Source organism: Pantoea phosphatilytica (genome assembly GCF_051025615.1).
In the GTDB taxonomy this organism is placed as follows: Bacteria; Pseudomonadota; Gammaproteobacteria; order Enterobacterales; family Enterobacteriaceae; genus Pantoea.
The window spans coordinates 346,030-402,005 of the sequence record NZ_JBPFDF010000002.1 but is presented as its reverse complement, the minus strand read 5'-3'; the positions used below and the strand labels follow the sequence as shown (position 1 = coordinate 402,005).

The 55,976-nt window shown below is 55.7% G+C and carries 56 protein-coding genes and 2 tRNA genes (1 of these 58 running past the window's edge); 36 read left to right on the top strand and 22 right to left on the bottom strand.

The features are described from left to right. Positions 1 to 240: the end of a chaperonin GroEL gene (groL, locus tag ACR6AS_RS12120; protein WP_293774233.1), read on the top strand. Its footprint begins 1,410 nt before the window's first position; 240 of the gene's 1,650 nt are visible here — the last part of the coding sequence; its start codon lies off the left edge, out of view; it ends in the stop codon at positions 238 to 240. A gap of 322 nt (positions 241 to 562) precedes the next feature. Beyond that, positions 563 to 910, top strand: a complete 348-nt coding sequence (locus ACR6AS_RS12115) for a DUF4156 domain-containing protein (RefSeq protein WP_111142265.1) — start codon at positions 563 to 565, stop codon at positions 908 to 910. Positions 911 to 958: 48 nt separating this feature from the next. Here ACR6AS_RS12115 and epmB read toward each other — a convergent pair whose 3' ends face one another. Then, positions 959 to 1,987 carry an EF-P beta-lysylation protein EpmB gene (gene epmB, locus ACR6AS_RS12110; RefSeq protein ID WP_111142264.1) on the bottom strand — a complete coding sequence of 343 codons (1,029 nt, stop codon included), beginning with the start codon at positions 1,985 to 1,987 and terminating at the stop codon, positions 959 to 961. A 43-nt stretch (positions 1,988 to 2,030) separates the two neighbouring features. Between epmB and efp the strand changes: the two genes are divergently transcribed. From efp to ACR6AS_RS12095, 3 genes are all read left to right on the top strand, one after another. Further along, positions 2,031 to 2,597, top strand: a complete 567-nt coding sequence (efp, locus tag ACR6AS_RS12105) for an elongation factor P (protein WP_111142263.1) — start codon at positions 2,031 to 2,033, stop codon at positions 2,595 to 2,597. A 51-nt stretch (positions 2,598 to 2,648) separates the two neighbouring features. Then, positions 2,649 to 2,780, top strand: a complete 132-nt coding sequence (locus tag ACR6AS_RS12100; RefSeq protein WP_111142262.1) for an entericidin A/B family lipoprotein — start codon at positions 2,649 to 2,651, stop codon at positions 2,778 to 2,780. Between the two features lie 102 nt (positions 2,781 to 2,882). Then, a complete protein-coding gene (locus ACR6AS_RS12095) occupies positions 2,883 to 3,017 on the top strand; it encodes an entericidin A/B family lipoprotein (RefSeq protein ID WP_003848302.1) in 135 nt (44 codons plus the stop codon). A gap of 52 nt (positions 3,018 to 3,069) precedes the next feature. Here the strand turns inward: ACR6AS_RS12095 and ACR6AS_RS12090 are convergent, their stop codons facing one another. After that, positions 3,070 to 3,597, bottom strand: coding sequence for a lipocalin family protein (locus tag ACR6AS_RS12090; protein ID WP_111142161.1), 528 nt, complete (start codon positions 3,595 to 3,597; stop codon positions 3,070 to 3,072). A gap of 135 nt (positions 3,598 to 3,732) precedes the next feature. Here ACR6AS_RS12090 and epmA point away from each other — a divergent pair, with 135 nt between their 5' ends. Further along, positions 3,733 to 4,710, top strand: coding sequence for an elongation factor P--(R)-beta-lysine ligase (gene epmA / locus ACR6AS_RS12085; RefSeq protein WP_111142162.1), 978 nt, complete (start codon positions 3,733 to 3,735; stop codon positions 4,708 to 4,710). A gap of 209 nt (positions 4,711 to 4,919) precedes the next feature. Here epmA and degS read toward each other — a convergent pair whose 3' ends face one another. From degS to zapG, 3 genes are all read right to left on the bottom strand, one after another. Further along, positions 4,920 to 5,981, bottom strand: coding sequence for an outer membrane-stress sensor serine endopeptidase DegS (gene degS, locus ACR6AS_RS12080; RefSeq protein ID WP_111142163.1), 1,062 nt, complete (start codon positions 5,979 to 5,981; stop codon positions 4,920 to 4,922). A gap of 89 nt (positions 5,982 to 6,070) precedes the next feature. Next, on the bottom strand, positions 6,071 to 7,444 hold the full coding sequence (degQ, locus tag ACR6AS_RS12075) for a serine endoprotease DegQ (protein WP_111142164.1): 1,374 nt from the start codon (positions 7,442 to 7,444) through the stop codon (positions 6,071 to 6,073). 110 nt (positions 7,445 to 7,554) lie between these two features. Continuing rightward, positions 7,555 to 7,956, bottom strand: a complete 402-nt coding sequence (gene zapG, locus ACR6AS_RS12070; protein WP_111142165.1) for a Z-ring associated protein ZapG — start codon at positions 7,954 to 7,956, stop codon at positions 7,555 to 7,557. Positions 7,957 to 8,134: 178 nt separating this feature from the next. Between zapG and zapE the strand changes: the two genes are divergently transcribed. From zapE to sspB, 5 genes are all read left to right on the top strand, one after another. After that, on the top strand, positions 8,135 to 9,262 hold the full coding sequence (gene zapE / locus ACR6AS_RS12065) for a cell division protein ZapE (RefSeq protein ID WP_111142166.1): 1,128 nt from the start codon (positions 8,135 to 8,137) through the stop codon (positions 9,260 to 9,262). A gap of 227 nt (positions 9,263 to 9,489) precedes the next feature. Then, positions 9,490 to 9,918: a 50S ribosomal protein L13 gene (gene rplM, locus ACR6AS_RS12060; RefSeq protein WP_111142167.1), complete on the top strand. Its 429-nt coding sequence runs from the start codon at positions 9,490 to 9,492 to the stop codon at positions 9,916 to 9,918. A 15-nt stretch (positions 9,919 to 9,933) separates the two neighbouring features. Continuing rightward, positions 9,934 to 10,326, top strand: a complete 393-nt coding sequence (gene rpsI, locus ACR6AS_RS12055; protein ID WP_008925401.1) for a 30S ribosomal protein S9 — start codon at positions 9,934 to 9,936, stop codon at positions 10,324 to 10,326. 331 nt (positions 10,327 to 10,657) lie between these two features. After that, positions 10,658 to 11,299 carry a stringent starvation protein SspA gene (gene sspA, locus ACR6AS_RS12050; protein WP_009092481.1) on the top strand — a complete coding sequence of 214 codons (642 nt, stop codon included), beginning with the start codon at positions 10,658 to 10,660 and terminating at the stop codon, positions 11,297 to 11,299. A gap of 3 nt (positions 11,300 to 11,302) precedes the next feature. Next, a complete protein-coding gene (sspB, locus tag ACR6AS_RS12045; protein WP_293774222.1) occupies positions 11,303 to 11,788 on the top strand; it encodes a ClpXP protease specificity-enhancing factor in 486 nt (161 codons plus the stop codon). A 110-nt stretch (positions 11,789 to 11,898) separates the two neighbouring features. Here sspB and ACR6AS_RS12040 read toward each other — a convergent pair whose 3' ends face one another. Continuing rightward, on the bottom strand, positions 11,899 to 13,656 hold the full coding sequence (locus tag ACR6AS_RS12040; protein WP_293774220.1) for a sulfite reductase subunit alpha: 1,758 nt from the start codon (positions 13,654 to 13,656) through the stop codon (positions 11,899 to 11,901). Between the two features lie 184 nt (positions 13,657 to 13,840). Then, on the bottom strand, positions 13,841 to 19,372 hold the full coding sequence (locus ACR6AS_RS12035; RefSeq protein ID WP_293774218.1) for a glutamate synthase-related protein: 5,532 nt from the start codon (positions 19,370 to 19,372) through the stop codon (positions 13,841 to 13,843). Positions 19,373 to 20,262: 890 nt separating this feature from the next. Here ACR6AS_RS12035 and arcB point away from each other — a divergent pair. After that, a complete protein-coding gene (gene arcB / locus ACR6AS_RS12030; protein WP_367396018.1) occupies positions 20,263 to 22,596 on the top strand; it encodes an aerobic respiration two-component sensor histidine kinase ArcB in 2,334 nt (777 codons plus the stop codon). Between the two features lie 887 nt (positions 22,597 to 23,483). Continuing rightward, entirely contained in the window at positions 23,484 to 24,203 is a 720-nt protein-coding gene (gene mtgA, locus ACR6AS_RS12025; RefSeq protein WP_111142245.1) for a monofunctional biosynthetic peptidoglycan transglycosylase, read from the top strand. 3 nt (positions 24,204 to 24,206) lie between these two features. Here mtgA and npr read toward each other — a convergent pair whose 3' ends face one another. The 11 genes from npr to ACR6AS_RS11970 form a co-directional block, all read right to left on the bottom strand. Further along, entirely contained in the window at positions 24,207 to 24,479 is a 273-nt protein-coding gene (gene npr, locus ACR6AS_RS12020; protein ID WP_003851116.1) for a PTS phosphocarrier protein NPr, read from the bottom strand. After that, positions 24,476 to 25,330, bottom strand: coding sequence for an RNase adapter RapZ (gene rapZ / locus ACR6AS_RS12015; RefSeq protein WP_111142246.1), 855 nt, complete (start codon positions 25,328 to 25,330; stop codon positions 24,476 to 24,478). Before rapZ ends, npr begins: the two co-directional genes overlap by 4 nt. Positions 25,331 to 25,377: 47 nt before the next feature. Next, a complete protein-coding gene (gene ptsN, locus ACR6AS_RS12010; protein WP_008925405.1) occupies positions 25,378 to 25,857 on the bottom strand; it encodes a PTS IIA-like nitrogen regulatory protein PtsN in 480 nt (159 codons plus the stop codon). A gap of 154 nt (positions 25,858 to 26,011) precedes the next feature. Beyond that, the gene (gene hpf / locus ACR6AS_RS12005) at positions 26,012 to 26,299 is read right to left on the bottom strand and encodes a ribosome hibernation promoting factor (protein WP_013359877.1); all 288 of its coding nucleotides are present in this window, start codon (positions 26,297 to 26,299) and stop codon (positions 26,012 to 26,014) included. 21 nt (positions 26,300 to 26,320) lie between these two features. Further along, the gene (gene rpoN / locus ACR6AS_RS12000) at positions 26,321 to 27,754 is read right to left on the bottom strand and encodes an RNA polymerase factor sigma-54 (RefSeq protein ID WP_111139602.1); all 1,434 of its coding nucleotides are present in this window, start codon (positions 27,752 to 27,754) and stop codon (positions 26,321 to 26,323) included. 48 nt (positions 27,755 to 27,802) lie between these two features. Continuing rightward, positions 27,803 to 28,528 carry an LPS export ABC transporter ATP-binding protein gene (gene lptB / locus ACR6AS_RS11995; RefSeq protein WP_009092467.1) on the bottom strand — a complete coding sequence of 242 codons (726 nt, stop codon included), beginning with the start codon at positions 28,526 to 28,528 and terminating at the stop codon, positions 27,803 to 27,805. 5 nt (positions 28,529 to 28,533) lie between these two features. Next, positions 28,534 to 29,085 carry a lipopolysaccharide ABC transporter substrate-binding protein LptA gene (gene lptA, locus ACR6AS_RS11990; RefSeq protein WP_111139601.1) on the bottom strand — a complete coding sequence of 184 codons (552 nt, stop codon included), beginning with the start codon at positions 29,083 to 29,085 and terminating at the stop codon, positions 28,534 to 28,536. Further along, positions 29,060 to 29,632, bottom strand: coding sequence for an LPS export ABC transporter periplasmic protein LptC (gene lptC / locus ACR6AS_RS11985; RefSeq protein WP_434162293.1), 573 nt, complete (start codon positions 29,630 to 29,632; stop codon positions 29,060 to 29,062). Before lptC ends, lptA begins: the two co-directional genes overlap by 26 nt. After that, positions 29,629 to 30,195, bottom strand: a complete 567-nt coding sequence (gene kdsC, locus ACR6AS_RS11980) for a 3-deoxy-manno-octulosonate-8-phosphatase KdsC (protein ID WP_111139599.1) — start codon at positions 30,193 to 30,195, stop codon at positions 29,629 to 29,631. Before kdsC ends, lptC begins: the two co-directional genes overlap by 4 nt. A gap of 13 nt (positions 30,196 to 30,208) precedes the next feature. Continuing rightward, positions 30,209 to 31,192, bottom strand: coding sequence for an arabinose-5-phosphate isomerase KdsD (kdsD, locus tag ACR6AS_RS11975; protein ID WP_111139598.1), 984 nt, complete (start codon positions 31,190 to 31,192; stop codon positions 30,209 to 30,211). A 16-nt stretch (positions 31,193 to 31,208) separates the two neighbouring features. Next, positions 31,209 to 32,189 carry a calcium/sodium antiporter gene (locus ACR6AS_RS11970; RefSeq protein ID WP_293774208.1) on the bottom strand — a complete coding sequence of 327 codons (981 nt, stop codon included), beginning with the start codon at positions 32,187 to 32,189 and terminating at the stop codon, positions 31,209 to 31,211. Positions 32,190 to 32,415: 226 nt separating this feature from the next. Here ACR6AS_RS11970 and mlaF point away from each other — a divergent pair, with 226 nt between their 5' ends. From mlaF to murA, 7 genes are all read left to right on the top strand, one after another. Continuing rightward, positions 32,416 to 33,231, top strand: a complete 816-nt coding sequence (mlaF, locus tag ACR6AS_RS11965) for a phospholipid ABC transporter ATP-binding protein MlaF (RefSeq protein WP_111139597.1) — start codon at positions 32,416 to 32,418, stop codon at positions 33,229 to 33,231. Between the two features lie 4 nt (positions 33,232 to 33,235). Further along, positions 33,236 to 34,018, top strand: coding sequence for a lipid asymmetry maintenance ABC transporter permease subunit MlaE (gene mlaE / locus ACR6AS_RS11960; RefSeq protein WP_111139596.1), 783 nt, complete (start codon positions 33,236 to 33,238; stop codon positions 34,016 to 34,018). Positions 34,019 to 34,022: 4 nt separating this feature from the next. Then, positions 34,023 to 34,568: an outer membrane lipid asymmetry maintenance protein MlaD gene (mlaD, locus tag ACR6AS_RS11955; protein ID WP_111139595.1), complete on the top strand. Its 546-nt coding sequence runs from the start codon at positions 34,023 to 34,025 to the stop codon at positions 34,566 to 34,568. A 15-nt stretch (positions 34,569 to 34,583) separates the two neighbouring features. Further along, positions 34,584 to 35,219, top strand: a complete 636-nt coding sequence (gene mlaC, locus ACR6AS_RS11950; protein ID WP_111139594.1) for a phospholipid-binding protein MlaC — start codon at positions 34,584 to 34,586, stop codon at positions 35,217 to 35,219. Further along, positions 35,219 to 35,524 (top strand): lipid asymmetry maintenance protein MlaB, encoded by a 306-nt coding sequence (gene mlaB / locus ACR6AS_RS11945; protein ID WP_111139593.1) that lies wholly within the window; start codon positions 35,219 to 35,221, stop codon positions 35,522 to 35,524. The genes mlaC and mlaB overlap by 1 nt, the downstream gene beginning before the upstream one ends. A gap of 113 nt (positions 35,525 to 35,637) precedes the next feature. Further along, positions 35,638 to 35,895: a BolA family iron metabolism protein IbaG gene (ibaG, locus tag ACR6AS_RS11940; protein WP_434162287.1), complete on the top strand. Its 258-nt coding sequence runs from the start codon at positions 35,638 to 35,640 to the stop codon at positions 35,893 to 35,895. 66 nt (positions 35,896 to 35,961) lie between these two features. Continuing rightward, positions 35,962 to 37,221, top strand: a complete 1,260-nt coding sequence (murA, locus tag ACR6AS_RS11935) for a UDP-N-acetylglucosamine 1-carboxyvinyltransferase (RefSeq protein ID WP_111139592.1) — start codon at positions 35,962 to 35,964, stop codon at positions 37,219 to 37,221. 67 nt (positions 37,222 to 37,288) lie between these two features. Here murA and ACR6AS_RS11930 read toward each other — a convergent pair whose 3' ends face one another. Together ACR6AS_RS11930 and ispB are read right to left on the bottom strand one after the other, a co-directional pair. After that, complete coding sequence (locus ACR6AS_RS11930; protein ID WP_111139591.1) at positions 37,289 to 37,573, bottom strand: helix-turn-helix domain-containing protein; 285 nt, start codon at positions 37,571 to 37,573, stop codon at positions 37,289 to 37,291. Positions 37,574 to 37,808: 235 nt separating this feature from the next. Beyond that, the gene (ispB, locus tag ACR6AS_RS11925; protein WP_293774202.1) at positions 37,809 to 38,780 is read right to left on the bottom strand and encodes an octaprenyl diphosphate synthase; all 972 of its coding nucleotides are present in this window, start codon (positions 38,778 to 38,780) and stop codon (positions 37,809 to 37,811) included. A 258-nt stretch (positions 38,781 to 39,038) separates the two neighbouring features. On the opposite strand from ispB, the gene rplU reads away from it, so the two are divergent. From rplU to cgtA, 3 genes are all read left to right on the top strand, one after another. Then, positions 39,039 to 39,350: a 50S ribosomal protein L21 gene (gene rplU, locus ACR6AS_RS11920; protein WP_008925416.1), complete on the top strand. Its 312-nt coding sequence runs from the start codon at positions 39,039 to 39,041 to the stop codon at positions 39,348 to 39,350. A gap of 15 nt (positions 39,351 to 39,365) precedes the next feature. After that, entirely contained in the window at positions 39,366 to 39,623 is a 258-nt protein-coding gene (rpmA, locus tag ACR6AS_RS11915) for a 50S ribosomal protein L27 (RefSeq protein ID WP_111139589.1), read from the top strand. Between the two features lie 241 nt (positions 39,624 to 39,864). Further along, positions 39,865 to 41,037 (top strand): Obg family GTPase CgtA, encoded by a 1,173-nt coding sequence (gene cgtA / locus ACR6AS_RS11910; RefSeq protein WP_434162283.1) that lies wholly within the window; start codon positions 39,865 to 39,867, stop codon positions 41,035 to 41,037. Between the two features lie 179 nt (positions 41,038 to 41,216). Here the strand turns inward: cgtA and dacB are convergent, their stop codons facing one another. After that, positions 41,217 to 42,650, bottom strand: a complete 1,434-nt coding sequence (gene dacB, locus ACR6AS_RS11905) for a serine-type D-Ala-D-Ala carboxypeptidase (RefSeq protein ID WP_111139607.1) — start codon at positions 42,648 to 42,650, stop codon at positions 41,217 to 41,219. Between the two features lie 246 nt (positions 42,651 to 42,896). Here dacB and greA point away from each other — a divergent pair, with 246 nt between their 5' ends. Next, the gene (gene greA, locus ACR6AS_RS11900) at positions 42,897 to 43,373 is read left to right on the top strand and encodes a transcription elongation factor GreA (RefSeq protein WP_128083995.1); all 477 of its coding nucleotides are present in this window, start codon (positions 42,897 to 42,899) and stop codon (positions 43,371 to 43,373) included. 106 nt (positions 43,374 to 43,479) lie between these two features. Here greA and yhbY read toward each other — a convergent pair whose 3' ends face one another. Further along, positions 43,480 to 43,773, bottom strand: a complete 294-nt coding sequence (gene yhbY / locus ACR6AS_RS11895; RefSeq protein ID WP_010251809.1) for a ribosome assembly RNA-binding protein YhbY — start codon at positions 43,771 to 43,773, stop codon at positions 43,480 to 43,482. Positions 43,774 to 43,900: 127 nt separating this feature from the next. Between yhbY and rlmE the strand changes: the two genes are divergently transcribed. From rlmE to truB, 12 genes are all read left to right on the top strand, one after another. Beyond that, positions 43,901 to 44,530 carry a 23S rRNA (uridine(2552)-2'-O)-methyltransferase RlmE gene (gene rlmE / locus ACR6AS_RS11890; RefSeq protein ID WP_111139606.1) on the top strand — a complete coding sequence of 210 codons (630 nt, stop codon included), beginning with the start codon at positions 43,901 to 43,903 and terminating at the stop codon, positions 44,528 to 44,530. Positions 44,531 to 44,643: 113 nt separating this feature from the next. Beyond that, complete coding sequence (gene ftsH, locus ACR6AS_RS11885) at positions 44,644 to 46,569, top strand: ATP-dependent zinc metalloprotease FtsH (RefSeq protein ID WP_111139586.1); 1,926 nt, start codon at positions 44,644 to 44,646, stop codon at positions 46,567 to 46,569. Between the two features lie 78 nt (positions 46,570 to 46,647). Further along, the gene (gene folP, locus ACR6AS_RS11880; RefSeq protein ID WP_434162279.1) at positions 46,648 to 47,481 is read left to right on the top strand and encodes a dihydropteroate synthase; all 834 of its coding nucleotides are present in this window, start codon (positions 46,648 to 46,650) and stop codon (positions 47,479 to 47,481) included. Positions 47,482 to 47,483: 2 nt separating this feature from the next. Further along, entirely contained in the window at positions 47,484 to 48,818 is a 1,335-nt protein-coding gene (gene glmM / locus ACR6AS_RS11875; RefSeq protein WP_418799083.1) for a phosphoglucosamine mutase, read from the top strand. A gap of 217 nt (positions 48,819 to 49,035) precedes the next feature. Next, positions 49,036 to 49,374 (top strand): preprotein translocase subunit SecG, encoded by a 339-nt coding sequence (secG, locus tag ACR6AS_RS11870; RefSeq protein ID WP_128083998.1) that lies wholly within the window; start codon positions 49,036 to 49,038, stop codon positions 49,372 to 49,374. Positions 49,375 to 49,411: 37 nt separating this feature from the next. Further along, a tRNA-Leu gene (locus ACR6AS_RS11865) sits at positions 49,412 to 49,498 on the top strand. A gap of 59 nt (positions 49,499 to 49,557) precedes the next feature. Further along, a tRNA-Met gene (locus tag ACR6AS_RS11860) sits at positions 49,558 to 49,634 on the top strand. A gap of 211 nt (positions 49,635 to 49,845) precedes the next feature. After that, the gene (rimP, locus tag ACR6AS_RS11855) at positions 49,846 to 50,298 is read left to right on the top strand and encodes a ribosome maturation factor RimP (protein WP_146240840.1); all 453 of its coding nucleotides are present in this window, start codon (positions 49,846 to 49,848) and stop codon (positions 50,296 to 50,298) included. A gap of 24 nt (positions 50,299 to 50,322) precedes the next feature. Next, positions 50,323 to 51,810, top strand: a complete 1,488-nt coding sequence (gene nusA / locus ACR6AS_RS11850) for a transcription termination factor NusA (protein ID WP_111139581.1) — start codon at positions 50,323 to 50,325, stop codon at positions 51,808 to 51,810. Between the two features lie 17 nt (positions 51,811 to 51,827). Then, positions 51,828 to 54,521, top strand: a complete 2,694-nt coding sequence (infB, locus tag ACR6AS_RS11845; RefSeq protein ID WP_111139580.1) for a translation initiation factor IF-2 — start codon at positions 51,828 to 51,830, stop codon at positions 54,519 to 54,521. 65 nt (positions 54,522 to 54,586) lie between these two features. Next, a complete protein-coding gene (gene rbfA, locus ACR6AS_RS11840; RefSeq protein WP_111139579.1) occupies positions 54,587 to 54,994 on the top strand; it encodes a 30S ribosome-binding factor RbfA in 408 nt (135 codons plus the stop codon). Further along, on the top strand, positions 54,994 to 55,938 hold the full coding sequence (truB, locus tag ACR6AS_RS11835; RefSeq protein WP_111139578.1) for a tRNA pseudouridine(55) synthase TruB: 945 nt from the start codon (positions 54,994 to 54,996) through the stop codon (positions 55,936 to 55,938). Before rbfA ends, truB begins: the two co-directional genes overlap by 1 nt. Positions 55,939 to 55,976: the final 38 nt, after the last annotated feature.

Genomic DNA, 55,976 nt, shown 5'->3' with positions numbered 1-55,976 from the left:
GCGGGCGACGGTAACTACGGTTACAACGCACAGACTGAAGAGTACGGCAACATGATCGACTTCGGTATCCTGGACCCAACCAAAGTGACCCGTTCTGCACTGCAGTACGCGGCCTCTGTTGCGGGTCTGATGATCACCACCGAATGTATGGTCACTGACCTGCCAAAAGGCGATGCACCTGATTTAGGCGCAGGCGCTGGCGGTATGGGTGGCATGGGCGGTATGGGCGGCATGATGTAATTGCCGTTGACGCCTTAGTCACGATAAAACCCCCGACCGGAAACGGTCGGGGGTTTTTCTTTTGGGCAGGAAAATAGTATAAGTAGTGGCGCAATCGCTCGTCTTTTCTCTTGATATCTCCCGCTGTCTGCACGCTGGCTGTTGCGGCCTCACCAGATGACCTGCTGTGGTAAGTTCATCGGAATGCGCAAACCTGCCAGACTGAGCACCGCAGGAGATATCAAGGTGATATAACGGGATTAAGGCAATGAATGTGCAGAAAAAAACGATCTTTTTTTGCTACGCTGCCACCCGACTCTGATGATAATAAATGGGGATTACAATGCGGATTAACCTCTTGCCTGGACTGATCGCTGGCGCGTTATTGCTGGCAGGCTGCAGCAGCTCTACGCAACTCTCTTCAGCCGGACAGCGCGTGACCTTTACCGATCAGCAGCCTGCCAGCACCTGTCAGCTTCTGGGTAACATCACTGGCTCACAGAGCAACTGGCTGAGCGGTGCAGGCGGCGAAACCAGCGCTCTGCGCGGTGCGGCCAATGACCTGCGCAATCGCGCAGCGGAAATGGGTGGCAACGTGATTTACGGCGCGACCAGCCCGACGCAGAATCTGCTGTCCGCGTTTGCGCCACTCGACAGTAAAATGAGCGGCCAGGTCTATAAGTGCCCGTAATCTGAACCGGACGTCCTGTCCCATCGGCCAGCCTGTTGCTGGCCGTTTTTACTCCTGACGCAACTGCAAATCCAGCGGCGTTTTGCTGGGCTCCCCGCCAATCTCACGCGCCAGCTTCGGCACCAGATAGCCGGACACCTGCGCCAGAAGGGTCCGCACCAGCTGGCGAGCCTCGTCATCGGAGACAAAGAAGTGCGCGGCGCCCTGAACCTTATCCAGCACATGCAGATAGTAGGGCAGAATGCCGGCATCAAATAAGGCGTTACTGAGCGTGGCCAGCGTCTGCGCATTATCATTAATGCCACGCAGCAACACGCTCTGATTCAGCAGGGTGACACCCGCCCGCTTCAGGCTGCGCATCGCCGCACGCAACTCTTCATCGATTTCCTGCGCATGGTTGATGTGCGTCACCATCACGACCTGAAGACGCGTCTCGCCCAGCATCTGACAGAGCGGGTCGGTGATACGTGCCGGAATCACCACCGGTAAGCGGCTGTGAATACGCAGGCGTTTCAGATGCGGGATCTGCTCCAGCGCGGCGATAAGCCAGGCCAGCTCATGATCTTTCGCCATCAGCGGATCGCCGCCGGAAAAGATGATCTCATCCAGCTCAGGATGGGCGGCGATATAGTCCAGCGCCGCCTGCCAGCTGCGCTTATTGCCGGGGTTATCCTGATAGGGAAAATGGCGGCGGAAGCAGTAGCGGCAGTTGACGGCGCAGCCGCCTTTGACCAGCAACAGAGCCCGGTTCCGGTATTTATGTAGCAGTCCAGGCACAACGTTGCTTTGTTCATCGAGCGGATCGGTGCTATAACCGGGCGCATCGATGAATTCCTGGCGTCGGGTTAACACCTGAAGCAGCAGCGGATCGTGCGCATCGCCCTTTTTCATCCGGCGGATGAAGGCATGCGGAACACGCAGGGCGAAAAGCCGCCGCGCATCCGCGCCCTCAGCCAGCTCTGTGTGCTGATCGAGGGCTAAAATTCGCAGTAATTCATCAGGTTCGGTGACAACATCCGCAAGTTGCTGCAACCAATCTTCTCTGGAAGGTGTTTTTAGGGTTACAATGTGTGCCATTTTTTTGGCTTAGTACCAGTGTCAATTTTCGTAGAGGGCCTTCATGGCGACTTATTCTAGCAACGATTTCCGTCCCGGTCTTAAAATCATGTTCGAAGGCGAACCTTATGCCATCGAATCCAGTGAGTTCGTTAAACCGGGTAAAGGCCAGGCATTTGCGCGTGTTAAAATGCGTCGCCTGCTGACGGGTTCTCGCGTTGAGAAAACCTTTAAATCTACCGACTCCGCCGAAGGCGCAGACGTGGTCGATACCAACCTGAACTACCTGTACAACGACGGTGAGTTCTACCACTTCATGCACCCGGAGAGCTTTGAGCAGTTCCCGGTTGAAGAGAAGACCGTAAGCGATGCAGCAAAATGGCTGCAGGATAACGCGGAGTGTATCGTTACGCTGTGGAACGGTCGTCCAATCGCCGTTCAGCCGCCAAACTTTATCGAAGCTGAAGTGGTTGAAACCGATCCAGGCCTGAAAGGTGATACCGCTGGTACCGGCGGCAAGCCCGCTAAACTCTCTACCGGCGCGGTCGTGAAAGTGCCACTGTTCGTACAAGAGGGCGAAGTGGTGAAAGTTGACACCCGCTCTGGCGAATACGTGTCACGCGTAAAATAAGTTTCGCAGGCGCATCTTCGGGTGCGCCTTTTTCTTGTCTGAGAGAAAAAAATGTTCAAGCTGGCAAAATTAATCGCGTTCGCGTTGCTGGTCTCCTCTGCATTAAGTGCCTGCAACACATTCCACGGTTTTGGCGAAGATGTCTCCCACCTGGGCGGTGCCATTTCGCGCGCGGCAAAATGACCTTAACGGATTGTCCTTTTTAGTGTTCTGACGGCAGCAACCGGTGGAAATCCGGCTATGCTTAAAACGCTGTACTTTACATCCATCAAAAAGGACATTGTCATGTTAAAGAAAAGTATCGCCGCAATCTTCTCTGTACTGGTGCTCTCTTCTCTGCTGACGGCGTGTAACACCACGCGTGGCGTTGGTGAAGATGTTGAAGCGGGCGGCCAGGCCATTCAGAACAGCACGAAGTAACCTGTTATCCCAACCGGTACGAAAGGCTTTTCGTACCGGCTTGTCAGCTCGCTTACTCTTTCTGTTTTACCCAGATCAGCTCTTCTACCGGGAAGCCATCCCGACGCGCCTGTTCAACCAGCTTCTCTTTGACGCCCGGTGCCAGCTGAGGTGTGCGAGACAGTATCCAGAGATAGTGGCGGTTCGGGCCGCACACCATCGCGTAGCGATAGTCGGGATCGAGGGCGATAACGTTATAGCCACCGTAGAAGGGGCCAAAGAACGAGACTTTCAGCGAGGCGCGTTGTGGCTCACCGGTAAAGTAGGCTTTACCCACGCTCTCCTGCCAGCGCTGCTTTTTGACGTTAAACCCGCGATTGATGACTTTCAGACCGCCATCCTCGCGCGGGCTGTAGTTTGCTGTGACCTGTTCCAGGCCGCGCTCAAAAGGGTGATTGAGGCGGGCAATCTCATACCACTGACCGAGGTAACGCTGGCTGTCAAAGTTATCCACCACCGTCACGTTCTTAGGGGGTGTGGTGCTACAGGCGACAGAAAGAAAAGCACTCAGGCTGGCAACAACGGTTTTCCATGGAGACATAGCAGGATTCCTTTGTGATTTAACCGCTTAAGTATAGAAGCCGAAACGCGGTTTTTGGCTGTGCAGGCACGAGATTGTTTGCCGCAGACATTGCAGGTAGACTGCCTCCCCTCATTTGCATCAGGAGTCATCACCATGAGCGAAACGGCAAGCTGGCAACCAAGCGCATCCATCGCCAATTTGTTAAAACGCGCCGCTATTTTAGCAGAAGTGCGTCGTTTCTTTGCCGATCGCGGCGTGCTGGAAGTGGACACGCCGGCGATGAGCCAGGCCACCATTACCGATATCCATCTGGTGCCTTTTCAGACACGATTTGTCGGGCCTGGCGCGGCGCAGGGGCGCGATCTCTGGCTGATGACCAGCCCCGAATACCATATGAAACGACTGCTGGCGGCGGGCAGTGGCCCCATCTATCAGATGGGGCGCAGCTTCCGTAATGAGGAGGCGGGACGTCACCACAATCCGGAATTCACTATGCTGGAGTGGTATCGGCCGCACTACGACATGTATCGTCTGATGAATGAAGTCGACGACCTGATGCAGCAGGTGCTGGAGTGCGACAGCGCAGAGTCGCTCTCCTATCAGCAGGCGTTTATCCGCCATCTGGAGCTGGATCCTCTCTCTGCGGATAAAGCGCAGCTGCGTGAAGCAGCAGAGAAGCTGGGCGAAGGTGAGCTGGCGCGTACAGAAGAGGATCGCGATACGCTGCTGATGCTGCTGTTTATGCTGGGCGTCGAACCGAAGATTGGTCAGGATAAGCCGTGCTTTGTTTACCATTTCCCGGCCAGTCAGGCCGCTCTGGCCGAGATCAGCACCGAGGATCATCGGGTGGCCGAGCGATTTGAGGTCTATTACAAGGGCATCGAGCTGGCCAACGGTTTCCGTGAACTGACCGATAGCCGCGAGCAGCGGCAGCGCTTTGAGCAGGATAACCGTCGCCGTGCGGCGCGGGGTCTGCCTGTCCATCCTATCGATACCTATCTGCTGGATGCGCTGGCGCACGGGATGCCCGCCTGTTCCGGCGTGGCGCTGGGCGTTGACCGCCTGATTATGCTGGCGCTGAAAGCGGAGTCATTGAGTGAGGTAATCGCGTTTCCGGTGGATCGCTGCTAATCCGTTATCTGCAGACGATGACGGATGACGGATGACGGATGACGGATGACGGATGACGGATGACGGGGGAAGGGATGACGGATGACGGGGGAAGGGATGACCCGGCTGAAGAGCAAAGTATCCGAGCCAGGATGGCGAGGCCGAACGCCAGGGATCGCGGCTTTCTTTGCGACCGGCCGGGTCATCCCTGACCTGGCACAGATGTTCAGCTAGCTGCTGCTATCCGGAAACTCCTGAATGGTCACCGGCAGCGTCAGCTTCTGGTCGTTGCGCAGCACCTGCACATCAATCACCGAACCCGGGCGAATCTCTGCCACCTGGTCCATTGTCTCCTGTGCGGAGATGGCCGGTTTGCCGTTCACGCTGAGCAGAACATCGTTGGTCTGGATCCCGGCTTTGTCCGCAGGCCCGTCAGGCGTCACCCCACTGACAATAATGCCCTGAACCCGGTCCAGATTGCTGCCCTGTCCATGCAGCGGCGGCAGTTCGCGTCCGGTAATGCCGATATAGCCACGGATCACCCGGCCATCGCGGATCAGCTTATCCATGATTTTCGAGGCCAGTACGGTAGGAATGGCGAAACCTATCCCTTCCGGCGTTTCGCCGTCGTTACTTTTATCGAAGGTCAGGGTGTTGATGCCCATCAGCTCGCCCAGCGAGTTAATCAGCGCGCCGCCGGAGTTACCCTGATTGATTGACGCATCCGTCTGCAGGAAATTCTGCCGGCCTGAAGAACTGAGTCCCACCCGGCCCGTCGCACTGATAATGCCCTGCGTCACCGTCTGACCGAGGTTGTAGGGGTTGCCAATCGCCATCACCACATCCCCGATATGCGCCTGGCGGTTTGGATTGATGGGAATCACGGGCAGGCCGGAAGCGGTAATTTTCAGCACCGCCAGATCGGTCATGCCATCGGAACCGACCAGCGTCGCCTCAAAGAAACGGCCATCCTGCAGCGCCACGATAATCTGGTCGGCATTATTGATGACGTGCTTATTGGTCAGGATGTAGCCTTTTGCATTCATGATCACCCCGGAACCCAGGGTGGTGATGCCACGATTGTTGTTGCCGTGCGCGCTGCGATTGTAGACGTTGACAACGGCGGGCACGGCGCGGCGCACCCCCTGATTGAAGCTAAAGGGTGTTTCGTCGTTGATGTTATCGTGGTTATAGAGGGCGTCGCTGCCCATACGCAGTGCAGGCAGTGCTGCGAGTAAGATACCCGCCACAATCAGGCCCAGCACCACGGAACGCAAAAGTTTAAGAAACATGGTGTTAAATCACGCCAGGGGAGATCGCAGGGGAGAATAGCATGAGAGCGGCGGACACACACGCGCTTGTGTCCGCCGTAATGCGAGGTTTATCTCAACAACAGATAGATACTTTCATCGCCGCGCACTACATTGAGTGCCAGGACCGGTGGTTTACCTTCCAGTATTTTGCGCATTTCAGCAATTGTCTGCACCCGGGTGCGGTTAACGCCGATGATCACATCATCTTTCTGCAGGCCAACCTGTTCCGCCGGCGTGCCTTTTTCGATGGTGTCGACCTTCACGCCTTTATCGCCGGTTTTGGTCTGTCCGTCACTCAGCGTGGCGCCCTGAAGGGCCGGTGACATCAGCTGTGCGCTGGCGGTGGTCTGCGCGCTCTGCTCCAGCGTCACGGTCACGGTTAAGGGTTTGCCTTCACGCAGCAGGCCGAGCTTCACCTGTTCGCCTGGCGGCGTAGTGCCCACTTTGACGCGCAGTTCCGCAAAGCTGGTGATCGGCTTGTCGTTGATCGAGGTAATGATATCGCCAGACTTCACGCCCGCTTTCTGTGCGGCAGACTGCGGCAACACTTCCGAGACGAACGCGCCGCGCTGTGCATCGACATTGAACGCTTTGGCCATGTCCGCCGTCATTTCTGTGCCTTTGATGCCCAGCTGACCGCGCTTCACTTCACCAAATTTGATCAGCTGCTGCGCGAGGTTCATCGCCATATCGCTCGGAATCGCAAAGCCGATGCCGATGTTACCGCCGCTGGAGGCGAGAATAGCCGTGTTGATGCCGATCAGTTCGCCGTTAAGGTTCACCAGCGCACCGCCTGAGTTACCGCGGTTAATCGCAGCATCGGTCTGGATAAAGTTTTCCAGGCCTTCCAGGTTGAGGCCGCTGCGACCCAGCGCCGAGATAATCCCGGAGGTCGCCGTCTGACCCAGCCCAAACGGGTTGCCGATCGCCACCGCGAAATCGCCGACTTTCAGCTGGTCAGAGTCCGCGACTTTCACCTGCGTGAGGTTTTTCGCGCCCTGAATCTGGATCAGTGCAATGTCGGTCTGCTCGTCATGCCCGATGAGTCTGGCTTCATATTCACTGCCGTCGCCCAACTGGACGTTGATCTTATCTGCGCCATTCACCACATGGTTATTGGTCAGCACATAGCCTTTGGCGGCATCAATGATCACGCCAGAACCCAGCCCCTCGAAAGGCTGTGGCTGGCTGTTGCCGCCAGGCATCTGACCAAAGAAACGTTTCAGCGGCTCAGGAATATCCTGCGCCTGCGCACCTGCATCGGTGCCTTCAACGTGAACGCTGACCACGGCAGGTAACACTTTTTCCAGCATCGGTGCCAGACTCGGCAGCGGCTGATCCGCGACCTGTGCCGGCAGCGTGGCCATCGCGCCCGGCGCGGCGGCAAGGCTCATCCCGATACTCAAGGCTAATGCGCTAAACAGGCGTGCTTGTTTTTTCATTGCTACAACGCTCTCGCTGTAAAATGTGGGAGGAAGTAATGAGTGTGACAGTCGTTTGTGGTCAGGGTTCGCAAACAGAGCGGGCGCAGACAGGCTGCGCCCCAAAAAGATTAATCCCGGGCAGGACGTTCGCCACGCAGTAAACCGGATGCGCCTTCAGAGTAGTCACGCGGCATCTGCACTGGTGCCTGATCGTTGTCCGCCTCGGCCTCAGTGAGCTGATAGGCAAACGGATTTTTCTCGCCAGGCAGATTCGGCAGCAGGTCATTTGAGCCTTTTGCCATGTGCTGATAGAGCTGACGATAGTCACGCGCCATGTTATCCAGCAGCTCTGCGCTCTGCGCAAAGTGGTTGGTCAGCTCTTCGCGATAATCGGCCAGCTCTGCCTTCGATTTTTCCAGTTCGTACTGCATGCTGCGCTGCTCACGCAGCTTTCTGTTGCCAAAACGCATGGCGACTGCGCCGACAATAATACCTACCACTAAACCAATTAGCCCGTATTCCCAGGTCATAATGACTCCCGTGTTATTTCCATTGTTCCGTAGGGCGTTGCACCATTTCAATAATAGTCACTATACCCGTTAATCTTATGGTTGTGGAACTCCGGAGCAGCATGGCTTAGTGTAGAACGGCCTTTTTTTCAGCAACCGTAGTATGAACCAGACACCATTCAGGGACTTTGAAACAACAATGCAAACCTCAACTCCGCTTGCACGCTATGAGCAGGCGCTGTCGCAGGGCGAATTCAGGCCCGATGACGTACAACGCGAAGCCATTACCCGTTTAGACGCGCTGCAGCAGGCGCTGGTCGCCCGACAGCAATCTGCCGCGCCAGCCGCCTCCGGTCTGCTGGGGCGTCTGTCAAAATTGATCGGCAAAGAGAAAAACGAGACGCCAGAGCCGGTGCGTGGACTCTATATGTGGGGCGGTGTCGGCCGCGGAAAAACCTGGGTCATGGATCTCTTTTTTCAGTCTATTCCTGGCGATCGCAAACTGCGCCTGCACTTCCACCGCTTTATGCTGCGGGTGCATGAAGAGCTGACCCAGCTTCAGGGGCAGAGTGACCCGTTACTGATCATCGCGGACAGGTTCAAAGCCGAAACGGACATCCTCTGTTTTGATGAATTTTTTGTCTCGGATATCACCGATGCAATGCTGCTCGGCACGCTGATGGAAGCCCTGTTCGAACGTGGCATCGCCCTGGTCGCGACGTCGAATATCCCGCCTGACGATCTCTATCGCAATGGCCTGCAGCGCGCGCGCTTTCTGCCAGCGATTGAACAGATCAAACGGCACTGTGATGTGATGAATGTCGATGCCGGAATCGACTACCGTCTGCGCACGCTGACCTCCGCGCATCTCTGGAACTATCCGCTGAACAGTGAAACCCACGCCGAAATGACCCGGATGTTTAACGCGCTGTCCGGCAGTGAGCCTGAGGCGGCACCGGTGCTGGAAATCAATCACCGCCAGATGCCAACCCTGGGCGTCAGCGACGGCGTGCTGGCGATTAAATTCACAACGTTGTGCGGGGAAGGGCGCAGCCAGCATGACTACATCGCATTGTCGCGCCGTTTTCACAGCGTGCTGCTCTATGATGTCCCGGTGATGATTTACAAAACAGAGGATCAGGCGCGCCGCTTCCTGGCGCTGGTCGATGAGTTCTATGAGCGGCATGTGAAGCTGGTCGTGGCGGCAGAGACCTCCCTCACCGAGATCTATCAGGGGACGCGGCTGAAGTTTGAGTACCAGCGCTGCCTGTCCCGGCTTCAGGAGATGCAGAGCGAAGAGTATCTGCGTTTACCGCACCTGCCGTGAGAATAATCAGGATAAATACCGAAATAGGGTTCGATTTTTGTAATCGACTTCTCTATAATCTTGCGACCCCACGTTACAGCAAAGGATTTTTTTCCCAAATCCTCTGTGTTCCAGTAACTCTATCCGAAGGGGTGGCTTGCTGGTCAAAATGGTCGTGTGAGCCTCATTCGTTTACTTAAGCGTTTGGGATTTCACCAACGTGTAACTTAATTTGGGTAAGCTTTTCGATGAAAACTTTTACAGCTAAACCAGAAACCGTCCAACGTGACTGGTTTGTAGTTGACGCAACAGGCAAAACTTTGGGTCGCCTGGCGACTGAACTGGCGCGCCGTCTGCGTGGTAAGCATAAAGCGGAGTACACTCCGCATGTTGATACCGGTGATTACATCATCGTCCTGAACGCAGACAAAGTTGCTGTTACCGGCAACAAGCGTACTGACAAGATCTACTATCACCACACCGGCCACATCGGTGGTATCAAACAGGCGACCTTTGAAGAGATGATTGCTCGCCGTCCTGAGCGTGTGATTGAGATCGCGGTTAAAGGCATGCTGCCGAAGGGCCCGCTGGGTCGTGCTATGTACCGTAAACTGAAAGTTTACGCAGGCAACGAGCACAACCATGCGGCACAGCAACCGCAAGTTCTTGACATTTAATCGGGATTAAAGGCAATGGCTGAAACTCAAAACTACGGCACTGGTCGCCGCAAAAGCTCTACCGCTCGCGTATTCATTAAGCCGGGTAGCGGTAACATCGTAATTAACCAACGTTCTCTGGAACAGTACTTCGGCCGCGAAACTGCCCGCATGGTAGTTCGTCAGCCGCTTGAGCTGCTGGACCTGGTTGGTAAATTCGATCTGTATGTCACTGTTAAAGGTGGCGGTATTTCTGGTCAGGCTGGTGCGATCCGTCACGGTATCACCCGCGCTCTGATGGAATACGACGAATCACTGCGTGGAGAGCTGCGTAAAGCTGGCTTCGTAACGCGTGATGCGCGTCAGGTTGAACGTAAGAAAGTCGGCCTGCGTAAAGCACGTCGTCGTCCTCAGTTCTCCAAGCGTTAATTGTTTGCAGCTCCGGCTGCATCAGTTGGCACAAAAAACCCGCTTCGGCGGGTTTTTTATTTTCTGTTCTCCGCCTGCGTTACCGCAAAAACCGTAACCCCACGCTCAATTTACCTGCAAAGATTCATTCCACGCCCACAAGCAGCCTAAAATCTGGTAGACTCTGTGTCACTTTGCGCCCGCAGGCCGGTGCGTTATGCGCCTCCCCACTGTCGGGGCATCAGTATCTGTGGCGCAGCTAACCAGGTTGCGTGCGAGTTCGATGGGCAAGTGAGTCGCCGTGTGGTTGGCTATTCGCAGTATCTTTTTGTGAACAAACTTGGAGGTTTTCATGGCTGTCGCTGCCAACAAACGTTCGGTAATGACGCTGTTTTCTGGTCCTACTGACATTTTCAGCCACCAGGTTCGTATCGTCCTGGCGGAAAAGGGTGTCAGCGTAGAGATCGAGCAGGTCGAAATGGATAACCTGCCGCAGGATCTGATTGACCTCAATCCGTATCGCACGGTACCAACGCTGGTAGATCGTGAGCTGACGCTGTATGAATCACGCATCATCATGGAATATCTGGACGAGCGTTTTCCGCATCCACCTCTGATGCCGGTTTATCCGGTTGCCCGTGGTGACAGCCGCCTGATGATGCACCGCATCGAGCAGGACTGGTACAGCCTGATGCGTAAAGTTGAGAACAGCAGCGGTCAGGAAGCGGAAGCCGCACGCAAGCAACTGCGTGAAGAGCTGCTGGCCATCGCGCCCCTGTTTGGTCGTACGCCTTACTTCATGAGCGAAGAGTTCAGCCTGGTGGATTGCTACCTGGCTCCGCTGTTATGGCGTCTGCCTTCGATGGGCATCGATCTGATCGGCTCCGGTTCGAAAGAGCTGAAAGGTTACATGAACCGCGTATTTGAGCGTGACTCTTTCCTCGCTTCACTGACTGAAGCTGAACGTGAAATGCGCCTGCAAGCCCGGGCTTAACGTATGGAAATGTCGCAACTTACTGCACGTCGTCCCTATCTGCTGCGCGCCTTCTATGACTGGCTGCTCGACAACCAGCTGACGCCGCATCTGGTGGTCGACATCAATCTGCCGGGTGTGCAGGTGCCGCTGGAGTATGCGCGTGATGGACAGATCGTTCTGAACATCGCGCCACGCGCCGTGGGCAACCTCGACCTGGCCAACGATCAGGTGTCGTTTAACGCCCGCTTCGGCGGCGTTCCGCGCCAGGTTAATGTGCCGATGGCGGCGATTCTGGCTATCTATGCGCGTGAAAACGGCGCCGGAACGATGTTTGAACCGGAACCGGCTTACGAGCTGGGTACGCAGGAGACGTCAGAAGGGCAGGAAGAGACCATGATGTCCGTGATTGATGGCGATCGTCCTGACGATGCCAGCGATGACGAGACACCGCCTGATGACGATCCACCGCCGCGTGGCGGACGACCTTCACTGCGCGTCGTGAAATAGTCATATTCGCATCGTGAATACCCGCTGACCGGCGGGTATTTTTTTGCCTGCCAGCCATAAAAAAATCCGGCTGCCTGCGCAAGCCGGATTTTCTCCACAAACCGCTACGATTAATAGACGTCGCGCAGGTAGCGTTTTTCCTTTTTCAGCTGATCGACATAGTCCGCCGCACGCTCGGTAGAGAGCCCGCCAAACTGCCGGACCACTTCATACAGTGCGTTATCCACATCCTTCGCCATGCGCGAGGCATCGCCACAGACATAGAAGTATGCCCCTTCCTGCAGCCAGGCGTAGAGCTCGGCACCCTGCTCCAGCATCCGGCTCTGCACGTAGATCTTCTTCTCCTGATCGCGTGAGAACGCCAGGTCCAGGCGGGTCAGCAGGCCGCTGTCGCGCCAGGCCAGTAACTCATCCTGATAGATAAAGTCATGTTCCTGATGCTGATCGCCAAAGAACAGCCAGTTTTTACCCTGCGCGCCGGTGGCCTGGCGCTCCTGCAGGAAGGCGCGGAATGGCGCGATGCCGGTACCCGGTCCCACCATGATCAGCGGCGCACTGTTGTTAGCCGGCACGCGGAAGGCTTTGTTGGGAGAGATAAAGATGGCAGGCTTCTCGCCGCGACGCACGCGCTCGGCCAGATAGGTCGAGCAGACGCCACCGCGATTACGGCCACCGCTGTGATAACGCACCGAGGCCACCGTCAGGTGAACCTGATCAGGATGCGCTTTCGAGCTGGAGGAGATTGAATAGGCGCGATGCTGCAGCGGACGCAGCAGGGCCACAAACTCAGGCACCGACAGCGTGCGTGTCAGCTCCAGCTGCAGCAGATCCAGGGTATCTTTGCCCCACAGCCAGACGCCCAGCGCATCTTTATCATCATGCTGCAACACATGGCGCAGCTCCTGGTTTGTGGTGTTCTGACCGACCCATTCGATTAGCTTGCGCGACGGTTCGGAGATCTCGAACTGATAGGTCAGCAGGTCACCGAGACTGCGGTCAAAGCCCGGCACCGGCGTCTGGTAGTCAGCGTTAAGCTGCGTCAGCAGCAGGCTGACCAGCGACGGCTCGTTGACCGGGATGACACCCAGCGCATCGCCCGCTTCATATTTCAGGCCGCTGCCAGCGAGGTCAAACTCGAAATGACGGATATCTTTGGCCGACTGCTCACCTGACAGGCGTTTATTGGTGATCAGCGCCGCGGCATACGGATTCGATTTGTTACTGCCCGGGATCACCGGCGCTTCCGGCGCGCTTTCCAGCACGGTGCCGCTGCTGCCCGCGCTGGCGGCGAACTGTGGCATGGAGCTGTTCAGCCACTCGCTGGAAGGCTCTTCGTAGTCGATGTCGCAGTCGATACGATCGACCACGCGTTTCGCGCCCAGCTGCTCCAGGCGCATATCGATAAACTTACCCGCCTGGCAGAAGCCGTCGTAGCCGGTGTCACCAATCGCCAGCACGGCGAAGTGCATCTGCTCCAGACGCGGTGCGGTACTGGCCGAGATCGCGTCCCAGAACAGCTGCGCGTTGTCCGGCATTTCGCCCTCGCCATAGGTTGAGGTAACGATCAGGACGTGACGCATGGTGGCGAACACGTCGAGGTCGACATCGCCCAGCGCCTGAACCACCGGCACCAGACCTTTCGCGCGAGCAGATTTCGCTGCGGTCTGCGCCAGCGCCTCAGCGTTACCGGTCTGTGAACCGTAAAGGATATGCAGTTGCGTGGTAGCAGCGGCGCCCGTTCCTGCGGCAGGTTGCTGTTTGTCTTCTAACACCAGCAGACGGGAGTGAAGGCCGGCAAGAAAGCCAGCCAGCCAGTACTTCTGATCGCCATTGAAAGGTGCATCTTCTGGAATATAAGGAATTTTCATGGGTACTTTTACTCAATCCCGTTCTCGCCCGTTATCAGTGGCGTTATCCGGTGTGAAAGCGGTTCCGCTTTCCCGCGCTGCAGCATTTACAGCAGGGGAGAGCGGTTCTGCTTCTGTCCGGTACAACGATTAACCCGGGCAATGACCATTAATAATATTCAGTTCCGCCTGAACCCTGTCAGGGTCAGGAGAGTTTACCCACTGCCGCTGCGATTTCCGGCAGTGCCGCACGCGCAAACAGCTCTTCAAAGTCCGGCAGGTGGCCCAGCACCTCCCGGTTACAGGCATCCTGATACATGATCCAGCCATAGGTCGCCAGGCTGTCCATCGAACGGATGTTACGCTGTGTCAGGGCTGCTTTGTAATCTGACATACGCTTGGAGCCGATCAGGCTGGCCAGTTCATCATCGCTGTAACTTTCGATGGCGGAACGGGCATGACGCTGCAGCTTGCTGACCAGCGCAAAGTCTTCAGTCATCAGCAGATTGCGCACCGCCTTTTCGACCGCGGGATCTTCAACCGGCGTGCCTTTTGGCAGCTTCGCCAGGGCCAGCTGCTGGGCAAAGCTCAGCACGGTATAGTTATTCAGCAGGACAAACATCTCCAGCGTGTCGGTCGCGCCATAGGCTGGCACGGCGCCGTTAGCGATGGTTTTACCCTGACGCCAGGCCGCTTTGAATTTCGCAACCTGATGAGCCGCCAGCGCCGTTGACAGCTCTTCGAGCAGGTCTTTGCGGCTTTTGGCCTTCAGGATCTCGCCGCCATCCTGGTAGAGCAGCAGTGAGCGCGGCATCACGTAAACAAAGTGGTGACATTCGGTTTCCCAGTTTTCCAGCAGCCAGGCGGCCCGTGGTGAGCCGGTAGCCGCCAGATGCCAGTTCAGCATGGTCAGCACCGCCTGCTTGTGTACCTGGGCCATCTCGTCCTGATCGGCAATTGAGCCGAACTGCACGGAATCACCGGCTGCATGGCTGGCCAGCGTGCCGTAGGGATCGTACTGGTAGGCAAAGCCACCGCTCATGCCGTTACCAAATCCTTTACCGAAGGTTCCCAGGTTGAGGATGGCACCGTTGGTCATATATTCGCAGCAGAAGTCACCGACGCCTTCAACAACCGCCGTGGCACCAGAGTTACGCACCGCGAAACGGTCTCCCGCCTGGCCCTGCACGAACAGACGTCCGCCGGTCGCGCCGAACAGCGCAAAGTTACCGATCAGCACGTTGCCATCGCTATCCTGTGCGCCGCCGCCAGGTGACATCACGATCAGCTCACCGCCACACTGTCCTTTGCCGACACCATCGTTACAGGTGCCATAATGCGTCATCTGCATGCCATCGTTGCAGAAGGCGCCAAATGACTGACCGGCAGATCCGGTGGTCGCGATTTTCACGCTCTCAGGCGCCAGATAGCGGCGGCCGCGATCGTCGGTGAGAACGGCAGGCATCGCCTGCAACTGCGCCGGTGTCAGCTGATGATTCAGCATGCGTTCGATATCGATCGCCAGCTGACCACCCACGCTTTTGTTACGGTTATTCAGCACGATGTTGTCACCCAGGGCGACGTCAGGATTACCCTGTTCCACCAGCGACAGCTTCAGCTGCTCAATCCAGCCATCATCCAGCTCAAAATCTTTTTCCAGGTAGACCGGCTTGTCGATTTTCAGCTCTGGTACCACAGTGAGCATGGCGCGCAGGTCGAGTTTACCCACCTCCAGCGGGTGATCCATCAGGTGCAGCAGGTCGGCGCGGCCGCGTGCTTCACGCAGCGAACGCAGGCCCATGCGCGCCAGGATCTCACGCACTTCATGCGCCACGTTGAGGAAATATTGCGCCAGCTGACGGGGATCGCCATCAAAGGCTTCGGCATTGGTGGTTAACCCGGCCGGGCATTTCACGTTGCAGTTTTTTGCCATCACGCATTTCAGCATCATCAGCGCGGTGGTGCCGAACTCGAAGCTGTCGCCGCCCAGCAGCGCCGATTTCACTACGTCGCTGCCGGTCTGTTGCGCGCCTGAGCAGCGCAGCTGTACTTTCTCGCGCAGCCCGTTTGCACATAGCGCCTGGTGGACTTCGGCGATGCCGATTTCCGCCACACGTCCGGTATATTTCAGGCTGGTCACCGAGGCAGCGCCGGTGCCGCCGGTGTTACCCGCGACGTTGATTACGTCAGCGCCCGCTTTCGCCACGCCGACCGCGATGGTGCCGATCCCTTCTGACGAAACCAGCTTCACGATCACGCGCACCCGCGCGGCCTTGCAGTCGTGGATCAGCTGCGCCAGATCTTCGATCGAATAGGTATCGTGATGCGGCGGCGGCGAGACCAGCTCGACGCCAGGCGTGCCGCCACGCGCCGCTGCAATCTCGACGGTGACTTTGGCGGCCGGTAACTGGCCGCCTTCGCCAGGCTTCGCGCCCTGACCGATTTTGATCTCCAGCTCTTCCAGCATCGGATCGGCCAGATAGGCGGCCCAGACGCCGAAACGGCCCGACGCCAGCTGCTTGATGCGTGAGGCGCGGATGGTGCCGTGACGCGAGTAGTGTTCACCCCCTTCACCGCAGTTACTCATGCCACCAACCATGTTGGTGCCGTGGGCGACTGCTTCATGCGCCGGTGCGACCAGCGCGCCGTGGCTCATTGCCCCGGAAGCAAAGGTACGGGTAATTTCACAGGCTGGCTGCACTTCGCTCAGCGGCAGTGAGGGCAGGGTCGTGAAAATACGGGACAGATAATCTGCTGCTTTGCCATAGGCGGTGACTTTCAGACCGCCGCTGACCACCTCGCTGCTCTCGATGTCGTCGCCGAAGCGCGATTTCAGGGCGCGGGAGAGATTCTGCAGACGTTCGCTTTCAGGTTTCAGCCCCTCAATGGCGTCGGTCAGACGCAGCATAAAGTGGTTCAGGCTGCCATCCACCGCCTCACACTCCATGCCACGAATGGCAAAGCCATTATTCGTCAGTGAGTAGCGACCCAGCTTGCGGCGGAACTCCGCTTCGCTGTCGATATGGGTCAGGTCAGCCGGGAAGGTCAGGATGTCGCGCAGCGCCGCCGGGCGACGTTTACGCTCTTCATACATCAGGCTTGAGAACTGACGGTAATCGGCCGTGATGGCAAAATTGTTGATGACCTCATCCGGGATGCGCTCGAAGCTGCTGTCTTTAAACGTCTCTGGCTTGATGCCAAATGCGTTATCGAGTTTGGCCAGCGTCATCAGACGGATGAAGTTATCCTCTTCGCGGGCTTTGTCGGCAAAGCGAATCGGCTCTTCGGTCATGTCGATAAAGGTCCGCACGGCGATGGTGCCGTATGAGTGACCGGCTCCCTCCGCGCGCTCTTTAAACAGGCCCAGCAGCGGCACATCTGATTCACCCTGAATTCTGAGTGCGCTCTGATGCCAGTCAACCGCCATCTGGGCGATGGTAGCGAAACCTGCGCCGCCCACCGGGGTTTTAATGTTCGGGAAATACTTTTTCAGCACCGGATCGTCGGTGTTGAGGAAGTTAGGCTCAAAGAATTCGCCGCAGCTGTAGCTCTCCACGGTGCAGAGCCCCACTTTGCCCATGGTTTTCATCAGCGCTTTTTCGGCGGCTTTGGCATAGCGTTTAAAGGCTTTGTTGCCTTCCTCGCCTTCACCATATTTCTCCTCTGCGCGCATCTGAACGCCCAGCGGATAGATCGCGGAGGCACCGAAGCCAAGGGTCGCGGCGATATGGTGCGAGGAGATGCTCTGACCGCTTTCTACTACCAGCGAGACATCCAGACGCAGCCCTTCCTGTACCAGACGCTGGTTGATGGCAGAGACCACCAGCAGCATCGGAATGGCGGCCTGTTTCGAGGAGATGTGGCGGTCGGTCAGTACGGCGATGCCGCCCTGGGAGCGGGCAAAATCCACCACCTGCTGCGCCAGGTCATCGATCGCTTTTTCCAGCGCGTTGGCGTTCGCCGTCATGCTCAGCAGATCTTTGCCGACGACCGGCTCGTAAAGCATCTCAAAACGGGCATAAGGCGCAATGGTCTGCTCGCGTAAGCGCAGCATATCCAGATGGCTGAGGATCGGGGTAGGCACCACGATCTGACGGCCTTTGCTGCGACCCAGATGCGGTTTTGCGCCCAGCGCGACCCGCAGCGTCATGCCATCCGCTTCGCGGATGGAGTCCAGCGGCGGGTTGGTGACCTGTGCAAAACGCTGCGAGAAGTAGTGCGCCATGCCGCCTTCGTGGTCGGATAAGCCATTGATGGCGTTGCCGTAACCCATTGCAGAGATCTTCTCTGCACCGGTATTCAGCATCGGGTCCATCATGAACTTGAAGCTTTCCTGGTTGTAGTAATAGGCCACAAAACGCTGATAGGTTTTCAGATCGCCACGATAGCGCAGCGGTGAGCCCTGCTGCTCCGCCGGGATCTCGGGCAGGTCATCCAGCCCGACGCGGGCTTCACGCAGCAGCGCCAGATAATCTTTTTCCGCAGCCAGTTTTTCCAGCGCCTGCAGCGTGGTGTAGCTGCGTTTTTCACGATGATCGAAATAGAGCATCCCGCCCGCTTCAATACGGCCACGACGCAGTACGCTTTCCGGTGGAAAGGCGATCTGGCCCGCTTCCGACATCGCACCAATATACTCAGCCGTTTCGACGGAACGCAGAGGACGCAGACCCAGGCGGTCAAGGCGTGCGCCAATCACTTCGCCGTTGCCGAAGATTAATGCAGCAGGGCCGTCGTTCTTCTCTTCGTACAGAGAGAAATACTCCAGCATGGCGCGCACTTCCGGCGACAGCTCGCTGTCATTCTCCCAGGCGGGCGGCATCATGGAGACCACGGCGGTGATCAGATCGAGGTTGTCCTCCATCAGGCGGCTGTGGATGCTCTGATCCAGCCGTGAGCTGTCGGACTGGCCTTTTGGTCGCACGATTTTTTTACCACGGGCCAGCGCCAGCGCGGCTTCCGCGATGCGGTTTTTACGGTCCGTGTTCAGCTCGCCGTTGTGCGCCATCAGACGGAAGGGCTGTGCCATCGTGGTGTGGGGGTCGGTGTTGGTGGAGAAGCGGGTATGGAAAAACAGTCCGCGCACCTGATGATCGGGATCGGTCAGATCTTTGAAGTAAGGGATGACTTCATTGGAATTCAGACGCGCCTTAAACACCTGCGTGCGTGAGGAGAGCGACAGCGGGTAGAGTCCGCCAAATTCGCTTTCGGTAAATGCACGGGCCTCAATCGTTAACAGGGCGCGATAGATGCGTTGTTCGAAGTCATTCTGATCGACCACGTCCTGCGGGGCAGTGAAGATCCACTGCAGAATCGGTAACTGGAACTGCACGGCGGCCGGGCGCGTCACGCTGCTGTCCAGCGGCATATCACGCTTCATGATGACCGGCAGGCCAAAGCTGCTCAGCGTCTCATCTACCAGGCGCTCGGCATTTGCCCGCAGCTCTGCATCTTTCGGCACAAAGAAGTTGCCGACGCCAAAGCGACCCGCTTCCAGCGGCTCTCCGGTAATTTTGCGGAAGAAATGCAGCGACAGGTCGACGTTGACCCCCGCGCCGTCACCCACGCCTTCTGCTGACATTCCGCCGCGGTGAGGCACCGTACACAGGGCGCTGTGCGCCATCTGCAGGATCTCGTGGGTCTGCTCGCCGTCCTTACGCGTAATGAAACCTACACCACAGCTGTCACTGCCTGCTGTCGGATCATACAAGCCATAGGATTGAGGTTTTTTAGTGGACATTGAGGGTCTCCTTAAACTGCTTTGACATTACCTGCACTGTTTCAGGGTCTGAGCGCAACCAGGGCGCAGCTTCTTTTTTCTCGCCATGATCTGTCGAGCACGCGTCATAGCCCTGAGCATTTCTCTCCAGACATCGGTAAAACGTCTTTTAATGAGCTGCTCTGATTTCCGGTCTCGTAAAGGAGATGACTTAAACCACGCGGGAGTCTTCTTGTTGCATAGATATGCCGAGACAATGACCCGTCTGGAAAGCTTTCAGCGGATTTCCAACTTATCGGGAAAGCGTAATCAGGTCAAATAGGGCGGTCAGGCGGGCTAATCAGACGTTTTATGGGTTTAAGTTAATGAATAATATGATTTTTAAGGTTTAAAATGTGTCACTCTGGCACCCGGCGATCGGCCGATAAATGTGAACTGACTCACTGTAGGGCAGGCATCAGATCTCTGCACAATGCTGGTGAGAGTGGGATAAACAGCATTAAATGCTGTTCAGCACAGATGATACATAGAATGTATCTGTTTTTCTTATGTCCGCCTTTTTGAATGAAACTGCGCCGGGTTATAAGAAAAATTAATCAGCATAGATGTGCTTAAAACATCACTAAAGATGAATGGGTATTCATATAAACGGGATGGGCCTGCGCAACAGAACGTTGCCAGGATATTGAAAAAAGGCCGTACAGAGAAATCTGAGATTCGCTGGCGGCTTTACAGATTATTCATTTGGCACAATCAGTCAAGGGTTTTAACCGTTTTGTCCTTAACGTCGCCGAACGGTCGTGCGGATGCACCATAATGGCGCATCTGCGTCCGGATCTTCGCGTGACGGGCTGCGACGTTGTCGGGCCATCTGCGTTATAGTGAGGCGGTTTCTCTTTCAGGGAGTGGGTATGAAGCAAATTCGTCTGTTGGCGCAGTACTACGTTGATTTGATGGTCAAGCTGGGACTGGTGCGGTTCTCGCTGCTGCTGGCGTCGGCGCTGGTGGTGCTGGCGATGATTGTCCAGATGGCGGTCACGATGGTACTGCGGGGTCATGTTGAGAGCATCGACGTGGTGCGTTCGGTCTTCTTCGGGCTGCTGATCACGCCCTGGGCGGTCTATTTCCTGTCAGTGGTGGTCGACCAGCTGGAGGAGTCGCGGCAGCGGCTGGCCCGGCTGGTGGATAAGCTGGAGGAGATGCGTACCCGCGATCTGGAACTCAACCAGCAGATGAAAGAGACCATCACGCAGCTGAATCAGGAGATCAGCGACCGTAAAAAAGCGGAGCTGGCGCGCGAACAGGTGATGGATAAGCTGCGTGAGGAGGTGACGCGCCGTGAACAGGCGCAGATCGAGCTGGAACAGCAATCCTCTTTTCTGCGCTCCTTCCTGGATGCCTCGCCAGACCTGGTGTTCTATCGCAACATCGATAAACAGTTCTCCGGCTGTAACCGGGCGATGGAGCTGCTGACCGGCAAAAGCGAAAAACAGCTGATTGGCCTGACGCCGCGTGACATCTACGATGATGAAGCGGCGACCAAGGTCCTGGAGACGGATGAGAAAGTGTTCCGCCACAACGTCTCGCTGACCTATGAACAGTGGCTGCAATATCCCGACGGCCGCAAAGCCTGTTTTGAGATCCGTAAAGTGCCCTATTATGACCGCGTCGGTAAGCGCAGCGGGCTGATGGGCTTTGGTCGCGATATAACCGAGCGTAAGCGCTATCAGGACGCGTTAGAGAACGCCAGCCGGGAAAAGACCACCTTTATCTCAACGATCAGCCACGAGCTTCGTACGCCGCTTAATGGCATTGTCGGCCTGAGCCGGATTCTGCTGGACACCGATCTGAATCAGGAGCAGCTGAAATACCTGAAAACCATCCATGTCTCGGCCATCACGCTGGGCAACATCTTCAACGATGTGATTGAGGTGGACAAGATCGAACGGCGTAAGGTGCAGCTGGATAATCAGCCGCTCGATTTTACCGGCTTCCTCGCCGATTTAGAGAATCTCTCCGGCCTGCTGGCACAGCCTAAAGGGCTGAAGTTTGTGCTCGCGCCGCAGCTGCCGCTGCCACACATGATCGCTACCGACGGCACCCGTCTTCGTCAGATTCTGTGGAACCTGATTGGCAACGCGGTGAAGTTTACCCAGCAGGGGGAGATCCTTGTGCGGGTCACCTATGAGCAGGATGAGACGCTGCGCTTCGAGGTTCAGGACTCCGGCATGGGGATCCCGCAGGATGAGCAGGACAAGATCTTTGCAATGTACTATCAGGTTAAAGATCAGCATGGCGGTAAACCGGCGACCGGCACCGGCATCGGGCTGGCGGTGTCCCGCCGTCTGGCGCAGGCGATGGGCGGCGATATCCGTGTTCACAGCGCGCCAGGGCAGGGCTCCTGCTTTACCGTCGAGATCCACGCGCCGCGCATTGCGGAAGAGGTGGAAAACGAAGGCGTGGAGGACAGCCTGCCGCTACCGGCCCTGCACGTCCTGCTGGTTGAAGATATTGAGCTGAATGTGATTGTGGCACGTTCGGTTCTGGAGAAGCTGGGCTGCAGCGTCGAGGTCGCCATGACCGGCCAGGCGGCGCTGGCGATGTTTGACCCGCTGGAGTTTGATCTGGTGCTGCTGGACATTCAGCTGCCGGATATGACCGGGCTGGATGTCTCGCGGGCCATTCGCCAGCAGTATCAGGGAACCCATCTGCCTCCGCTGGTGGCGCTCACCGCAAACGTCCTCAAAGACAAAAAAGAGTATTTCGACGCGGGCATGGATGATGTGCTCAGCAAGCCTCTGGCGGTTCCGGCACTGACGGCGATGATCAAAAAGTACTGGGATTATCAGTCTGAACCGGAAGAGGAGACCTCTGCCGGGCGCGATGATAAAACCCTGATGCTGCTGGATGTCGCGATGCTTGAACAGTATATCGAGCTGGTTGGCCCTGGCCTGATCACCCAGAGCCTGACGATGTTCGAAAAAATGATGCCGGATTACCTGGCCGTGCTGGAATCCAACCTGATGGCGCGGGATCAGAAAGGGATTGCTGAAGAGGGGCATAAAATCAAAGGCGCGGCGGGTTCAGTCGGGCTGCAGCGTTTACAGATGCTGGCGAAACAGATTCAGAGTCCGGAGCTGCCGGCGTGGTGGGACAACGTGACGGAGTGGATTGATGAGCTGAAGCACGAGTGGCGACACGATGTGCAGGTATTGCGCGACTGGGTGGCAGAACAGGAACGCTGATACGCCAGAAAAAAATGACCCCAGCCGAGGCCGGGGTGCGCGAATACTGCGCCAACACCAGGGAAATCATTGCGGCCGCTATGATCTGAATAATTAATGCAGCCGCAGGGTATTGGTTAACACTGTCATCACCTTAGCAAATCCCTCTTCACATGCGACAAGATTCATTAAAAATTGTGATATTGAGCAGCGTTTAAATACAGAAAACATTAATTTGGCAACACAGTCAAGTAAGGAATCAATTTACGTGCTGCATTGCTGAAAAAATAGCCATTTTTGCCCTTTTTCGGGTAGTTTTAACGCGCCTGTGAGAGGGGAGTGGGGCGCGGATGCTGCCGGTGACGTCGCCGTTAATAACGATGCCACCGGTACGGCTAAGACGCTGATATTGCAAGCAAGCACCCTGAAATGACACGAATAATCCAAAACAATCCGGAATGGTAAATATGAATCTGCCGCTTTCTCTTTTTATCCGCATGGCTTAAGTACAATTACTGAGCGAAACCAGGGCCAGCGCAAAGATGACTCCTTCCGTTTAGCGCTGTTTATTTAAACGTTATAACGATAATTCTGATTAATATATAGACCGTGATGGAATCGGAAAAAAATAAAAGTTAAGAGGATTGAATGATTTTAACCGGCGCTTATTACCCATTATTAACTGTTTATCTGGAAAGCTGGTGCCGGGTCAGGATGAATGGAACCGATTCCTTTTTGCCGGAAGTCCTTGAACTATTTCGAACTGTTGCAGCATTTTGATGCAAAATGACTGAATAAAGTCTGGAAACTGTCGGCTGAATTCCAACAAAATTCGTAAAAAGCCCGTCTCCGGGGTAGTGATTACATGTGTGATTGATTAACGTCTGAAACAGGTATGGGAAGATTGCATGAAGAAGCATAAAGGAAGCGTCGGGCAGCGTATCAGGCGGATCGCGGGCCGAATTGCGCTGGTCTGGCTGGGGCTCTGGCTGGCGGGAATATTACTCTTTGCCTTCCTGCCGGTTCCGTTCTCCGCAGTGATGGCGGAACGGCAGATCGGGGCCTGGCTGCGCGGTGATTTTAGCTATGTCGCTCATTCAGACTGGGTCGGCCATGATGAGATCTCGCCCTGGATGGGGCTGGCCGTCATCGCCTCTGAAGATCAGAAGTTCCCCACTCACTGGGGTTTTGATGTGGCAGCGATTGAGTCGGTGCTGGATAAGAAGGAGAGCCAGATGCGCGGTGCCTCCACGCTGTCACAACAGACGGCGAAAAACCTCTTCCTGTGGGATGGACGCAGCTGGATACGAAAAGGTCTGGAAGCGGGTCTGACGGTGGGGCTGGAAACGGTCTGGACGAAACGGCGCATTCTGACCGTCTATCTCAACATTGCCGAGTTCGGGCCAGGAATTTTTGGCGTTGAGGCGGCGGCGCAGCGCTACTTCCACAAGCCAGCCAGCCGGCTGACTGCAGCAGACGCAGCGTTACTGGCGGCGGTGTTGCCTAATCCGATTCGCTATCGTGCGGCGGCCCCCTCCGGCTATATCAGAGAGCGCCAGCAGTGGATCCTGCGCCAGATGCGCCAGCTGGGCGGAGAGGGCTTTTTACAGCGTAATCAGCTCAACTGAGCCTTAATCTTCATCGAAGCCCGCTTCGAACAGTTCGATGACCGCCGCCAGCGCCGGAACCTCTTCCGGGCCGCTGGCTTCGATCTCAATGTGCCCGCCTTTTGCTGAATCGAGCATCAGCAGCGCGATCACGCTGCTGGCTTCGGCTTCGGTGCCCGCTTCGTTGCGCAGCAGGACTTCGGCGTCAAAGCTCTGCACCAGCTCAAAGAGCTTCATTGCCGGACGGGCGTGCATACCCAGCTTATTTTTGATTTCTACAGTTTGTCTGACGGTCATGATTTGCGCTTTTCCAGCGTGCGATGGCGTGACTGTACATTCTTACCGCGTGAACGGAAGTAATCGGCCAGCTGCTCGGCGATATAGACGGAGCGATGTTTGCCGCCGGTACAGCCAATCGCCACGGTAAGATAGCTACGGTTATTGGTTTCCAGCATCGGCAGCCAAAGTTCTAAATAGCTGCGCGTCTGGTAGATAAAATTGTGCACTTCGGTATGGCGATCGAGGAAGGCCGCCACCGGACGGTCGAGGCCCGTCATCGGCCGCAGCTTGGGATCCCAGTGGGGATTGGGCAGAAAGCGCACGTCAAACACGTAGTCCGCATCAATAGGGATGCCATGTTTGAAGCCAAAGGATTCGAACACCATGGTCAGCTCACGTTCACGCTTGCCCAGCAGACGGGTACGCAGCATCTCGGCCAGCTCATGCACCGACATCTCAGAGGTGTCGATAATCAGATCAGCCCGGGAACGCAGCGGCTCCAGCAGATCGCTCTCTTCGTCAATCGCGCTCTCCAGCGACAGGTTCTTGCTGGAGAGCGGGTGCAGACGGCGTGTATCGCTGTAACGACGAATCAGGGTATTGCGATCGGCGTCGAGAAACAACAGCTGCGGTGAAAAGGAGTCAGGCAGATTATTCAGCGCGGTTTCGAAAATTTCAGGGGATTCAGGCATGTTGCGGACATCGATACTGACCGCCGCCGAAATATTGCGATCGGCCAGCGAGTTCGCTAACTCCGGCAGCAGCACGACCGGCAGGTTATCGACGCAGTAGAATCCCATATCTTCCAGCGCACGGAGCGCCACTGACTTCCCCGAGCCTGAACGACCGCTAACGATCATCAGCACCATGACCTTCTCTCCCGTTTTAAAACCGGCAACCGGCCGGTAAAGACGCGTTACTGCTCTGTCTGGATTTCCGTAATAATGGCATAGAGCTCTTCATCACTCTGCGCCGCGCGCAGACGGCGGCAGACCGTTTTATCTGCCAGACGTTTTGCCACCAGTGAAAGGGTGTGCAGATGCGTTTTGCACTGGTCAGCCGGCACCAGCAGGGCAAACAGCAGATCGACCGGCTGGTTATCGACAGCATCAAACGCAATCGGCTGTTCGAGGCTGATAAAGACCCCGACCGCGCGCAGCGTATCCTCTTCCAGCTTGCCGTGAGGAATAGCGATGCCGTTGCCGATACCGGTACTGCCCATGCGTTCACGGGTCAGGATCGCTTCGAAAAGCGTCTGGTGCGGCAGGTTGAGCTGCTTAGCGGCCAGTTCGCTGATGATTTCCAGCGCACGTTTTTTGCTCTGGCAGTGTACGCCGCTGCGGGTGCAGTCTGGCGAAAGCACCGTGCTCAATTCCAGTGTAAGATCGTTGTTCATTAGCGTTTCACTTGCGAGTTCACCAGGCCATTCACCGCCAGCGCGTCCTGACGCGGGAGACAAACGGCGCCTCTGCTCAGATGACAAAACGGGGCGGATTATCCGCCCCATCCTGTCGGCTCTGCGCGGCAGGCGCGCGTAGCTGGCGTGAAGGTTAGTGTTTTTTCAGTTTATCTTTGTGTTTGGTCAGCTGACGGGCGAGCTTATCGATAAGCCCGTCAATGGCCGCATACATATCTTCTGCTTCCGAAGTGGCGTGCAGCTCGCCACCATTTACGTGAAGTGTTGCGTCAGCCACCTGAGTGACTTTCTCAACTTTCAGGACAATATAGACCTGATTGATATGTTCAAAATAGTGTTCCAGTTTGGCAAATTTACCGCTGACAAACTCACGCAGAGGCGGAGTGATTTCAACGTGTTGCCCGGTCAGGTTCAGCTGCATAGGTCTTCCTTCTCATGTCTTTCAAACCAGCTGTTTACGCTGGTTCGATGGCGGGATGGATAAAGACTCACGATATTTGGCGACGGTTCGCCGTGCCACCATAATCCCCTGATCAGATAACATGGAGGTCAGTTTACTGTCGCTCAAGGGTTTGGCTGGATTTTCCGCCGAAATTAATTTTTTCACCAGCGCGCGGATCGCCGTCGAAGAGGCTTCACCGCCACCCTCGGTATTCACATGGCTGGAGAAAAAGTACTTCAGTTCGAAAATGCCCCGCGGGCTGTGCAGATACTTCTGCGTTGTCACGCGGGAAATGGTCGACTCGTGCATCTCAACAGCCTGGGCGATATCGGCCAGTACCATCGGACGCATAAACTCTTCACCCTGCTCGAAAAACGCCTGCTGCTGTTCAACAATACAGCGCGTCACTTTCAGCAGCGTATCGTTACGGCTTTCCAGACTCTTAATCAGCCAGCGCGCCTCCTGCAGATTACTGCGAATAAACTGGCTGTCGCTCTCATTGCGCGTGGTGCCGCCCATTGCGGCGTAGTGCTGGTTGATCCTGAGGCGCGGCACACTGTCGGCGTTAAGTTCAACCGTCCAGCGGCTGCCGACCTTGCGCACCAGTACATCGGGAATCACATATTCCGGTTCGCCGGTATTGATCGACTGGCCCGGGCGCGGGTCCAGCGACTGAATCAGCAGCATCGCCTCTTTCAGCACCTCTTCTTTAAGGCGCGTGACCCGCATCAGGCTGCGGAAATCGTGATTAGCCAGCAGGTCGAGATGTTCGCTGACGATCAGACGCGCCTCTGCCAGCATCGGGGTTTCGGGCGCATACTGCGAAAGCTGTACCAGCAGGCAGTCACGCAGGTCGCGCGCGCCGACGCCGATCGGATCGAAGCGCTGGATGCGTTTCAGCACCGCTTCTACTTCGTCCACTTCCAGTTCGTCGTTACCGATGCCGTCGAGGATCTCCTCAAGCGAAACGGTAAGATACCCGGTGTCATCGATAGCGTCGACGATAGAGGTCGCAATCGCGCGATCGGTGTCACTGAATGGCGTCAGTCCGACCTGCCACATCAGATAATCCTGCAGAGACTGAGTGGTTTCGCCCTGATAAACCGGTAACTCATCATCCTGATAATCGGTGCCGGTACCAGACGGCGTGCCAGCCGTGTAGATCTCATCCCAGGTGGCATCCAGCGGCAGCTCATCGGGCATCTCTTTCTGCTCAAGGGCTTCGCGGGTGTCCAGCGCCTCGGCCTCAGACGATTCCCGGGCGTCGATCTCTTCGTGCAGTTCGGTCTGCTCAAGCAGCGGGTTGCTTTCCAGTGCAAGCTGTAACTCCTGCTGGAGTTCAAGCGTAGAGAGCTGCAGCAGACGAATGGCCTGCTGCAGTTGTGGCGTCATTGCCAGCTGTTGGCTGAACCTGAGTTGTAAACCTTGCTTCATAGACAGGATGATAGTTCCCAGGTAAACATCACAATTAACGACACCTTATCAGAGTCTGAACTCTTCACCCAAATAAACCCGCTTCACCTGCTCATCGGCCAGGATCTCGTTCGGCGTGCCGTGCGCAATCAGGTGACCCTGGCTGACGATGTAAGCCCGCTCACAGACCGCTAAGGTTTCACGCACGTTGTGGTCGGTGATCAGCACGCCCAGGCCACTGTCACGCAGATGCTCGATGATCTTTTTGATGTCGATAACGGAGATCGGGTCAACACCGGCAAAAGGCTCATCCAGCAGGATAAACTTAGGATTGGCCGCCAGCGCACGCGCGATCTCGACACGACGGCGTTCACCGCCCGACAGTGCCTGACCCATGCTGTCGCGCAGGTGTTCGATGTGGAACTCTTCCATCAGTTCGCGGGCGCGATCCTGACGCTGCTCTTCCGTCAGATCGTCGCGGATCTGCAGGACGGCCATCAGGTTATCGTAGACGCTGAGGCGACGGAAAATAGAGGCTTCCTGCGGCAGATAGCCGATGCCGCGACGTGCGCGGGCATGCAGTGGCAGGATGCTGATATCTTCATCATCAATGACAATGCGACCCGCGTCGCGGGGCACGATCCCCACCACCATGTAAAAAGTGGTGGTCTTACCGGCACCGTTCGGGCCCAGCAGGCCGACAATCTCGCCGGACTTGACCTGCAGACTGACATCTTCTACCACGCGACGGCCCTTATATGCCTTCGCCAGGTTTTCTGCAATTAATGTGGCCATAGCTATCAGTTACTCTTCTTTCCGCTGGTGGACGAACCTTTATCCTGAAGCTGCGACGGCACCAGAACGGTGGTCACGCGCTTGTTCTGGCCCTGGCTGTAAGCCTGCATTTTCTGCTCTTTCACCAGGTAGGTAATACGGTCGCCTTTGATGTTGCTGTCCTGCTGCTCGATAAACGCATTGCCGGTCAGTTCAACGAAATCGTTCGCCAGTTCGTAGTGCAGTTTAGCGGCGTGGCCCTGCACCGGCTTGCCGCTGTCCTGCATCTGATAAAAGGTGGCGGGGTTGCCGTAGGCGTCAACGATGGTTTTCTTGCTGTCGCCGCCCGGACGGGTCACCACGACTTTATCAGCCGTGATTTTGATTGATCCCTGGGTCACGATGACATTGCCGGTAAAGGTCGCAACGTTGCCCTGCAAATCCAGCGCCTGATTCTGCGAGTCAATGTTTACGGGCTTGTCCGAGTCACCGGTCAGGGCCAGCGCCGGCACGCTGGTTGCCAGCAGTACCGAGGCCAGCAGGAGCTTCAAACTATTTTTGTTCATTTTGAATTTCATAAGAGGTTTTGACCTTCTCGATTAACTCGGCGTTTTTCGTCCGTAAATTGCCGCGCATTTTCATGCCAGTGGAGTTAAAGCTGCGGCCATACAATGTCACCTGATCATCAGAGGTAACATCCTGAGTGACAAGATTGATCTGCGCATTATCGGTTTTGATGCGCTCAAGCTGAGAGTCCTGCGTCAGGGTATTCAGCTCAACATGGCCATAAAGATAAAGCATACGATCTTTGGTGAGCTTTGCTTTATCTGCCCGTAGCGACCAGGTCGGAATTTTGTTCTCATCAAAGGTGGTCATCACCGGGTTCTCGAACCAGCTCAGTTCGTCGTCCGAAAAATAGGTCACTTTGTCCGAGGTCAGTTTATAGGAGAGCGCGCCCTGCGGGTTATAAACCACAGTGTGCGAATCGGCACTGGTATAGGTCGGCGACTGTGTGCCATTGCCGACAGACGTGCCATCGTCATCCTGGTTAGTAAGATTCCAGCCGATCAAAACCAGTGCAATCAAGGTCAGAATCAGCGTTATCCAACGCCTGCTTTTACTCATACTGATTGCCCTTTGGCATCCTCAAATTTGTTCTGCGCCATTAAGATCAGATCACATACTTCACGCACCGCGCCGCGTCCGCCAGCGATCCGCGTGACATAGTGCGCGCGCGGCAGCAGAATCGGATGAGCATCCGCGACTGCCACGCTTAATCCCACTTTCGCCATAACCGGCCAGTCAATCAGATCGTCACCTATGTAGGCGACCTGGTCGTCGGAAAGGGACAGTTTATCCAGAAGTTCACGATAGGCCAAAAGCTTATCCGATTGTCCCTGATAAAGATGGCGAATGCCGAGCGTTTTACAGCGATCTTCCATCAGTCGGGCATTGCGGCCGGTAATAATAGCCACTTCCACATCGGAGGTCAGCAGGCAGCGGACGCCGTAACCATCCCGCACGTTGAATGCCTTCAGCTCTTCGCCATTGTTCCCCATGTAGATCACGCCGTCGGACATCACGCCATCGACGTCGCAGATCAGCAGACGGATCCGGCTGGCGCGCGCCATCACGTCGGCGCTGACCGGGCCATAGCAGGTCTCTATCGGGGGAGTTGCCAGTTGCATTTTCTCTTCCTGTTCAGACTACGCCAGCGCGCAGCATGTCATGCATATGTACCACGCCGAGCAGATGGTCGTCATCGGCCACCAGAATCGAAGTGATGTTTTTCGTCTGCATCAGATTCAGGGCTTCAACCGCCAGCATGTTCGGCCGGACGCGGATGCCGCCTGGCGTCATCACTTCGCCGATTGTGGCGCGCTGAAAGTCGATGCCCATGTCAAAGATGCGGCGCAGGTCACCATCGGTAAAGATCCCCTCAATTTTCATCAGGTCGTCGACGATAACCGTCAGACCCAGATTCTTGCGGGTGATCTCCAGCAGCGCATCGCGCAGGGAGGCGTCACGGGTGACGTGCGGCAGTTCATCGCCGCTGTGCATGATATCCGCCACATGCAGCAGCAGCTTGCGGCCCAGCGCGCCGCCGGGGTGGGAGAGGGCAAAATCTTCTGCCGTGAATCCGCGCGCTTCCAGCAGCGACACGGCCAGCGCGTCGCCCATCACCAGGGTCGCCGTGGTGCTGGTGGTCGGGGCCAGACCCAGCGGACAGGCTTCCTGGGGTACGTGCACGCAAAGATGCACATCCGCCACGCGGCCCATGGCGCTTTCGGGCCGTCCGGTTATGCAGATCAGCGCGATGTGCTGACGCTTTAAGACCGGGATCAGCGCGAGGATCTCGTTCGACTCTCCGCTGTTGGAGATGGCGATCACCACATCATTTCTGCTCACCATGCCCAGATCGCCGTGGCTGGCTTCGGCAGGATGGACAAAGAAGGCGGGCGTGCCGGTGCTGGCGAAGGTCGCCGCCATTTTTTTACCGATATGGCCAGACTTCCCCATGCCCATCACCACCACTTTACCCTGGCAGCCGTAGATCAGGGCGCAGGCGCGGGCGAAATCGTCATTGATATATTGATCGAGCTGTTCCAGTCCTTCACGCTCAATGCGGAGCACGGTCTTGCCCGCTTGCTGAAAATCAAAGGCAGTTGGTTGCTGATATGACATAGTGAGTCTGTCCTTGTTAACCGTTCATGAATGCCGGCTGTAACCACAGCAGCGTCACCCAGACGAAGAAACCACAGAGTAAAATCAGGCCCGCCGTACGGCCAACACGTCGGCGACGAAGCAGGCAGAGCAGGGCAAACAGGGCGCTGACGCCCAGCATGACCCAGTAATCACGGGCAAAGGCATGATAATCGACGCTGCCCGGATGAATCAGTGCCGGAAGTCCCAGCACGATGGCAATATTATAAATGTTGGCGCCGATGAGATTGCCGATCGCAATATCATCTTCGCCTTTCAGTGCCCCGGCAAGCACCGTTGCCAGCTCGGGCAGGCTGGTGCCAACGGCGATCAGGGTCAGACCCATCACCAGTTCGCTGACGCCAAAGTAGTCGGCAAAGGCGGTGGCATTGTCGATCACCATCCGTGTCGACATCGGCAGAATAATCAGCGCGACAGCCAGCCAGAGAAAGGCCACCGTATTTCCACTCTCTTCACGCGGCAGTTCAGCCAGCTGCTCGCGGGTCAGGGTGTCATTGTTGTCCTGTTCCGCCTTACGCGCGATGCGAATCACCACCATCAGATAAATAGCGGCAATGGCAATCAGGCCAATGCCATCAAGTCGGCTAAGCTGATTATCAAACAGCATGAAACCGCTGAGCAGGGTGACCAGTAACATCAACGGGAGCTCACGCCGAATCAGATTGGAGTGAACAGTTAACGGATGTATTAGCGCAGCGGCACCCAGAATCAGTAGAATGTTGGTAATGTTCGAGCCCAGGGCGGTGCCCACAGCCAGATCCATCTGGCCATGCTGCGCCGCAGAAAAGGAGAGGATCATCTCTGGCAGCGAGGTGCCGATGCTGACAACGGTCATGCCGATAATCAGTGGCGGAATGCCAAATGATCGACACAATATAGAGGCGCTAAACACCAGACGATCGGCACCATAAGCCAGTAAAAGCAAACCGATAATCAGCAGTGCAGAAGCTACGAACATGAAAAATCCTTGCATAAAAACCCGGGCGGCTATGCCTTTCCCGACCGGTTTACGGTTCTGTTTGGCGAGACAGGCGCTGATTTTGACCGTCTGAACGGCAAAAGTAAATTTAATGACCATTTTCGGCAAATCTTAGCGGTAAGTTTCTGTAAAGCTATCGTGAATCATGACCGAACAGGCTACCATCGTACCCCATGTTTACGCCCGATCCTGACAAGAGGTGACAATGATCCAGCAGCAAACGAATCTGGTTGAGGTTCGTGGCGTGAGTTTTTCGCGCGGAGATCGCACAATCTTCGATGACATTTCGCTGACCGTGCCAAAAGGCAAAGTGACGGCGATAATGGGACCGTCGGGGATAGGAAAAACCACTCTGCTACGCTTGATTGGGGGGCAGCTTCAGCCGACCCAGGGTGAAATCCTGTTTCGCGGCGAAAACATTCCGTCATTATCCCGCGCTAAATTGTACGAAGCGCGTAAAAAAATGAGCATGCTGTTCCAGTCTGGCGCGCTGTTCACTGACTTAACGGTCTATGAAAATGTGGCCTGGCCACTGCGGGAGCATACGCAGCTGCCTGCGCCGCTGCTGCACAGCACCGTGCTGATGAAGCTGGAGGCGGTGGGCCTGCGTGGCGCCGCGCAGCTGAAACCGGCTGAGCTGTCGGGCGGGATGGCGCGTCGCGTGGCTCTGGCGCGCGCTATCGCGCTTGAACCCGAACTGATCATGTTTGACGAGCCTTTCGTCGGCCAGGATCCGATCACCATGGGGGTGCTGGTTAAGCTTATTGACGAACTGAACCATGCCCTGGGCCTGACCTGTATTGTGGTCTCGCACGACGTACCGGAAGTACTGAGTATCGCGGACTACGCCTATATCGTGGCCGGACAAAAAATTATCGCACAGGGCACCACCCCCGCACTGCGAGAGAATAACGACCCGCGTGTTCGCCAGTTTATCGATGGCGATGCGGATGGTCCGGTTCCTTTCCGTTTTCCTGCCGGCGACTATCTCGCAGATTTAACCGGCTCAGGGAGTAATTAAACCGATGGTCTTGAAGGCGCTGGCGTCATTTGGTCGTCAGGGAATTGAAACGTGCGCCAGTTTTGGACGCGCAGGCTTAATGCTGTTTCACGCGCTGGTCGGCAAACCAGCATTTCGCAAACATGCGCCGCTGCTGGTTAAGCAGCTCTATAGCGTGGGTGTATTGTCATTACTGATTATTGTCGTGTCGGGCCTGTTTATTGGCATGGTGCTGGGACTGCAGGGGTATCTGGTACTGACCACTTACGGGGCCGAAACCAGTCTGGGTATGCTGGTGGCGCTGTCGCTGCTGCGCGAGCTGGGGCCGGTGGTGACCGCGCTGCTGTTTGCCGGACGGGCAGGATCGGCGCTGACGGCCGAAATCGGCCTGATGAAAGCGACCGAGCAGCTCTCCAGTATGGAGATGATGGCGGTCGATCCGTTGCGCCGCGTCGTTTCGCCACGCTTCTGGGCGGGATTTATCAGCATGCCGCTGCTGGCACTGATCTTTACTGCAGTCGGCATCGCCGGTGGGGCGCTGGTTGGCGTGAGCTGGAAGGGGATCGATCCTGGCTTCTTCTGGTCTGCCATGCAGAACGCGGTCGATTTCCGGGCTGATGTGGTGAACTGTCTTATCAAAAGTGCCGTATTTGCCGTTACGGTGACCTGGATTGCCCTCTTTAATGGCTATGACGCGATTCCCACTTCTGAAGGGATCAGTCGCGCGACGACGCGTACCGTAGTACATGCTTCACTGGCGGTGCTCGGATTGGATTTTGTGCTGACAGCACTGATGTTTGGGAATTGATGCAATGCAAAGCAAAAAAAGCGAAATCTGGGTTGGCATTTTTATGATCATGGCGTTGATCGCCGCATTGTTTCTATGTCTGCGCGTTGCCGATCTGAAGTCGATGGGCACCGAGCCGACATGGAAACTCTACGCCACCTTCGACAACATCGGCGGCCTGAAAGTCAGTTCGCCGGTTAAAATTGGTGGCGTCGTGATTGGCCGGGTGACAGAGATCGAACTGGAGCCGAAAACGCTGCTGCCACGGGTCACGATGGACATCAGCGATCAGTATGCCAATAAAATTTCCGACACCAGCTCGCTGGCGATCCGTACTCAGGGCCTGCTGGGTGAGCAGTTCCTGTCGCTCAACTTAGGATTTGACGATCCTGAGCTGGGTTCGGCGATGCTGAAAGATGGCGATACGCTGCGCGATACGAAATCAGCCATGGTGCTTGAAGATTTGATCGGCCAGTTCCTTTATAAGAGCGGCGATAACAAGCAAAACAGCGATAACAAGGATGCGCAGGAAGGCAGCAGTGCTGCACCTGCGGCACCCGCCCAACCTTAAAGAAGAGGGTATACCATGTTTAAACGTTTACTGATGATTGCCATGCTGGTGGTGGCCGTGCCGCTGACGGCAACCGCCGCCGACCAGAGCAATCCTTACAAACTGATGAACCAGGCGGCGGAGAAGACGTTTACCCGCCTGAAAAACGAGCAGCCAAAGATTAAGCAGAATCCTGACTATCTGCGTGAGATTGTGCGTCAGGAACTGCTGCCTTATGTGCAGATCAAATATGCCGGCGCGTTAGTGCTGGGTCGCTACTATCGCGATTCGACGCCGGCTCAGCGCGAAGCCTACTTCAGCGCCTTTGCTGATTATCTGGCACAGGCTTATGGCCAGGCCCTGGCTCTTTATAACGGTCAGAGCTACCAGGTGCAGCCTGAACAGCCGCTGGGCGATGCTAACATTGTCGCTATCCGCGTCTCCATCATCGATCCTAATGGCCGTCCACCGGTTCGTCTCGACTTCCAGTGGCGTAAAAACAGCCAGAGCGGCAACTGGCAGGCTTATGACATGATCGCCGAAGGTGTCAGCATGATCACCACCAAGCAGAATGAGTGGAGCGACCTGTTACGCACCAAAGGTATCGATGGTCTGACGGCGCAGCTGAAATCCTCCGCCGCTCAGCACATTACGCTGGATAAACAACAATAATGCACGAATCGTTACGCTGGGAGCGGCAAGCCAGCACGCTATTGCTGAAAGGCGAACTGGATCGCGACACGCTGATGAGCCTCTGGCAGCAGCGTGAGACGTTAATCAGGGATGTCGATACCATTGACGTTGCGGCGCTGGAGCGTGTTGACTCTTCCGGGCTGGCTCTGCTGGTGCACCTGCGGGAAATTGCGCGTGCACAGGGAATGACCCCGAGCTTTACGGGCATCAGCGACAAACTGCAGTCGCTGATTACGCTTTACAATCTGCAACAGATTATTGTTTCTGCGGATAAAAGCGCCTGATTTCCGCCTGTTATGCTAAGCCCCTGTTTTTGACAGGGGCTTTTGCGTATTTAAGAGTCAGCCGCTTTCCTCTACTATGTCAGCCTTATTATTATTAAGCGAAGTTAAGACCAATGGAAAACAGTGAAATTCAGGCCGTGCTGATGGCAGCACTGCCTTTAGACGAAGTGCATGTGATGAGCAATGACGGCAGCCACTTTCAGGTCATCGCCGTTGGCGAACTGTTTGGCGAGCTGAGCCGCGTGAAAAAGCAGCAGGCTATCTATGCGCCGCTGATGGAATTCATCGCAGATAACCGCATGCATGCTGTCTCTATCAAAACCTATACTCCCGCTGAATGGGCGCGTGACCGTAAACTTAACGGTTTCTGATCCCCGGCGTGGTGAACTCGCGGTGAGCGAGTCTAATCTTTAGCTAGTTAATTGAGAGCCGTGTTAATGGACAAATTTCGTGTGCAAGGCCCCACCCGCTTAAGTGGTGAAGTAACCATTTCCGGGGCGAAGAACGCCGCGCTTCCTATTCTGTTTGCTGCCCTGCTGGCCGAAGAGCCGGTAGAGATTCAGAATGTACCAAAACTGCGCGACATCGATACCACCATGAAGCTGCTGAGCCAGCTGGGTGCAAAGGTGGAACGCAACGGTTCTGTGCACGTTGACGCCAGCGCGGTAGATGTTTTCTGTGCGCCGTACGATCTGGTTAAAACAATGCGTGCCTCTATCTGGGCGCTGGGGCCGCTGGTGGCACGTTTTGGTCAGGGTCAGGTTTCCCTGCCGGGGGGCTGTGCTATTGGCGCGCGTCCGGTTGACCTGCACATTACCGGTCTTGAACAACTGGGTGCAGAGATCAAGCTGGAAGAGGGCTACGTTAAAGCTTCCGTCAATGGTCGCCTGAAGGGCGCGCTGATCGTCATGGATAAGATCAGCGTTGGCGCCACCGTCACTATCATGAGTGCGGCAACACTGGCGACCGGCACGACCGTGATTGAGAATGCGGCACGCGAGCCGGAAATTGTTGATACGGCGAATTTCCTGAATACCCTGGGTGCGAAAATTAGTGGCGCAGGCAGCGACAAAATCACCATCGAAGGGGTAGAGCGTCTGGGCGGCGGGGTCTATCGCGTACTGCCCGATCGTATCGAAACCGGCACCTTCCTGATTGCGGCGGCCATCTCAGGCGGCAAAGTAGTGTGTCACAAGACCCAGCCGGATACGCTGGATGCAGTGCTGGCTAAGCTGCGTGATGCCGGTGCCGACATTGAAACCGGTGAAGACTGGATCAGTCTGGATATGCACGGTAAGCGGCCAAAAGCGGTCAACGTGCGCACTGCGCCGCATCCAGGTTTCCCGACCGACATGCAGGCGCAGTTCACCCTGCTGAACATGGTGGCGGAAGGCACAGGTGTCATCACTGAAACCATCTTCGAAAACCGTTTCATGCATATCCCGGAACTGATTCGTATGGGCGGACATGCTGAGATCGAGAGCAACACGGCGATCTGCCACGGCGTTGAAACGCTGTCGGGTGCGCAGGTGATGGCGACCGATCTGCGTGCATCAGCCAGCCTGGTCCTGGCGGGCTGTATTGCAGAAGGCACGACGTTTGTTGACCGCATTTATCATATCGATCGCGGCTATGAGCACATCGAAGATAAACTGAAAGCGATGGGTGCGAACATCGAGCGCGTCAGCGAAGAGTAACTCCGCCGAAACGCGCAAGAGCCAGCCTTCGGGCTGGTTTTTTTTCGTCTGAGGATCGCCTGCGATCTCAGGCGTTGTCGGCACGATCGACAGGGGCCCGGATACGCTTTTTGCGATCCAGCAGGCAGTGGGTCACGGGATCGTAATAGCGGCTGGGCCAGATCTCGCCGGGATGGACGTTGAGGGCGTCGGCGATCAACCATTCCCCCTTGGGCCAGGGGCGCGTGAGCGCATTAGCCAGCGTGGATGAACTCAGACCCGCTGAGCGTGACAGCGCCGCCAGCGTCATTCCCCGCTTATGCAGTGCCGCGATAACGTCTGCCGAATGCCAGTCTTCCTTCCTTTTTTGCATAACCTGTTCTCCTTTTCCCTGTTATGACGTTATCCCGCAACGCGCAGGATAACCTTTTCCTGTTATCTGGAAAGATGACATTTATATAGCAGATAGTTTCCGGTTGTTTCCAGTAATATTTGCCTCTGTTGTCCGGTCTGTATGACCGTACGCAAAAGACGTGCAACCGCAGAAGGGCGACAGAAAAAAGTGAGAGAAGGGATGTAAAAACGGAGCCGGGCGGCTCCGTAGAGGATTAAAAGTCGCGCTGAACGGACATGTGCGCCAGCGACTCCAGCGCACTGCGCCAGGGCGACTCAGGCAGGATGCGCAACGCCGCAATCGCTTTATCCGCCTCCTGTTCCGCGCGGCTGCGGGTCCACTCCAGCGAACCGCACTGATGCATCGCTTCCAGTACCGGCTCCAGCAGATGACGACCATTCCCCTGTTCGATGGCCTCACGAATCATCTTCGCCTGCTCAGGCGTACCGTGCTGCATCGCGTGCAGCAAAGGCAGCGTCGGTTTACCTTCGCTCAGGTCGTCGCCGGTGTTTTTACCGAGCGTCTCACCGTCTGCGCTGTAATCCAGTAAATCGTCGATTAACTGGAAAGCCGTACCCAGATAGCGCCCATAATCCTGCAGCGCCTTCTCCTCTTCCGGAGTGGCATCAGCCAGGATCGCAGAGGCCTGAGAGGCCGCTTCAAACAGACGCGCCGTCTTGCTGTAGATGACGCGCATGTAGCTCTCTTCGGTGATATCGGGGTCGTTCACGTTCATTAGTTGCAGAACTTCGCCCTCAGCGATCACATTCACCGCTTCTGACATCAGCGCCAGGATACGCAGCGAACCCATGCTGGTCATCATCTGGAAGGCGCGGGTGTAAATAAAGTCACCGACCAGCACGCTTGCCGCATTGCCAAACGCCGCGTTCGCGGTCGCTTTGCCACGACGCATATCGGATTCATCCACGACATCGTCATGCAGCAGCGTGGCGGTGTGGATAAATTCGATCAGCGCCGCATTGGTTACGTGCAGATCGCCCTTGTAGCCCATGGCGCGTGCAGATAGCACGGCAATCATGGGACGGATACGCTTGCCTCCACCACTGATGATGTAGTAGCCCAACTGGTTGATGAGCGAGACATCTGAATTCAGCTGGTCGAGGATGGTCTGGTTAACGGCAGCCATATCCTGTGCGGTTAATTCATTAATCTGTTCTAAGTTCATTCGTCTTTTCAGCTATGACTCGTTATCTCTGCCATGGTAAGTGGTTTACCCAGCCAGCGTTCAGGTAATCTGTTACTGATTGTACTTGAATTTTGAGGCTGAGAAACGGTTGCATTTACCCTGTGTTTTTTTTCTGCAAGAGTGTGCAAAGTGCTCTTGTCTTCTTCTGGAGTTTTGCGTAGAATTCGCGCCCTATTGTGAATATTTAGCGCGCCGCCTGATGAACTAAAAAAGGCAAGCGCAGAAGCGGAGTTTTATATGTACGCGGTTTTCCAAAGTGGTGGTAAACAACACCGAGTAAGCGAAGGTCAGACCGTTCGCCTGGAAAAGCTGGACATCGCAACCGGTGAAACCATCGAGTTCGACCAGGTTCTGATGATTGCTAATGGCGAAGACGTGAAAATCGGCGCGCCACTGGTTTCAGGCGGTATGATCAAGGCAGAAGTTGTTGCTCACGGTCGTGGCGAGAAAATTAAGATCGTTAAGTTTCGTCGTCGTAAGCACTACCGTAAGCAGGCTGGCCATCGCCAGTGGTTCACTGATGTGAAAATCACTGGCATCACGGCTTAAGAGGAGATCTGACAAATGGCACATAAAAAGGCTGGTGGTTCGACTCGAAATGGTCGTGACTCCAATGCAAAACGTCTGGGTGTGAAGCGTTTCGGTGGTGAATCTGTCCTGGCAGGTAGCATCATCGTTCGTCAGCGTGGCACCAAATTCCACGCAGGTAACAACGTAGGCTGTGGTCGCGACCACACTCTGTTTGCTACCATCGACGGTAAAGTAAAATTCGAAGTTAAAGGTCCGAACAACCGTAAATACATCAGCATCGTTGCTGAGTAAGGTTGTCGTGACGCAGACGTTTAACGTCTGAACGCACGAATTGAAGGCCCCGCAGCTCCTGCGGGGCTTTTTACATTCTGCGCTCTGTTGCGGTTACGCAACGCATCACAAAAGATTGCTGTACACTTTGTGTACGCAGTGGCGAAAGCCAGTTCTGATTTATCCGCCGCTGGTCAGCGCAGAAGACCCTGGCGGACCCGTCTGCAGAGTGCTGCAGGCGATTGTGTGACGGAGAGTTAAAATGAAGTTTGTTGATGAAGCGACAATTCTGGTCGTCGCCGGCGATGGCGGTAATGGTTGCGTCAGCTTCCGCCGCGAGAAATATATCCCGAAAGGCGGCCCTGACGGGGGTGATGGTGGTGACGGCGGTGACGTTTATCTGGTCGCCGACGAAAACCTCAATACCCTTATCGATTATCGTTTCGAAAAATCTTTCCGCGCCGAGCGTGGGCAGAACGGCCAGAGCCGTGACTGTACCGGCAAACGCGGTAAAGATATCGAAGTTAAAGTGCCGGTCGGCACCCGTGTTATCGATCAGGGAACCGGCGAAACACTGGGCGACATGACCCGCCACGGCCAGAAACTGATGGTCGGCAAAGGCGGCTGGCATGGCCTGGGCAACACCCGTTTTAAATCGTCAGTAAACCGCAGCCCGCGTCAGAAAACGATGGGTACGCCGGGTGAGAAGCGCGATCTGCAGCTGGAGCTGATGCTGCTGGCGGATGTCGGTATGCTGGGTCTGCCGAATGCCGGTAAATCGACCTTTATCCGTGCCGTTTCGGCCGCCAAACCCAAAGTGGCGGACTATCCCTTTACGACGCTGGTGCCAAGCCTCGGCGTGGTGCGTATGGACAGCGAGCAGAGCTTTGTCGTGGCCGATATCCCCGGCCTGATCGAAGGCGCTGCAGAGGGCGCTGGCTTGGGCATTCGCTTCCTGAAACATCTGGAACGCTGCCGCGTGTTACTGCACCTGATCGATATCGATCCTGTCGATGAGAGCGATCCGGTTGAAAATGCCCGCATCATTCTTGGTGAGCTGGAAAAGTACAGCGAGAAGTTGTTCAACAAACCACGCTGGCTGGTCTTCAATAAAGTAGACCTGATCGGTGAAGAAGAGGCGCAGGCACGGGCGAAAGCGGTGGCTGAATCGCTGGGCTGGGAAGATAAGTATTACCTGATCTCTGCCGCAAGCCGCACCGGTGTCAACGAACTCTGCTGGGACGTGATGAGCTTTATCAACGCTAACCCGAAAGAAGCGGAGCTTGAAGAGAAGCAGCCGGAGAAAGTGGAATTCATGTGGGATGATTACCACAAGGAGACCCTTGAAAACGCGGTGGAAGCTGAAGACGAAGAGTGGGATGACGACTGGGATGATGAAGACGACGAAGGCGTTGAAATTATCTATCAGCGTTAATCTGACCGCGGTGATAACGTGATATCCGAAGCCCCCTTTCAGCCTGAAAGGGGGCTTCATTGTTTCCGGGGTCGCTCATCAGCGCGCAGAGAAGAGGTTTCCGGCTGACCGGCGTGCGCTGCTACAGGAGCGCGCTTAAAACGCAGCAGGGCACTCGCCCGCTGCGTAGGTCAGCGCGATCAGTTGTTCTGATTGATATCGCGATAGAGCCGGCTCTCGAATCGTACCAGCGGAATGCGACGGGTCCGTTGATCTTCCGGTGGAACCGCATAGCCGGAGAGGAACTGGACAAAGGCGACCCGGGCACCACTGGAGGTCGTGATAAAGCCTGCCAGGTTATAGACGCCCTGCAGCGAACCGGTTTTTGCCGAGACTTTGCCATCCAGTCCCGCCTCGTGCAGTCCGCCACGGTACTGCAGCGTGCCGTTATAGCCCGCCAGCGGCAGCATCGAAATGTAATCCAGCGTATTGTCATTCTTCGCAATAAACTGCAAAACCTGCATCATCGTCTGCGGCGAAATCAGATCGTGGCGCGACAGACCGGATCCATCCACCTGAATGCTGTTGCCCATGTCGATATTGGCTTTGGTTTTCAGGATGCGACGAACGGCATCCTGCCCGGCGCGGAACGTACCTGGCACGTTGAAGTAGTGATGGCCGATAGTGCGAAACACGGTATCGGCAATCATGTTGTCTGACTTCTTCAGCATGGTATGCAGCAGCGCATGCAGCGGCGCAGACTGCGTCGAGGCCAGTACGGTGCCCGGTTCGGTCACCTGGGTCTGGCGGACCAGATGGCCGCTGTAGTCGATCTCAGACGAGCGCAGTTCTGCTTTGAGTATCTCGCCCGCCCAGGCGGCGCCATCCTGCACGGCAAAGGCCAGCGGCAGTGGTTCGGCACGCTGGCGCATACAGCCGGTCAGGGTGTAGCGGTTCAGTTCGCCTGGTACCACATCCAGCTCACAATATTGCCCTTCACCACTGTTGCGCCCGATAGTGCGCACCTGGCTGTACATGTGGGCCGGATAATAGGAGGCGATGCGCACAAAGGCATTTTCGCCCGGGGTATTCGCGCTGTAGAGCGACACCGAAAAGCAGTTTTTATCCACGATAGCTGCGCCCGGTGGGGCGCTGAAGCACTGGGTCATATCATTCCACGGCCAGCCTGGTGCCATGTCGTGACTGGCAAAGACCGAGGTATCAACAACCAGATTGCCTTTGATATGGTTGATGCCCTGCTTTTTAAGTGCTGCCACCATATTGCGCAGATCCTGACGGCTCAGGGTGGGATCGCCGCCAAAGCGCGCCACTAAATCGCCATTCAGAGTGCCATCAATAATCGCACCGCGGGTCTCAAACGTGGTCTGAAAACGGTAGTCGCCACCCAGTTCCAGCAGCGCCGCCAGCGCCGTGACCACTTTCATCGTACTGGCGGGCAGGGCCATCTGTTTGCCGTGATAATCAATGATCGGTGTGGAAGCCCCCACTTTCTGCACCATCAACGCCAGATTGGCGCCGTCTGGCAGGTACTGCATGTATTCATCAACTGGCGCTGCGTGCGCCTGCAGCATAAATGCGCAGCTTAATCCGGTAACAAGTCGTGAAAATCGCATAATCTCGCGGTAACTGGCAGGTGAGGGCGTCAATACTACGTTGCCGGACGGGTCAAAGTAAACGATGACCCGCAGGGAACTCTGGGGTAAAATACGTATCAAATTGCAAAACTCTTTTCTGGCCTGGAAGCATCTCCGGGTCAGGTTTCTTTTATTTGCAAAACGGGCTAATGCGCTGCAGAAGGCTTTTCTGCAGTCACCGGTCAGGATGACATCGTAAAACAGGAAAGATGGCGAGGAGCTTAAATGAATCAGATTCCGATGACGTTAAGAGGCGCTGAAAGATTGCGCGAAGAGCTGAACGAGCTGAAAACCGTGAAGCGCCCGCGCATTATCGCCTCTATCGCTGAAGCACGCGAACATGGCGATTTGAAAGAGAATGCGGAATATCACGCAGCACGCGAAGAACAGGGCTTTTGTGAAGGCCGTATTCAGGAGATCGAAGCCAAACTCTCCAATGCGCAGGTCATTGACGTGACGCAGATGCCGAAAACCGGCCGGGTGATCTTCGGTGCCACGGTCACGGTGCTGAACGTCGAAACCGACGAAGAGGCGACCTATCGTATTGTGGGCGACGACGAAGCGGACTTTAAGCAAAATCTGATTTCGGTCAATTCGCCAATGGCGCGTGGCCTGGTGGGTAAAGAAGTTGACGATGTGACCGTCGTGAAAACCCCGGGCGGCGACGTGGAGTATGAGATCCTGAAGGTGGAATACCTTTAAGATGTTGCTACGCTTTGAAAAGCGTTAAAGCACAATGTAAAGAAAGGAAAAAGGCCGCATTGCGGCCTTTTATCTGAGGTAAGAGCATGTCACTTTCTTTGCCCGCCTAGCGTGGCAGAGAAATCTTGCTCTCTTTAGACGGGCGATACAGCACCAGCGTTTTGCCGATCACCTGTACGTTGCTGGCACCGGTCTCACGCACGATAGCCTCAACGATCAGCTGCTTCGTTTCACGATCTTCTGAGGCGATTTTTACCTTGATCAGTTCGTGATGTGACAGAGCCTGCTCGATTTCGGCCAGCACGCCTTCAGTCAGGCCATTACCGCCCAGCATAACGACAGGTTTGAGCGGATGGGCGAGGCCCTTGAGGTGCTGTTTTTGTTTGGTACTTAGATTCATCGTAGTTTTTTACTTACTCAGGGATTGAAAACGGTTCATTCTACCGCCATCTCGGGTATATCACCAAATCGACGCAACCCATTGCGTGCAGGTTTATCGCTACGATGACGATTTAGTTGGAAATATTATGACGGGTAAAAAGCGTTCGGCCAGCTCCAGCCGCTGGCTTCAGGAACACTTTAGCGATAAATATGTGCTTCAGGCGCAGAAAAAAGGGTTGCGTTCGCGCGCCTGGTTTAAACTTGATGAAATACAACAGGGTGACAAGCTTTTCAAACCCGGTATGACCGTGGTAGATCTGGGTGCTGCGCCCGGTGGCTGGTCGCAATATGTGGTACAGCAAATCGGGAACAAAGGGCGCGTCATTGCCTGTGATATCCTGCCAATGGATCCGATTGTCGGTGTCGATTTCCTTCAGGGCGATTTTCGTGAAGAATCGGTGATCAATGCGCTGCTTGAGCGTGTTGGTGATCAACAGGTTCAGGTTGTCATGTCTGACATGGCACCGAATATGAGTGGTACACCTGCCGTAGATATTCCCCGGTCGATGTATTTGGTCGAACTGGCGCTGGATATGTGTCGGGATATTCTGGCACCCGGCGGTAGTTTTGTAGTGAAAGTGTTTCAGGGAGATGGCTTCGATGAATACCTGCGGGAAATTCGCTCCCTGTTTACGAAAGTGAAAATTCGTAAGCCGGACGCTTCACGTTCACGTTCACGTGAAGTGTACATTGTGGCGACTGGGCGCAAACTATAACCAAATTGCTGGAGAGGTCCGCAGCGTTGCTGCGATTCCATGTATGCAGGATCTATAGTACCCTACGCTATCTGTTAACACCGTTGTAATATGAGGTTAATCCCTTGAGTGACATGGCGAAAAACCTGATTCTCTGGTTAGTCATCGCGGTCGTGCTGATGTCAGTATTCCAGAGCTTTGGGCCCAGCGAGTCGAATGGCCGTCGGGTTGATTATTCAACCTTCCTGTCGGAAGTGAACCAGGATCAGGTCCGCGAGGCACGTATTAACGGGCGTGAAATTAACGTTATTAAAAAAGACAGCAATAAATACACCACCTACATTCCTGTCAACGATCCTAAGTTGCTCGATAACCTCTTGACCAAAAACGTCAAAGTGGTGGGCGAACCGCCTGAAGAACCAAGCCTGCTGGCCTCCATCTTCATTTCGTGGTTCCCGATGCTGCTGCTGATTGGCGTGTGGATCTTCTTTATGCGTCAGATGCAGGGCGGCGGCGGCAAGGGCGCGATGTCCTTCGGCAAAAGCAAAGCCCGCATGCTGACGGAAGATCAGATCAAAACCACCTTTGCTGACGTAGCTGGCTGTGACGAAGCGAAAGAAGAAGTCGGCGAGCTGGTTGAATATCTGCGTGAGCCGAGCCGTTTCCAGAAGCTGGGCGGCAAGATTCCAAAAGGCGTGCTGATGGTGGGGCCGCCGGGTACCGGTAAAACCCTGCTGGCAAAAGCGATTGCCGGTGAAGCAAAGGTGCCGTTCTTTACCATCTCCGGTTCTGACTTCGTGGAAATGTTTGTGGGTGTCGGCGCATCCCGTGTGCGTGACATGTTCGAACAGGCGAAAAAAGCCGCGCCCTGCATCATCTTTATCGATGAGATCGACGCCGTCGGTCGTCAGCGTGGTGCCGGTTTAGGCGGTGGTCACGATGAGCGTGAGCAGACCCTGAACCAGATGCTGGTTGAGATGGACGGTTTCGAAGGCAACGAAGGCATTATCGTTATCGCCGCCACCAACCGTCCTGACGTACTGGACCCTGCGCTGCTGCGTCCGGGCCGCTTTGACCGTCAGGTCGTGGTCGGCCTGCCAGATGTTCGCGGTCGTGAGCAGATCCTGAAAGTCCATATGCGCCGTGTACCACTGGCCACCGATATCGATGCTGCAATCATTGCGCGCGGTACGCCGGGCTTCTCTGGTGCAGACCTGGCTAACCTGGTCAACGAAGCTGCACTGTTCGCCGCCCGCTCGAACAAGCGTGTGGTTTCTATGGTGGAGTTCGAGAAAGCGAAAGACAAAATCATGATGGGTGCGGAACGTCGCTCCATGGTGATGACGGAAGCGCAGAAAGAGTCCACCGCCTATCATGAAGCAGGCCACGCCATTATCGGTCGTCTGGTTCCTGAGCATGATCCGGTGCATAAAGTGACCATTATTCCGCGCGGTCGTGCGCTGGGTGTGACCTTCTTCCTGCCTGAAGGCGACGCGATCAGCGCCAGCCGTCAGAAACTGGAAAGCCAGATCTCTACCCTCTACGGCGGTCGTCTGGCGGAAGAGATCATCTACGGTGCTGAACATGTTTCTACCGGCGCGTCGAACGACATCAAAGTCGCGACCAACCTGGCACGTAACATGGTGACGCAGTGGGGCTTCTCTGAAAAACTGGGTCCGTTGCTCTATGCAGAAGAAGAGGGTGAAGTCTTCCTCGGCCGTTCTGTCGCGAAAGCGAAACATATGTCTGATGAAACGGCCCGCATCATCGACCAGGAAGTCAAACACCTGATCGACAGCAACTACCAGCGCGCACGTCGCATTCTGGGTGAGAACATGGACATCCTTCACGCGATGAAAGACGCGCTGATGAAGTATGAAACCATCGATGCTCCGCAGATCGATGACCTGATGGCCCGTCGCGAAGTGCGTCCGCCAGCAGGCTGGGAAGACCCAGGCAGCAACTCAGACAACAACGGCACGCCAAAGGCGCCACGTCCGGTCGATGAACCGCGTACGCCGAACCCAGGCAACACCATGTCTGAGCAGTACAACAAATAAGACGCAACATCGTCAGACAAAACCCCGGCTGGTCCGGGGTTTTTTACATCCGGATAGTGACCCAAAGGAGTTTTCGCCATGAAGTTGTTCGCCCGTGATTCCCATCTCGATCTATCGTTTCCGCATGTGATGGGCATTCTGAATGTCACGCCGGACTCCTTCTCAGATGGCGGGAGGCATAACGCGCTGGTCGATGCGCTGACGCACACCAACGAGATGATTAATGCCGGTGCCACCATCATCGACGTGGGCGGTGAATCGACCCGTCCTGGCGCGGATGAGGTGAGCGAGGAAGAGGAGCTGGAGCGGGTCATCCCGGTGATCGACGCCATTGCCCAGCGTTTTGAAGTCTGGATTTCAGTCGATACCTCCAAGGCGGCGGTGATCCGGGAAGCGGCGCGAGTGGGCGCTCACATTATTAACGACGTCCGGTCACTCTCTGAGCCGGGTGCACTGGAAGCCGCGGCCGCAACCGACCTACCCGTCTGTCTGATGCACATGCAGGGCGAACCGCGCACCATGCAGCAGGCTCCGCATTATGAAAATATCCTGACCGAAGTGGACACTTACTTCGCTCAGCAGATCGCGCGCTGCGAGGCGGCAGGGATCAAAAAAGCGCGACTGATACTCGACCCGGGCTTCGGTTTCGGTAAAAATCTCAGCCACAACTATGAGCTGCTGGCGCATCTCGGCGATTTTCATCACTTTGGCCTGCCACTTCTGGTAGGAATGTCGCGAAAATCGATGATTGGCCAGCTGTTAAATGTCGGTCCGTCGCAGCGTTTAACCGGCAGCCTGAGTTGCGCGGTGATTGCTGCCATGCAGGGCGCACAGATTATTCGCGCGCATGATGTTAAAGAGACGGCCGAAGCGATGCGCGTGGTCGAAGCGACCCGAAGAGCAAAAGGATAATCATGAGTAATCGTAAATATTTTGGTACAGACGGTATTCGCGGCAAAGTCGGTGAAGCCCCTATCACGCCCGACTTCGTCCTGAAACTGGGCTGGGCCGCAGGTAAAGTGCTGGCGCGTCACGGTTCGAAAAAGATCATCATCGGCAAAGATACACGTATCTCTGGCTATATGCTGGAGTCTGCGCTGGAAGCGGGCCTTGCCGCCGCAGGCCTGACCGCCGCGTTTACCGGCCCGATGCCGACGCCTGCCATCGCTTATCTGACCCGCACCTTCCGTGCAGAGGCGGGAATTGTTATCTCAGCCTCACACAACCCATTCGATGACAACGGCATTAAGTTCTTCTCATCCGAGGGCACCAAACTGCCTGATGATGTTGAGGAAGCGATTGAGCTGGAGATGGAGAAGCCGATTACCTGCGTTGAATCCGCGCAGCTCGGTCGTGCCAGCCGCATCGTGGATGCTGCGGGACGCTATATCGAATTCTGTAAAGGCACCTTTCCCAGCGAACTGAGCCTGAATGGGCTGAAGATAGTGGTGGACTGCGCCAATGGTGCCACCTACCACATCGCCCCGAATGTCCTGCGTGAACTGGGCGCGACCGTGATTGCTATCGGCGTTCAGCCGGATGGCATGAACATCAACAAGGCGTGCGGTGCCACCGATCTGGAACTGCTGCAGCAGCGTGTTCTGGCTGAGAAGGCCGATATCGGTCTGGCCTATGACGGCGACGGCGACCGCATCATGATGATTGATCATCTGGGCGACAAAGTGGATGGCGACCAGATCCTCTACATCATTGCACGCGAAGCACTGCGCCAGGGGCAGCTGCGGGGCGGGGTAGTCGGAACGCTGATGAGCAATATGGGTCTGGAGCTTGCGCTGAAACAGCTCGGCATTCCGTTCACCCGCGCCAAAGTGGGCGACCGCTATGTGCTGGAGAAGATGCAGGAGAAGGGCTGGCGCCTTGGCGCGGAGAACTCCGGTCATGTCATCCTGCTGGATAAAACCACCACGGGCGACGGCATCGTCGCAAGTCTGCAGGTACTCACTGCCATGGTTCGTAACCACATGAGCCTGCACGATCTCTGCAGCGGCATGAAGATGCTGCCTCAGGTACTGGTCAACGTGCGCTTTGCGGGTGAACACGATCCCCTGCAGAGTGATGCCGTAAAAAGTGTCACGGCCGAGGTCGAAAAAGCGCTGGCGGGACGCGGACGTGTGCTGCTGCGCAAATCGGGCACGGAGCCGTTGATTCGCGTGATGGTTGAGGGCGAAAATGAGGCGCAGGTGACCGAACTGGCCAATCGCATCGCCGATCAGGTCAAAGCGGTTTAATGCGCTAACGGGCAGTTCGCTGCGTGCAGAACTGCCTGTAAAATCACCGGGATGGCGCTTTTTTCTGCAATCAGTACAGGCAGTGAAAATTGCACTTGCAGAGATATGCGCCTTTGGTTAGTATTCACACCCGCTTCTGATGGGTGATGACGAGACTCCCCATCAATACTGGCTGAAGCTTTAACTGTACGATTATCGTGCAAGGAACAGGTTGAATATGTACGAAGCTCTTTTAGTTGTTTTCCTTATTGTAGCGATCGCCCTCGTGGCCATGATCATGCTGCAGCAAGGCAAAGGCGCTGATATGGGAGCCTCATTCGGTGCAGGCGCATCCGGTACAGTGTTTGGTTCTTCGGGTTCAGGTAACTTCCTGACACGTACAACCGGCATTTTAGCGGCACTGTTCTTCATCATCAGCCTGGTTCTCGGTAACCTGAACAGCAATAAGTCTTCGAAAGGAAGCGAGTGGGAAAATCTTTCTGCGCCGGCGCAGTCTTCTCAACAGACTGAAAAGCCAGCTCAACCGGTTACGCCGGGCAGCGATATTCCTAAGTAAGGTCGTCAGCACAACGCATCGTTGTGGTCAGTGTAGTGCCGTGGTGGTGGAATTGGTAGACACGCTACCTTGAGGTGGTAGTGCCCGATTGGGCTTACGGGTTCAAGTCCCGTCCTCGGTACCAAATCGTAGTATCCCTTGCATTTTATGCAGGTCTGGCGTATTATTCGCCACGTTTTCGGACGCGGGGTGGAGCAGCCTGGTAGCTCGTCGGGCTCATAACCCGAAGGTCGTCGGTTCAAATCCGGCCCCCGCAACCACTTTCCCTTTGAGTTCTTTTTCAAATATACTGTATGCATCGACGGACGCATTCACGGCTATTTTTTGAAAGAAAATTCTTTGGATGGAGTCCGGGCCGCTTAGCGGCATACAGGGTCCAGTGATTAAAAGCCCCGACTATTCGGGGTTTTTTGTTATTAGCGAATCGTAATACTGGGCTATAGGCCCTTTTTTTATGTCTTGGGGGTGGGCTTGTCCACATTAGAGCAAAAATTGACAGAGTTGGTATCGGCTCCCGTAGAAGCGCTGGGTTACGAACTGGTTGGAATTGAATTCGTTCGTAGTCGCACATCTATCCTGCGCATCTATATTGATAGTGAAGATGGCATCAATGTCGATGATTGCGCCGATGTCAGCCACCAGGTAAGCGCCGTAATGGATGTAGAAGATCCTATTACCGTGCCTTACAACCTTGAAGTCTCTTCACCGGGACTCGATCGTCCTCTGTTCACCGCAGAACACTACACCCGTTTCATGGGAGAAGAAGTGAGTCTGGTGTTGCGTATGGCCGTTCAGAACCGCCGCAAATGGCAGGGAATCATCAAGTCAGTTGATGGCGAGATGATCACGGTGCACGTAGAGGGTAACGATGAAGTGTTCGCGCTGAGTAATATTCAGAAAGCGAACCTGGTCCCCCACTTTTAAAAGTCCGGATTGAGGCTAACCAGGATGAACAAAGAGATCTTAGCTGTTGTAGAAGCCGTTTCTAACGAAAAAGCCCTGCCGCGTGAGAAAATCTTCGAAGCGCTGGAGAGCGCGCTGGCGACTGCGACCAAGAAAAAGTATGAGCAGGAAATTGAGGTACGCGTCAGCATTGATCGCCGCAGTGGCGACTTCGATACTTTCCGCCGCTGGGAAATCGTTGAAGAGGTAACTCAGCCGACGCGCGAGATCACGCTGGATGCGGCCCGTTACGAAGATGAAGCACTCAATCTGGGCGATTTCGTTGAAGATCAGATTGAATCGGTCACCTTTGACCGTATCACCACTCAGACCGCGAAACAGGTTATCGTGCAGAAAGTGCGTGAAGCCGAGCGCGCGATGGTGGTTGATCAGTTCCGTGAGCAGGAAGGCGAAATTATCACGGGCGTGGTGAAGAAAGTTAACCGCGACAACATTTCTCTCGACTTAGGCAACAACGCTGAAGCGGTGATTCTGCGCGAAGATATGCTGCCGCGCGAAAACTTCCGCCCGGGCGACCGTATCCGCGGCGTTCTCTACTCTGTCCGCCCGGAAGCCCGTGGCGCGCAGCTGTTTGTGACGCGTTCCAAACCCGAAATGCTGGTTGAACTGTTCCGCATTGAGGTGCCGGAAATCGGTGAAGAACTGATTGAAATTAAAGCCGCCGCTCGTGATCCGGGCTCGCGCGCTAAGATTGCAGTCAAAACCAACGACAAACGTATCGATCCGGTCGGTGCCTGTGTGGGCATGCGCGGCGCGCGTGTTCAGGCTGTTTCCAGCGAACTGGGCGGCGAGCGTATCGATATCGTGCTGTGGGACGATAACCCGGCGCAGTTTGTTATTAACGCCATGGCGCCGGCTGATGTGGCGTCAATCGTGGTTGATGAAGATAACCACACGATGGATATCGCCGTAGAAGCTGGCAATCTGGCTCAGGCGATCGGCCGTAACGGCCAAAACGTGCGTCTCGCTTCGCAGCTCAGCGGCTGGGAGCTGAACGTGATGACCGTCGATGATCTGCAGGCTAAGCATCAGGCTGAAGCGCATGCGGCGATCGATATGTTCACTAAACATCTCGACATCGACGAAGAGTTCGCCACCGTACTGGTGGAAGAGGGCTTCTCCTCGCTGGAAGAGCTGGCATACGTGCCAATCAACGAGCTGCTGGAAGTCGACGGCCTCGACGAAGAGACCATTGAAGCCCTGCGTGAACGAGCAAAAAATGCGTTAACCACCCTGGCACTGGCGAAAGAAGAGAGCTTTGGAAATCAGGAGCCCGCTCCGGATCTTCTGAATCTTGAAGGCCTCGATCGTGCGCTGGCGTTCCGCCTGGCGTCGAAAGGCGTCTGCACGCTGGAAGATCTCGCTGAGCAAGGTGTTGACGATCTGACGGATATTGAAGGCCTGTCTGATGAACAAGCCGGCGCGCTGATTATGGCCGCACGTAATATCTGCTGGTTCGGCGATGACGCGTAATAACAGGAAGGAACAGCATGACAGATGTAACCGTAAAATCGCTGGCCGCAGAAATTCAGACTCCGGTCGATCGCCTGGTACAGCAATTTGCTGATGCGGGGATCCCGAAGTCTGAAAATGACGCCGTGACCCAGCAAGAGAAAGAAACCTTACTATCTCACCTGAACCGTGAACACGGTCAGGTCGGTTCAGCTAAGCTGACGCTGCAGCGTAAAACGCGCAGCACCTTGAATATTCCAGGCACCGGGGGTAAAAGTAAGTCGGTGCAAATTGAAGTCCGCAAAAAGCGTACCTATGTGAAGGGTGATGCAGAGGCTGAGCAAGCTCAGGCAGAAGCTGAAGCCGAGGCGCAGCGTGAAGCGGAAGAGCAGGCGCAACGCGAGGCTGAAGAAAAAGCCCGTCGCGAAGCTGAACAGAAAGCGCAACGTGAAGCCGAAGACAAAGCCAGGCGCGAAGCCGCTGATAAGGCCAAACGTGCAGCAGCGGAAAATGACAAAGTGACAAATCAACCTACCGACGAAGTGACCAGGGCTGCGCAGTCAGACAAAGCCCGTCGCGAAGCTGAAGCCGCTGAACTGAAGCGTAAAGCTGAAGAAGAAGCCCGCCGTAAGCTCGAAGAGGCTGCCCGCCTTGTGGCAGAAGAAGCCCGCCGTCTGGCTGAAGAGAAATCAGCTGAGTGGGAAAAACCGGAAGAAGAGGATAAAGGCGACTATCACGTCACCACTTCGACCCACGCCCGTCAGGCAGAAGACGAAAACGATCGTCAGGTTGAAGCCGGTCGTGCGCGTGCGCGTACCTCCGCCAAAGCTACTCGTCCGGCGAAAAAAGGTAACAAGCATTCTGAAGCCAAAACTGACCGTGAAGAAGCGCGTGCGCAGGTTCGTGGCGGTAAAGGCGGCAAGCATCGCAAACCAAGCGCACTGCAGCAGGGCTTTAACAAGCCCGCGCAGGCCGTTAACCGCGATGTGGTGATTGGTGAAACCATCACTGTTGCTGAACTGGCAAACAAAATGGCCGTGAAAGGGTCTCTGGTCATCAAAGCGATGATGAAGATGGGCGCAATGGCGACTATCAACCAGGTCATCGATCAGGAAACTGCACAGCTCGTCGCCGAAGAGATGGGCCACAAAGTGACCCTGCGTCGTGAAAACGAGCTGGAAGAGGCGGTAATGGACGATCGTGACACCGACGCTGCGCAGGAATCCCGCGCGCCGGTTGTGACTATCATGGGCCACGTCGACCACGGTAAAACTTCTCTGCTGGATTATATCCGCTCCACCAAAATCGCCTCGGGCGAAGCGGGCGGGATTACACAGCACATCGGTGCTTACCACGTTGAAACCGACAACGGTATGATCACCTTCCTGGATACCCCGGGCCACGCCGCGTTTACCGCGATGCGTGCGCGTGGTGCACAGGCGACGGATATCGTTATCCTGGTGGTTGCGGCGGATGATGGCGTGATGCCACAGACCATCGAAGCTATTCAGCATGCCAAAGCGGCGAAAGTGCCGGTTGTGGTTGCAGTGAACAAGTGTGACAAGCCAGAAGCGGATCCGGATCGTGTTAAAAACGAACTGACTCAGTACGGTATCATTCCGGAAGAGTGGGGCGGCGAAAACATGTTCGTCAGCGTCTCTGCGAAAGCAGGTACCGGCATTGATGACCTGTTAAACGCTATCCTGCTGCAGGCAGAAGTCCTGGAGCTGACCGCTATCCGTGCAGGTATGGCGAGCGGCGTGGTTATCGAATCGTTCCTCGACAAAGGTCGTGGTCCGGTTGCAACCGTGCTGGTACGCGAAGGTACGCTGAACAAGGGCGACATCGTTCTTTGTGGCTTCGAATATGGCCGCGTTCGTGCAATGCGCGACGAGCTGGGCCGTGAAGTCATGGAAGCGGGTCCTTCCATCCCGGTTGAGATTCTGGGCCTGTCCGGTGTGCCGGCTGCGGGTGATGAAGCAACCGTGGTGCGTGACGAGAAGAAAGCCCGTGAAGTGGCGCTCTATCGTCAGGGCAAATTCCGTGAAGTGAAACTGGCTCGCCAGCAGAAATCTAAGCTTGAGAACATGTTTGCTAACATGACCGAAGGCGAAGTGTCTGAACTGAACATCGTTCTGAAAGCGGATGTTCAGGGTTCTGTGGAAGCGATCTCTGACTCCCTGCAGAAACTCTCCACCGACGAAGTGAAGGTGAAGATTGTCGGTTCAGGCGTGGGCGGTATCACCGAAACCGACGCAACCCTGGCTGCAGCATCCAACGCCATCCTGATTGGCTTCAACGTGCGTGCCGATGCCTCTGCGCGTCGCGTCATCGACTCAGAAAGCCTGGATCTGCGCTACTACTCCGTCATCTATAACCTGATTGACGAAGTGAAAGCGGCAATGAGCGGTATGCTGGCACCAGAGTACAAACAGCAGATCATCGGTCTGGCTGCGGTGCGTGACGTGTTCAAATCACCGAAGTTTGGCGCGATTGCCGGTTGTATGGTGACGGAAGGTAACATCAAACGTCACAATCCAATCCGCGTTCTGCGTGACAACGTGGTGATTTACGAAGGCGAGCTGGAATCTCTGCGTCGCTTTAAAGATGACGTCAACGAAGTGCGTAACGGCATGGAGTGCGGTATCGGCGTGAAGAACTACAACGACGTTCGCGTTGGCGATATGATCGAAGTGTTTGAAATCATCGAAATTAAACGCACCATCGAGTAATAGACTGCTGATGTGTTGCAATTTGGGAGGCCTCTGGCCTCCCGAATTATTTGGGAGAAATAATGATGGCGAAAGAATTTGGTCGCCCGCAGCGCGTGTCACAAGAGCTGCAGAAAGAGATTGCGATGATCCTGCAGCGTGAGATCAAAGATCCCCGCCTGGGCATGATGGTCACCGTGTCAGGCGTAGAAGTGTCGCGCGATCTCGCCTATGCAAAAGTGTTTGTCACTTTCCTCAACGATCAGGATGAAGACGCGGTTAAGCAGGGTCTGAAAGCCCTGAAAGAGGCGTCCGGCTATATCCGTATTCTGCTGGGCAAAGCGATGCGTCTGCGTATCGTGCCTGAGCTGACCTTCTTCTACGACAACTCACTGGTTGAAGGGATGCGCATGTCCAATCTCGTGACCAGCGTCGTGAAGAACGATGAAGAGCGCCGTGGCCCGGACGCCACTGGCGATGACGAGGAGGCGTAATGAGTCGTCCGCGTCGTCGCGGCCGCGACGTCCATGGCGTGTTGTTGCTGGATAAGCCACAAGGCGTCTCGTCGAATGATGTCCTGCAGAAAGTGAAGCGTATCTTCAATGCGAATCGCGCAGGACACACCGGCGCGCTGGATCCGCTCGCGACCGGCATGCTGCCGATCTGCCTGGGTGAAGCGACCAAGTTTTCGCAGTATCTGCTCGACTCCGACAAACGCTACCGCGTGATCGCCCGGCTGGGTGAGCGGACCGATACCTCTGATGCCGATGGCAACATTGTGCAGACGCGTCCGGTCAGCTTCACGCAGGCCGAACTGGACAACGCGCTGGAGAGCTTCCGCGGCGATACGCTGCAGGTGCCTTCCATGTTTTCAGCGCTGAAGCATCAGGGGCGTCCGCTGTATGAGTATGCACGTCAGGGCATTGAGATTACCCGCGAGCCACGTCCGATCACGGTCTATGAATTGCAGTTTATTCGCTGGCAGGATAACGAGCTGGAGCTGGAGATTCACTGCTCCAAAGGCACCTATATCCGTACCATCATCGATGATCTGGGCGAAAAGCTGGGATGTGGCGCGCATGTCATTATGCTGCGTCGCGTTCAGGTCGCGCGTTATCCCTTTGAACGGATGGTGACGCTGGAGCAGCTCAATAGGCTGCTGACAGAAGCAACCGAAGCCGGTATCCCGCTGGAGACGCAGCTCGATCCGCTGCTGCTGCCGATGGACAGTCCCGCTTCTGATTTTCCTGAAGTGAACATCCCTTCGGCGGTGGCAGACTTCTTTCGTCAGGGGCAGCCGGTGCAGGCCACTAATGCGCCTGCGCAGGGGCTGGTCAGAGTATCAGAAGGCGAAGCGCGCAGGTTTATCGGTATGGCAGAAATTGCGGCCGATGGCCGGCTGGCACCACGCCGTTTAGTGGTCGAATATCAGGATTAAGCGGCGCCTTCACTTTTCGCTGATGGGGCATTTGCGTT

Bases quoted from the DNA above. Each gene is read 5' to 3' on its own strand.
- ACR6AS_RS12115 (WP_111142265.1), top strand. From the start codon at position 563: ATGCGGATTAACCTCTTGCCTGGACTGATCGCTGGCGCGTTATTGCTG.
- epmB (WP_111142264.1), bottom strand. From the start codon at position 1,987: ATGGCACACATTGTAACCCTAAAAACACCTTCCAGAGAAGATTGGTTG.
- efp (WP_111142263.1), top strand. From the start codon at position 2,031: ATGGCGACTTATTCTAGCAACGATTTCCGTCCCGGTCTTAAAATCATG.
- ACR6AS_RS12100 (WP_111142262.1), top strand. From the start codon at position 2,649: ATGTTCAAGCTGGCAAAATTAATCGCGTTCGCGTTGCTGGTCTCCTCT.
- ACR6AS_RS12095 (WP_003848302.1), top strand. From the start codon at position 2,883: ATGTTAAAGAAAAGTATCGCCGCAATCTTCTCTGTACTGGTGCTCTCT.
- ACR6AS_RS12090 (WP_111142161.1), bottom strand. From the start codon at position 3,597: ATGTCTCCATGGAAAACCGTTGTTGCCAGCCTGAGTGCTTTTCTTTCT.
- epmA (WP_111142162.1), top strand. From the start codon at position 3,733: ATGAGCGAAACGGCAAGCTGGCAACCAAGCGCATCCATCGCCAATTTG.
- degS (WP_111142163.1), bottom strand. From the start codon at position 5,981: ATGTTTCTTAAACTTTTGCGTTCCGTGGTGCTGGGCCTGATTGTGGCG.
- degQ (WP_111142164.1), bottom strand. From the start codon at position 7,444: ATGAAAAAACAAGCACGCCTGTTTAGCGCATTAGCCTTGAGTATCGGG.
- zapG (WP_111142165.1), bottom strand. From the start codon at position 7,956: ATGACCTGGGAATACGGGCTAATTGGTTTAGTGGTAGGTATTATTGTC.
- zapE (WP_111142166.1), top strand. From the start codon at position 8,135: ATGCAAACCTCAACTCCGCTTGCACGCTATGAGCAGGCGCTGTCGCAG.
- rplM (WP_111142167.1), top strand. From the start codon at position 9,490: ATGAAAACTTTTACAGCTAAACCAGAAACCGTCCAACGTGACTGGTTT.
- rpsI (WP_008925401.1), top strand. From the start codon at position 9,934: ATGGCTGAAACTCAAAACTACGGCACTGGTCGCCGCAAAAGCTCTACC.
- sspA (WP_009092481.1), top strand. From the start codon at position 10,658: ATGGCTGTCGCTGCCAACAAACGTTCGGTAATGACGCTGTTTTCTGGT.
- sspB (WP_293774222.1), top strand. From the start codon at position 11,303: ATGGAAATGTCGCAACTTACTGCACGTCGTCCCTATCTGCTGCGCGCC.
- ACR6AS_RS12040 (WP_293774220.1), bottom strand. From the start codon at position 13,656: ATGAAAATTCCTTATATTCCAGAAGATGCACCTTTCAATGGCGATCAG.
- ACR6AS_RS12035 (WP_293774218.1), bottom strand. From the start codon at position 19,372: ATGTCCACTAAAAAACCTCAATCCTATGGCTTGTATGATCCGACAGCA.
- arcB (WP_367396018.1), top strand. From the start codon at position 20,263: ATGAAGCAAATTCGTCTGTTGGCGCAGTACTACGTTGATTTGATGGTC.
- mtgA (WP_111142245.1), top strand. From the start codon at position 23,484: ATGAAGAAGCATAAAGGAAGCGTCGGGCAGCGTATCAGGCGGATCGCG.
- npr (WP_003851116.1), bottom strand. From the start codon at position 24,479: ATGACCGTCAGACAAACTGTAGAAATCAAAAATAAGCTGGGTATGCAC.
- rapZ (WP_111142246.1), bottom strand. From the start codon at position 25,330: ATGGTGCTGATGATCGTTAGCGGTCGTTCAGGCTCGGGGAAGTCAGTG.
- ptsN (WP_008925405.1), bottom strand. From the start codon at position 25,857: ATGAACAACGATCTTACACTGGAATTGAGCACGGTGCTTTCGCCAGAC.
- hpf (WP_013359877.1), bottom strand. From the start codon at position 26,299: ATGCAGCTGAACCTGACCGGGCAACACGTTGAAATCACTCCGCCTCTG.
- rpoN (WP_111139602.1), bottom strand. From the start codon at position 27,754: ATGAAGCAAGGTTTACAACTCAGGTTCAGCCAACAGCTGGCAATGACG.
- lptB (WP_009092467.1), bottom strand. From the start codon at position 28,528: ATGGCCACATTAATTGCAGAAAACCTGGCGAAGGCATATAAGGGCCGT.
- lptA (WP_111139601.1), bottom strand. From the start codon at position 29,085: ATGAAATTCAAAATGAACAAAAATAGTTTGAAGCTCCTGCTGGCCTCG.
- lptC (WP_434162293.1), bottom strand. From the start codon at position 29,632: ATGAGTAAAAGCAGGCGTTGGATAACGCTGATTCTGACCTTGATTGCA.
- kdsC (WP_111139599.1), bottom strand. From the start codon at position 30,195: ATGCAACTGGCAACTCCCCCGATAGAGACCTGCTATGGCCCGGTCAGC.
- kdsD (WP_111139598.1), bottom strand. From the start codon at position 31,192: ATGTCATATCAGCAACCAACTGCCTTTGATTTTCAGCAAGCGGGCAAG.
- ACR6AS_RS11970 (WP_293774208.1), bottom strand. From the start codon at position 32,189: ATGTTCGTAGCTTCTGCACTGCTGATTATCGGTTTGCTTTTACTGGCT.
- mlaF (WP_111139597.1), top strand. From the start codon at position 32,416: ATGATCCAGCAGCAAACGAATCTGGTTGAGGTTCGTGGCGTGAGTTTT.
- mlaE (WP_111139596.1), top strand. From the start codon at position 33,236: ATGGTCTTGAAGGCGCTGGCGTCATTTGGTCGTCAGGGAATTGAAACG.
- mlaD (WP_111139595.1), top strand. From the start codon at position 34,023: ATGCAAAGCAAAAAAAGCGAAATCTGGGTTGGCATTTTTATGATCATG.
- mlaC (WP_111139594.1), top strand. From the start codon at position 34,584: ATGTTTAAACGTTTACTGATGATTGCCATGCTGGTGGTGGCCGTGCCG.
- mlaB (WP_111139593.1), top strand. From the start codon at position 35,219: ATGCACGAATCGTTACGCTGGGAGCGGCAAGCCAGCACGCTATTGCTG.
- ibaG (WP_434162287.1), top strand. From the start codon at position 35,638: ATGGAAAACAGTGAAATTCAGGCCGTGCTGATGGCAGCACTGCCTTTA.
- murA (WP_111139592.1), top strand. From the start codon at position 35,962: ATGGACAAATTTCGTGTGCAAGGCCCCACCCGCTTAAGTGGTGAAGTA.
- ACR6AS_RS11930 (WP_111139591.1), bottom strand. From the start codon at position 37,573: ATGCAAAAAAGGAAGGAAGACTGGCATTCGGCAGACGTTATCGCGGCA.
- ispB (WP_293774202.1), bottom strand. From the start codon at position 38,780: ATGAACTTAGAACAGATTAATGAATTAACCGCACAGGATATGGCTGCC.
- rplU (WP_008925416.1), top strand. From the start codon at position 39,039: ATGTACGCGGTTTTCCAAAGTGGTGGTAAACAACACCGAGTAAGCGAA.
- rpmA (WP_111139589.1), top strand. From the start codon at position 39,366: ATGGCACATAAAAAGGCTGGTGGTTCGACTCGAAATGGTCGTGACTCC.
- cgtA (WP_434162283.1), top strand. From the start codon at position 39,865: ATGAAGTTTGTTGATGAAGCGACAATTCTGGTCGTCGCCGGCGATGGC.
- dacB (WP_111139607.1), bottom strand. From the start codon at position 42,650: ATGCGATTTTCACGACTTGTTACCGGATTAAGCTGCGCATTTATGCTG.
- greA (WP_128083995.1), top strand. From the start codon at position 42,897: ATGAATCAGATTCCGATGACGTTAAGAGGCGCTGAAAGATTGCGCGAA.
- yhbY (WP_010251809.1), bottom strand. From the start codon at position 43,773: ATGAATCTAAGTACCAAACAAAAACAGCACCTCAAGGGCCTCGCCCAT.
- rlmE (WP_111139606.1), top strand. From the start codon at position 43,901: ATGACGGGTAAAAAGCGTTCGGCCAGCTCCAGCCGCTGGCTTCAGGAA.
- ftsH (WP_111139586.1), top strand. From the start codon at position 44,644: ATGGCGAAAAACCTGATTCTCTGGTTAGTCATCGCGGTCGTGCTGATG.
- folP (WP_434162279.1), top strand. From the start codon at position 46,648: ATGAAGTTGTTCGCCCGTGATTCCCATCTCGATCTATCGTTTCCGCAT.
- glmM (WP_418799083.1), top strand. From the start codon at position 47,484: ATGAGTAATCGTAAATATTTTGGTACAGACGGTATTCGCGGCAAAGTC.
- secG (WP_128083998.1), top strand. From the start codon at position 49,036: ATGTACGAAGCTCTTTTAGTTGTTTTCCTTATTGTAGCGATCGCCCTC.
- nusA (WP_111139581.1), top strand. From the start codon at position 50,323: ATGAACAAAGAGATCTTAGCTGTTGTAGAAGCCGTTTCTAACGAAAAA.
- infB (WP_111139580.1), top strand. From the start codon at position 51,828: ATGACAGATGTAACCGTAAAATCGCTGGCCGCAGAAATTCAGACTCCG.
- rbfA (WP_111139579.1), top strand. From the start codon at position 54,587: ATGGCGAAAGAATTTGGTCGCCCGCAGCGCGTGTCACAAGAGCTGCAG.
- truB (WP_111139578.1), top strand. From the start codon at position 54,994: ATGAGTCGTCCGCGTCGTCGCGGCCGCGACGTCCATGGCGTGTTGTTG.